This window comes from Acinetobacter sp. N1-1, assembly GCF_056711485.1.
The window spans coordinates 57,672-115,342 of record NZ_JBWXUO010000012.1 but is presented as its reverse complement, the minus strand read 5'-3'; the positions used below and the strand labels follow the sequence as shown (position 1 = coordinate 115,342).

The following is a 57,671-nucleotide window of genomic DNA, read 5'->3' as shown; positions in this document are numbered from 1 at the left end:
GTTGTAGAATAAATGACGACATTTGCCATAATGCTTCTCGCTAAACGTTATTTTGCTTTAATTAATGGTAAGCCTTGAGCTTTCCAATTTGAGATACCACCATCTAAGCGGTAGCTGTCGGCATATCCCACTTGTGCAATTGCACTGCCTGCAACTTGACCAAGATTACAAATAAAAACAAGCGGTCGGCCTGCTGTTTGTAGTTCTTCAGTATGATTTGCTAAGTTGCTGTATGGAATATTGCGGCTACCACTAATATGACCTTCTCGATAGTCTTTCGCATCTCTTAAATCAATCAGCATTGCATTTTGTGCTTTCACCAAAATACCAAGGGATTGTGGGGAAATTTTGCGGCCATTGCGTTTTCCTTCAATTACGAAAAACAGTACGATAAGAACCGCAAGCAGACCAAATAAAAAGGGGTGATGCCCCATGAATTCGAACCAACGTTCCACAAATCACCTTATTAACCATCAAAAATTGAGCTAGAGTATAGCTTATATTAATAGTGATCAAAAAGCGCAGTTCAAGGGTAATTGTTAAGAAAATTAAGTTTTTTGGTTTGCTGTCTGAATTTCATCGCATAAACGTAAGAAACTTTCTAAGCGTCTTGGTAGGATTTCACCTGTTTGAGCCGCTTTTTCGAGTGCGCAGTTTTTTGCATTTTTATGCGTGCAGTTTCTAAATTGGCATGACCCAATGAGCGGTGATATTTCAGGAAAACCATGATATACCGCATTTTCTGTAAGGTGCCATAATCCAAATTCGCGAATGCCTGGAGAGTCGATCAGTGCCCCATTTTCACCAAAACTAATTAAGCGTGTGGAGGTTGTGGTGTGTTGCCCTAGTGCAGAGTTCTCGGAAATGATATTGGTTTTTTGTGATGCATTGGGAACAATGGTATTGATAAGCGAGCTTTTACCGACACCTGATTGACCAACAAATGCAACAGTTTCACCATCTAGGCGCGTTTTAAGTGGTTCTAAATCGCCATCGGACTGTGTAAGCATAATTTCATAGCCAAGCGCTTTATATTCATCGACTAGCGTATGAATTGAATCATTTTCTTTAATTAAGTCAACTTTATTTAACACTAAGAGTGTAGGAATATTTGCATCTTCACAAGCCACTAAGTAGCGATCTATAAGCATAGGTGCAGGCTCAGGAAGCGGTGCAAATACAATAACAATAAGGCTAATATTGGCGGCGACGGGCTTTACTTTATGATATCGGTCAGGGCGTGTAAGTAATGAAGTGCGGTCATGAATTGCAGTAATAATACCCAAGCCTGTATTAGGGTCGGCTTGCCACTTTACACGGTCGCCAGTAACCAGTAACTCTAAGTTGGTACGTGTATGGCAACGCCAAACACTGCCCATTTCGATGGGTTTCCAAAATGGTTCAGGCTCTCCTGAAATGACAATTGGCTTTTCAGGATGATTTTCAGGAACAGACAATGCTTTAACTTCAAGTTGTCGACCATAGTGCTGTACGACTAATCCTTCAAGATCATTGGAGGTATCAATTTCATCTTGACGAGATTGATGTTGTTTTTGAATTCGACGCTTTTGTTGCTCTGTCAAACGACGTTTACGGATAAGAGCCATTCACATATTAAAAACCAGTTAAGAGATGGCAAAAATAGCATGAAGCACGGTTCAATTACAGCCAAGAAGCAATAAATTTGCTACTATTCATGTTTTAAGTGAATAAGAACTGATTTCATGAGCAGCACAGTAGATACACGGTTAATTTGGATTGACCTCGAAATGACGGGTTTAGATACTGATAATGATAAGATTATTGAAATTGCAACTATTGTAACTGATGATAATTTAAATGTGCTTGCTGAAGGGCCTGTATTGGCAATTCATCAGTCTGACCAAATTTTAAATGGCATGGATGAGTGGAATACACGTCAACATGGGCAATCTGGGTTGATTGGACGTGTGCGCCGTAGTCAATTGACGGTACGCGATGCAGAAGAGCAAACTATTGCATTTTTAAAGAAGTGGGTTTCACCAAAATCTTCGCCAATGTGTGGAAATTCGATTTGCCAAGACCGTCGATTTATGCATCGTTTAATGCCTGAGCTTGAGCAGTTCTTTCATTATCGTAATTTAGATGTATCTTCTGTGAAAGAGCTTGCAAAACGCTGGCGTCCTGAAATTATGAGTGGTCTTAAAAAAGAAGCTTCTCATTTAGCATTAGATGATATTCGTGATTCAATTCGTGAATTAAAATATTATCGTGAATACTTTTTTATTACCAATGATGATTAATTTTATTTAAATAATCAGATTTAAAATGCTCTTAATTATATTAAGGGCATTTTTTTTATAACATAATTTTTTTAATATTTAGGTTTTAATAATATCAGTTTTTATTTTAGCGATGATTATTAATTATCATAAAAAGGTCATTTTTCTGTCATAAAAATGTCTTTTTATTTATTCATTCTTATTGCTCTTTAATAAGAATAGTTTAGATTAATTATGACTCACCTAACCTTAAATAGAATTAAAAAAAGCTGGGGCGATAAAGTTGCGCTAGATGAAATTAGTTTTCAGGTTCAGGCTGGTGAATTTATTGCATTACTTGGTCCATCGGGTTGCGGTAAAACAACACTACTTAGAACAATTGCAGGTCTAGAATATGCTGATGCAGGTGAGATATTATTAAAAGAGAAAAACGTAAGTCATTTAGGGCCTGCAGATCGTCATTTATCTATGGTCTTTCAATCTTATGCATTATTCCCACATTTAACAATTCGTGAAAATTTACTATTTGGTTTAAAAGCAAGAAAAGAAGATAAATCTACTTTTGAAAAAAGACTAAGTGAAACCGCAAAATTATTAGAGTTAGATGCATTATTAGATCGTTTGCCTGCACAGCTTTCAGGTGGACAACAACAACGTGTTGCCTTGGGTCGAGCTGTTATTTCTAAAAGACCATTATGTTTAATGGATGAACCTTTATCTAACTTAGATGCAAGACTACGTCAAACTATGCGTAGAGAAATTAGAGAACTCCAACAAAAATTAGGTTTAACCTTAATTTATGTAACTCACGACCAGACTGAAGCAATGACAATGGCTGATCGTATTGTACTGATGAACAGTGGACATATCGAACAAATTGGTCATCCAACAGAGTTATACAATGATCCATGCAATGGTTTTGTTGCACAGTTTATTGGCGCACCTGCCATGAACATCTTTCCATTAAATTCAGTCAGTCATGGCTATGGTATTGGTGGAAAAGCATTTATTTCACATATTGATGCAAAAGATATTTCCATGGGACTTCGTGCAGAGGCTGTCAGAATAATTTCTGCAACGCAAGGAAAAATGACGGCAACAGTTGTTAGTTATGAGTATTTGGGTGCAGATACACTTTTATTGTGTGAACTTGATGCCCAGCCTCAAAGTCAAATTACAGTCAAACTTACTGGGCTACATCAATATTCGGTAGGTCAAACAGTTGGTCTAGATTGGGATAAAGATGCCCAATATATTTTCACAGGAAAAGCGTTAAAGCGCTATCACTTAAAACATTTAGAACAAAATACAAATATCTCATTATCATCTCAGGAGAAAGTTTCATGATTAAGCGTCTTGGAGCAATGTTGTTATTGGCAGTAGGCTCGGCAAGTTTTGCAGCACCAGTCACTTTGCAAATGTACTATCCAATTGTTGTTGGTGGAAAAGTACAGGGTACAATTGAAGGTCTTGTAAATGATTTCATGAAGCAAAATCCAGATATTAAAATTAATCCTATTTACACAGGCGATTATGTTACAACGGTAACGAAAGCATTAACTGCATATCGTGGGCATAATGCACCACAACTTGCTGTAATGGGAGATATTGAGGTTTACTCTTTAAAAGATGCAGGTGCAATTATTCCTGTTTCTGATTTAGTGAAAAATGATCCTGAAGGACAAAAGTGGTTAAGTCATTTTTATCCTGCTTTTATTCGTCATATTGATGGAAAAGTATGGAGTGTTCCTTTTCAGCGTTCTACCAATGTGATGTATTGGAATAAAGAAGCATTTAAAAAAGCAGGTTTGAATCCTGAGCATCCACCACAAAATTGGCAAGAGCTAGTCGATTACGCTAAAAAACTGACGATTCGTCAAGGGAATACAGTGACTCAATGGGGGGTTGAAGTTCCTTCAAATACACCAAATGGGTATTGGCCATATCAAGCATTTGTTGCGTCAAATGGTGGCCATCTAGACAATGGTAAGGGCACAGCCGTTACATATTACACGCCTAAAACTGTAGAAGCTTTAAACTTTTTACATGATTTATCTGTGAAATATAATGTTTCTCCAAAAGGTGTAATTACAGACAGCACCACACCACAAGACTTCATTAATGGTAAAACTGCAATGATGTTTATTTCTACTGGAAACTTGGGCGAAGTTCGTCAAAAAGCGAAGTTTCCATTTGGGGTAGGAATGATTCCTGAGAAGACACAACGTGGTAGTCCAACAGGTGGTGGTAGTCTTTATATGTTTAGTGGGATGACACCAGATCAACAAAAAGCAGCATTAAAACTTGTTCGTTGGTTGTCTGAACCTGAGCAAGCAGCACGTTGGAGTATTGCAACAGGATACATCGCAACATCACCTGCTGCATGGGAAACCAAATCTATGCAAGCATATGCGAAACAATATCCACAAGCATTGGTTGCACGTGAGCAATTGAAATATTCACAACCTGAACTTTCTACCTATCGTAGTTTGCAAGTTAAAGAGTTACTTAATCGTGCAATCGAAGCAACGGTAACAGGTCGTGATTCGGCAGATAATGCATTGAAGAGTGCACAGTCGCAAGCAGATCGTTTATTAAAGCCTTACCAGTAAGAGGTTAAAATGTCTGGAGCAAGTCCTGCTGTAACAATGCGACCAAGTATATTGTCAAAGCAAGTGTATGGGTATTTGTTGCTATTGCCTGCGTTGGTTTTCTTAGTTGTATTTACGCACTATCCAGTCATTGCAACATTTTGGCAAAGTTTGTTTGCTGGTCATGGGGGAGGTCCTGCTAAATTTGCAGGGCTTCAAAACTATCAAAGTATTATGCAAGATCCTGTATTTATTCAATCTGTGAAAAATACATTATTTTATGCACTAATCACGATTCCATTATCTTGTGGCTTGGCATTACTTATGGCACTGGCAGTGAATCGTCCTTGTAAGGGGCGAGGATTATTGCGGAGTGCATTCTTTTTACCATCATTGTTGCCAATGATTGCGATTGCAAATCTATGGTTGTTTTTTTATAGCCCACAAACTGGCGTACTTAATCACTGGTTAAATAGTTTGGGTTTTTCTTCTGTTAACTGGTTAGGTGATCCACATGTTTCGCTTTACAGCTTAATGGCTGTAACTGTATGGAGAGAAGCTGGATTCTTTATGATTTTTTATCTTGCCGCATTACAACAGCAAGATGCAAAGTTATATGAAGCAGCAAGGGTAGAAGGTGCATCAGCCTCTCATTTCTTTTGGAAAGTACAGTGGCCTTTACTTATGCCAACCACCATTTTTATTTTAATTAATGCAACATTAAATGCTTTTCGTTTAGCAGATGTCATTATTGCAATGACCAATGGTGGGCCAGATAACAGCACAACGCTATTGTTGTTTTATATTTATCAAACGGCATTTAGCTATTGGGATACAGCATCTGCATCTGCAATGACAATTGTTTTGTTGGTGATGTTGGGAACTTTGGCATGGCTAAAGTTTTATTTCTTAGATAAAAAGACATGGTACCAATAATGCCAAATTTCTTTAAAGATAAGGTTGTTCCATCTATTCTTTGGACGCTCGTTTGGGGTGGTGCATTATTGTGGCTATTACCTCTACTATTGGCAGTATGGACAGCATTTCATCCTGCTGAGTTACAAGGGCAATTTATTTTATTTTCGCCTATAACTGTAAATAATTTTATTCAAGCATGGCATACAGCACCTTTTGCAAAATACTTTTTAAATACCTCGCTGTTGGTTATTTTAATTGTTTGTGTACAACTTGTACTTGCGACTTTGGCTGCTTATGCTTTGGTTCGATTTCCTTTAAAGGGAAAAGGGTTGTTATTTTCGCTGATTTTATTGCAGCTTATGATTAGCCCTGATGTACTTATTTTACAGAATTACCAAACGATAGGTTCTTTAGGTCTGCGTAATACATTGGTTGGTATTGCACTTCCATATTTCTGCTCTGCGTTTGCTATCTTCTTATTGCGCCAAACTTTTAAAAGTATTCCTGTTGTTTTAGAAGAGGCTGCAATGATTGAAGGTGCAAGCCATTGGGGAATCTTATGGAAAATTTATGTACCACTTGCATTCCCTGTATACGTTGCTTTTATCTTGGTATCGGTAAGTTTTCACTGGAATGACTTTTTATGGCCGCTTGTGATTACAGACTCTGTAGATGTGCGACCACTAACGGTTGGCTTACAATTATTTTCTGCACCTGAGCAGGGTGTTCAATGGGCATTGGTAAGTGCTGCGACACTCATGACATCTTTACCATTACTTGTACTATTTATTTTCTTCCAAAAGCAGTTTGTACAATCATTTATGCGTGCAGGAATTCGATAAATAATGCAATCTTCTGATGAGGCTATTTTAGAGAAGCTATTAAACTATCCAGAATTTAGCTTAAAACATGAAGATAAATTTCGGATTGCATTTTTGGCAGACCCACAATATGCAAACTTAGAAGATGATTTAGAGGAGCGTTGCTACTTTCGAGCAACGCTCAATAAAATGACGAAAGTCATGCACTTTCTGAATCAGCAATCATTAGATTTAGTTGTTACATTGGGTGATATTGTCGATCGTGCATGGCATGATTATCCTGCTGTTCTAAAACCTTATGAGGATCTATGTCATCCTCATTTGTTTGTTTTAGGCAATCATGATGCAACAGCGATGTTCTCACAATTTAAAGTAGATCCTAATTACCATGTCCCTATTCGTTATCATTCATGGTCTTTAGCCCACTTTCGTTTAATTATGATTGATGGTAATGATCGGAGTTTGCATGCGTATCATTCAAATGCGCAAGAATATTTAAATGCAAAATTACAGTTAAGTCATTTAGCTCAAGAAAAAAAGCAATATGCAAAGTCTTGGAATGGTGCTTTAAGTCCGAGTCAACTTGAATGGTTAGAAGAGCAACTGATTGAAGCCCAACAAGCGCAACAGCAGGCTGTTGTGGTTGGACATTATGCTTTAGACCCAAACTTGAATGCGCATAATTTATGGAATTGTGAAGAGGTCATTGCACTATTACATAAGTATGGGGCAAAAGTGAGCCTCAATGGTCATAATCATTGTGGTGCTCAATATGTATTGGGTGAAACTCTTTTTTATACTGTACCTGGTATTGTGGCAGACCCTTATATTGCACCGTTAATTATTTTAGAAATATCTAAAGACGGTGAATTGTCTATAGAAAGACATTATCTTATAAAAAAATAAAATGAAGTTACAAAAACACATGATGCAATATATGATGATGCCTTGAAAAGCATTAAACTAGTACGTATATCTCAATAATCTTTAGAAATTAGAGCGAAACAATGCAAAGTAATAATCCTATTTTAACGCGCGTTGAAACTTACGCCGATTATCAAAAGCCAATGACCATTCAAGGGACTATTGGTAAGTCAGTTCTTCTAACAGGTATTGCAGCAGCAGTCGGGTTAGCCATTTTCTTTTATTGTGCACTTACAATGAATACTGCTATTGCGGGTGCAGCAAGTTTGGTCGGTGCGATTGGTGCAATGATTCTTGCATTAGTTACAGTGTTTAAACCCAATACAGCCCCAATGCTTGCAGTACCTTATGCATTATTTGAAGGTGCTTTTTTAGGTGGCGTTTCATTTGTTTTTCAAATGAAGTATCCGGGTGCGCCGTTACAAGCATTGCTTGCAACATTTGTAACGACACTTGCGTTATTTGGTTTGTATAAGTTTCAAATTATTCGTGCGACTGAAAAGTTTAAAGCTGTTGTGATGTCTGCAACTTTAGCAATTGCACTGGTATTTGTTGTACAAATGGTTATGGGGCTTATTTTTAGCTCATCTATTCCATATGTTTTCCAAAGTAACTGGTTAGGCATAGGTTTTGCTGCATTTGTTGCAGTAATTGCATCATTAAATCTTATTTTAGATTTTGATTTAATTGAAAATGCAGCGGCGCAACGTGCACCACAGTCATTTGAATGGACATGTGCAATTTCATTACTTGCAACATTGGTATGGATGTATATTTCATTCTTACGTTTAATTGGTATTTTGTCGAATGACTAATTCATTCTTCTAAATAATTTGATGAGGTCGTCTTTGTAAGTACAAAGGCGACTTTTTATATGAAAAGACCAAAAAAATGAAAAAAGATGCTTTATGCAATTTCTAAAAATGTCCAAAATAGGCATTATTTCAGGAATAGATTTTAACGAGAGAATATAAAATGGCACTATTAACAGGTAAGCGTTTTTTAATCGCTGGTGTAGCAAGCAAGTTATCTATTGCATATGGTATTGCACAAGCATTACACCGTGAAGGGGCAGAGTTAGCATTCACATATCCAAATGAAAAGCTTAAAAAACGTGTTGATGAGTTTGCTGAAAAGTTTGGCTCTACACTTGTATTCCCTTGTGATGTGGCTGTGGATGCAGAAATTGAAACTGCTTTTTCTGAACTAGCAAAACATTGGGATGGTTTAGATGGGGTTGTTCACTCAATTGGTTTTGCACCTGCGCATACTTTAGATGGTGACTTTACAGATGTGACTGATCGTGAAGGTTTTAAAGTTGCACATGATATTAGCGCATATAGCTTTGTTGCAATGGCACGTGCTGCCAAACCACTTTTACAAGCACGTCAAGGTTGCTTATTAACATTGACGTATCAGGGTTCTGAGCGTGTAATGCCGAACTACAATGTTATGGGTATGGCAAAAGCATCTTTAGAAGCGGGTGTTCGTTACTTGGCATCTAGCCTAGGTCAGGACGGTATTCGCGTAAATGCAATTTCAGCAGGTCCAATTCGTACACTTGCGGCTTCAGGTATCAAATCTTTCCGTAAAATGCTTGATGCAAACGAAAAAATTTCACCACTTAAACGCAATGTAACGATTGAAGAAGTGGGTAATGCTGCATTATTCCTATGTTCTCCATGGGCATCAGGTATTACTGGTGAAATTATGTATGTAGATGCAGGCTTCAATACAGTAGGTATGAGCCCAGCAATTATGGATGACGAATAATTATTATTCATGTAAAAAAGGCGACTATTAAGTCGCCTTTTTTATTTATGGTAGCTGTGTGATTGGACTACCACCTAATGCTTGCATGAGTGTGACATAAGCATTGTATTGGCTCTGTTTGGTATTGACTAAGCTCAATTGAGCAGTGCGCAAGTTTTCTTGCTGATCTAAAAGGTTTTTTAATGCCACAGCACCATATTTATATTGTATAAATACAAGTCGTTCAGCTTTTTGTGATAGGGCTACATTTTCGGCTTGGGCTGTCACTTGATAATCAATTTCTGTACGGTTAGATAGTGCATTTTCAACATCTGCAAATGCTTGGTAGAGCGTTTGGCGATACTGCAAAATGGCTTTTTCATAGTCAAGCTGGCTTACAGCAAGACTCTTTTTCATATCATTATATTGTATGAAAGGTAAGCTTAAATTTGCCCCTAAAGTTAGGGCAGGATTTTTTATAATCTGTGTAAGAGATGTACTACTTGCACCTAATCCACTTGTTAGATTAATTGCAGGATAAAAACTGGCTTTGACAGCATCTTTATTGGCTAAAGTTTCACGCAATCTTAATTCAGCTGCTTTTAAATCTGGTCTTCTTGATAGAATATCTGCAGGTAAACCAGAAGATATTTGAGGCAGATGAACTTCGGGCAGATGAGATGGCTCTGTAATATCTAACTGCTGTACAGGAACATGGAGTAAAACGGCAATTGCCGTACGTGTTTCTACAAGACTTTGTGCAATACGGCTTAAATTGGCCTGTTGGCTTTGTACAGCTTGTGCTGCCTGAGTTAAATCGACATCGGAAACAGCGCCTGAGGTATATTGTATATGTACAAGTTTATAAAGTTTTTGAGAGTTATTTAAACTTTCTTCTGCCGTTGTTTTGCTTTCATGTAAGTAAGCAAGTTGCCAATAAAGTTTAGCTGTTGTTGCAACAAGTGCTTGAGCTGTTGCTTGTAAGTCTTGTTCGGTTGCCAAAGCTTCCCATTTTGAACTTTCAGTTTGTCTTGCAAGTTGCCCAAAAAGGTCAATTTGATAACTTACACCTGTATTTATAGATATGCCTTGAGATTGTTCACTACCATTATTTAGATTGATGGTATGACCTACAGATGTAGATGCATTAACACGAAATCCTTGTTTGTTTTCTGCTAGGCCTGCCTTTAAGCGTGCTTGTTTTAGGGTAAGTCCTGCAACAGCAAAGTTATTATTTCGAGTAAGTACCTGTTGTACAAGTTGGTCTAAGTTTTTGTCCCCAAATAAAGTCCACCAACAATCTGCATAGGTGTCTATAGAAATTTGCTTATTATTGGGCTGACTTTTTTGAAATGTTGTAGGAATGTTGACTTGAGGTGCTTGGTAAGGTGTTTTAATAAATGCACTACAACCACTTAGTACGAAAGCACAGACTGAAATTGGAATAAGCGTTTTTCTAATATAGATATTCATTATTTACTCTCTTGCAAGTGCAGCGACAGGATCTAATTTGGCTGCATTCTTTGCGGGCAAGAAGCCAAATACAATACCAATAAGTGTAGAACAGATGAAGGCTGCAACAATAGATATTGTCGAATAAGATAGGGTAAATGCACCATTTGCAACATGTGTAATAAGCTGACCTAACCCAATAGACAGAAAAATACCCAATACGCCACCAAGTAAGCAAACTAAAACAGCTTCAATTAAAAATTGTTGCAAAATATCGCCTTGGCGAGCACCTACAGCCATTCGTACACCAATTTCTTGGGTACGTTCTGTCACAGAAACGAGCATAATATTCATTACACCAATTCCACCTACTATTAAAGAAATAACAGCAATTGCAGAAACGAGTAAAGTCATGGTATTTGTTGTTTTTTCAATAGTTTGCCGAATACTATCGCTATTCATAGTATAGATGTCTTGTGTGCCATGACGTAGTGAAAGTAAATTTACAATTGCATTATCTGCGGCATTTGTAGAATATTTATCATTCACAAGCACAATAATATTGCGCACATTGGTTTGTCCAAGCATACGGCTCATTACAGTCGTATAAGGCATGTAGACATTTAATGTGTCACTTGATGCCATGGCTGTATTTTGTGATTCAACAACTCCAATGATACGTGCAGGTACGCTACCTAATAGGATGACTTGTCCAATCGGACTATTTAGGTGGCCAAAAAACTTCTGTTGTGTATTAGTGTCGATGACAACATCTTGCGAGCGTGAGTGAACACTTGCGTTATCAAAACTTTGACCTTCTGTAAATTTTAAACCTTTTACTAAAAAGAAGTCCTCATTGACACCATTAATGCTTGCAGTTGCTTCAGTTTCTTCAAACCTCAGTGTTTTAGAGGTATTCACAACAGGGCTAGCAGCACTTACATAGGGCTGAGTTTCAAGTGCATTGGCATCATCTGGAATGAGTGTTTTTACATTGGCGAATTTAGAGTTATCACCAAAACTTTTACCTTGAAAAATAGTGATAGTATTTGTGCCTAAACTACTAATATCTTTTAAAATTTGTTCTTGTGAACCTTTACCAAGAGCAACAACCGTTACCACGGAGGCAATACCAATAATAATGCCAAGCATAGTGAGAAATGTACGAATTCGATGAGCATTCATTGCAATGAGTGCCATATGAAATGCTTCATTCAAACGGTCTAATATAGAAAATAAAGCTGAAGATTTTGTACTTTTATCTTCATTATGGGTAAGTACGGTTGTTTGCTCTGGGTGTTTGGTTACTTTAGTTGTCGTTATATCTTGATGAGATGGTGTATTGGCTTGGTCATTAATAATTCGACCATCTTTGATCTCAATAATGCGCGTTGCATTTTTAGCGACCTCCATATCGTGGGTGACTAAAATTACTGTATGACCTGATGCATTTAACTCTCGTAAAATACGTATGACTTCTAAGCCACTCGCAGAGTCGAGCGCACCTGTTGGCTCATCGGCAAGAATAACATCGCCGCCATTCATAAGTGCGCGTGCAATAGAAACACGCTGTTGTTGTCCACCAGAGAGTTGATTCGGTTTATTTCCTAACTTTTCTTCTAAGCCAAGTGCAGAGAGTAGGTCTTTAGCACGTTTTTGTCTTTCAGTTGTTTCAACACCTGCATAAATGGCAGGAACTTCTACATTTTCTTTTGCAGTTAGGTCATTTAGAAGCTGATAGCGTTGAAAAATAAAGCCAAAATATTCTCTACGTAGTTGCGCTAAATTATCTGGTGTTAAACTGCCTGTTTCTCGCCCTCTTATGGTATATGTGCCGTTTGTTGGTTGATCTAAACAGCCAAGAATATTCATGAGAGTGGATTTTCCTGAGCCTGATTGCCCCACAATAGCAATGAATTCACCCTCATGAATTTTTAGGTTAATATTTTTTAAAACTTGAATAGTCGACTCACCTGCGGGAAATTCACGAACAAGGTTTTTGACCTCAAGCAATACTTGCTTTGTCATGATTACATTCCCATTGGTGGGCCATTACGTTTACGGCTATTATTTGATTTTGCATCCGCAGCAGATGCATCATTGCTGTCAGCAATAACAACTTGTTGGCCTTCTTTTAATCCAGCCAAGACTTGAGCATTAATACGGTTATTAATACCAACCAGTATTTGTTGAGAGTAAGTATTTTCACCATCGTAAACACGAACAAAGTTTAGACTTGCTTTGCCATCTTTAATTAACTCTTTTTGTGCATTGGTAAGTTCTAATTTATGTGCTTGAGGTAAGCTATTTTCATGATGAGGCGATGCTATGCCATTTGATGCAAACATAACTTTAGAGCTACTGAGTGCTGAAGATGGAACTAAAATGGCATCTTTGACTGAGTTAAGTACAATATAGACCTGTGCAGTCATATTAATACGTAGTTTGCCATCAGGGTTGGGAACATCAAATAGTGCATTGTAGTAAACAGCACTACTACTCGTACTAGTTGAACTTGAATCACTTGCAATTGAGTCTGGGGCAGGTTCAATCTGACGCAAAGTGGCATAACGCTTCTGGTCATCGCCAAGTGTTGTGAAATAGACTTGCTGACCTTTTTCAATTTTCATTACATCTGCTTCACTGACTTGTGCTTTTACAGTCATTTGTCCAAGTTGTGCAAGTTTTACAATAGTCGGTGTAGTCTGGTTTGAGTTTACCGTTTGCCCTTCATCTGTCACGATTGCAACAACTGTTCCATCAATGGGTGCAATAATACGTGTATAACCGACATTAGTTTTTGCTGTTGACTCAGATAAGTATGCTTGCTCGATTTGTGCATCGAGTACCTTCATTTGTGCAGATGCAGTTCTATAGTTTGCTTCAGCAGTTTCAAAACTTGCACGAGGCGTTGCATTTTGTGCAAGCATTGCTTTCTGACGATTATACTCAAGCATTGCTTCATGAAGTTTTGCATCTTGCTGTAGATGCTGTGCTTGTAAGCTACGGATGTTTGCAGCTGCATTTTGTAAAGTATTTTCTTGGGTTTCTGAGTCAATTTTAGCAATGACTTGACCTACTTTTACTTGGTCGCCAAGATGAACATACATATGTTTGACTTGACCAGATACCTGAGCACCTACGCTCAGCATTTTACTTGCACTTAATGTTCCTGTAGCAAGTACGGTACTTTCCAAGTCACCTTTTGTGACGGCCTCAGTAATATATTGAGGAGGTTCAACTTTAGGCTTTGAAAACTGCCAAACAAAGAAGCCAATGACAATAATAATGAAAAGTATAACTAACAATTTAGGGGATTTAATTTTTTTTAACATATAGGAGTATAAGCTACGTAACTTTATCTGAAAGGGCTTGTAAAATAATATGCCGGTACGATGTTAATATCTTCACTAGTTTAAAATAATAAAGACATATTCCTGATTGATATGGCTTATTAAAATAGTATTTTACTACATAACTGGCCAATTGCTTGCAATATCAACAATTCAGGCTTCTGCTGTGAGTTGCCTTTAATTGCAAGGTCAATTTCTAGTAGTAAATGGGGCCATGTAAGGAATTGTTGTGGTTGAAAACGACGTAAAGCATTTTGGTATAGATACAATTTGGTTTTCCATATACCAAGTTGTAATCCATTTCTAGGTTGTTCAAAGAGCTGCATGAGCAAGCGCATTTCTTTACTAATGACCCATAGTATAAATGTCATTGGTTCGCCTGTTGCTATCAAATATTGATAAATTTTAATAGATTGCTCAAAATTACCCGCAAGTAGATTATCGCTTAGGTCATAGGTTGAATAGCGAGATTGATCTTGTAGACAACTTTGTAACTCATTGATACCAATATTTGTTATATCGGGAAAAGTGTCACTGACACGAATTAAACTATTCTTTGCAGCAAGTAAATTGTGCTCATGATGTTCAAGTAACCATGTCCAAGCATCATTTTCTAATTGAATAGACAATTTTTTTGCTTCAACTTCTAAAATTTGTTGCCGATCTTTGGGATATGGTGCATTCAGGGTGACGAGTATTCCATTGGCTTCAACAGTCTGTATAAAACTACTTTTTAGACTTTGTCCATCTTGTTTTGGCATCACAATAACAAGCAAATTTTGCTCATTATGTTGAAGAAATGCCTTAAGCATTTTAAGGCCACTTGCATCAGGTTTAATGTTGCCATGTGCTTCTATTGCAAGCTGTTGTGAAAAAAGCGAGAGACTATTTAATGCATTGAATACATTTTTCCAGTCATTCACACTTTGAATATCGTAACGTTGTCGTTCGATATCTTTAGATAGCCACTCTTTACGAAATTGATCTAATAAGTTTTGTTCAAGTAATGGTTCTTGGCCATGCAAAAGCCAAGCACCTGATGCATTTTGTGTGCGCTTTAGTGCTTGGAGATAGTCAATTTTCATAAAAAGCTATAGTTTATTTTGAAAGTGTAGGTAAACGATTGGTTGAAATTTGACGTGCCATTTGCTGGGCAACATCATCAACGAGCATATCGTTTAAATAAGACTCTTCGTTATCATCGACGTTTACCGTTGCAACGTTGTACTGATAGCTTTTTACACTTGAAATTGTACGGGGTTCTGTAACTGGAGAACCATTGCGGTCTTCAATTTGAAATGTAACATCTAAATGTAGAATAACTTCAGCTACACGACCACTCAACTTTTGACGACGATATTGATAGTCGAGCACATGTAATGTATATGTGTTTGGGTCTTGATCAAACTTTGCACCATTGCCAATCAGATAAACTTTGAGTTTTTCTCCTAAGTTTGCTGTGTTGGCTGGTAAATCGAGTTTCATATGCTGATATACGAGAGGTGTTGCATTAGGGCCGTGGCCAACAAGATGAAAGCCACATCCCACTAAGCTTGCACTTAGACCTAAAGTTAAAATAACTGCTGAAAGACGTTGGACTAAGTGCATGCTTTTTCCTCTTTTTTTAAACCACTAGGTTTACGAGCTTATTTGGAACAACAATTTCTTTCTTTGTTGGCCCAGTTAAGAATTGTTGTACTTCTGGTAATGCTTTTGCTTGAGCAAGAATCTCATCTTTCGATAGATTGGTTGCAACTTCAAGTTTACCACGAAGTTTACCATTAACTTGAACAACAATGATTTGCGTATTACGTGCAAGTGCTGATTCATCGACCATAGGGAAGCGTGCTTCTGTTAAGTCGATACCAAATTCAGCCAATAGCTTTTGACTTAAATGTGGTGCAAATGGTGCAAGCATTGTCAGTAAAGCAACGATTGATTCTTGTTCAACTGCAAGGTCGTTGTCAGACTTCGTTGTGAATTTCGTAATCGCATTTAATAATTCCATTTGTGCTGCAATGGCTGTGTTAAATGCGTGACGACGCTCAATATCATCACCAACTTTAGCAATCGTTTCATGTGTTTTACGACGTAGATCTTGTGCATCTTTAGATAAAGTAGCTTTGTCTAGTTGAATAGATTTATTTGCCGATTTTTCTAAGAAGCCTGTACTTAAACGCCATACACGTTTTAAGAAACGGTTTGAACCTTCTACGCCTGCATCTGACCATTCAAGAGACTGATCTGGTGGTGCTGCAAACATTGTAAATACACGTGCAGTATCTGCACCATATTGGTTAATAATGGCTTGAGGGTCGACCCCATTATTTTTGGACTTAGACATTTTTTCTTGTCCACCAATAATGACAGGTTGACCATCTGTTTTGCAGACAGCAGCAGTAATACGACCCTTTTCATCGCGAGTAAGCTCGACATCTGCTGGGTTGAACCATGTTTTTTTACCACTTTCTTCTTCACGATAGAATGTGTCGGCAAGTACCATGCCTTGAGTAAGTAGGTTTGCAAAAGGTTCATTACCTTGAACAACACCTTCATCACGCATTAACTTATGGAAAAAACGTGCATATAGTAAGTGTAAAATAGCATGTTCTACACCACCAATATATTGATTTACAGGTAACCAAGTCTGTGCTGCTTCAGGTTTAATCATACCATCTGTAAAGTCTGGTGATGCGTAACGCGCATAGTACCAAGAAGACTCAACAAAAGTATCGAGGGTATCTGTTTCACGTTTTGCATTGCCACCACAGTGTGGGCATGTGGTTTCATAGAACTCAGGCATTTTTGCGAGTGGATTACCAGAACCATCTGGAACAACATCTGTTGGAAGTTCTACAGGTAATTGATCTTCAGGTACAGGAACTTGACCACATGATTCGCAGTTGATCATTGGAATAGGACAACCCCAATAGCGTTGGCGTGAAACACCCCAGTCGCGTAAACGGAATTGTACTTTTTTACTTGCAAGATTTTTAGGCGCTAGAAGCTCAATAAATGCATCAAAAGCTTCTTGGAATTTTAAGCCATCAAACTGTGCAGAGTTAACGAGCTTACCTTCTTTACTGCCATACCATTCTTGCCATACGGTTGCATCGTAAGCATTGTCTTTTGCACCTTGTGCATCAATCACTTGCTTAATTGGTAAACCGAATTTATTGGCAAATTCAAAATCACGCTCATCATGTGCAGGTACAGCCATAACTGCACCAGAGCCGTAGCTCATAAGTACATAGTTTGCAATCCAAACTTCTACATTTTCACCAGTAATAGGGTGTTTTACATAGAGTCCTGTTGCCATACCTTTCTTTTCAGCTGTTGCAACATCTGCTTCAGACACAGAACCATGACGACATTCTTCGATAAATGTATTAAGTTCAGGGCGTAGTTCAGCAGCTTTTTTTGCCATAGGATGTTCTGCTGCAATCGCAACATAAGTTACACCCATGAGTGTGTCTGGTCGTGTGGTATATACAGTTAATTCATCTGCATAAATGCTTGTATCAGCCGATGGGAACGTAATGTCCATTCCTTCTGAGCGACCAATCCAATTACGTTGCATTGTTAGCACTTGCTGTGGCCAACCATCTTTAAGTTGCTCTAAATCATCAAGTAGTTCTTGTGCATAGTCTGTAATGCGGAAGTAGTACATTGGAATATCACGTTTTTCTACCAATGCACCTGAACGCCAACCACGACCATCGACTACTTGTTCATTTGCAAGAACAGTTTGGTCTACAGGATCCCAGTTTACAGTTGAAAGTTTACGGTAAATAAGACCTTTTTTATAAAGTTGGACAAATAACCATTGTTCCCAGCGATAGTATTCGGGTGTGCATGTTGCAATTTCACGATCCCAGTCAATTGCAAGGCCTAGGCTCTTAAGCTGATTACGCATGTAATCAATATTTTCAAATGTCCATTTTGCAGGTGCAACTTTATGTGCGATGGCTGCATTTTCCGCAGGTAGACCAAAAGCATCCCAACCCATAGGTTGTAAAACTGTTTCACCTTTCAGTCGGTGGAAACGACTAATCACATCGCCAATTGTATAGTTACGCACATGCCCCATATGCAGTTTACCGCTAGGATAGGGAAACATAGACAGAATGTAACGACGTTTACCTTCTACAGTGTCGGCAACTTTAAAAACTTTGCGATTTTCCCAATCTTGTTGAACATTTGGTTCAATCGCATTTGCTTGATATTCAGGGTCGATATGTGATGTAGCCATAAAAATTTAATCGATGACGGATTATAGTTAAAAGTTGATACAGCATATCGCAAAAATACTATAAAAGTGAATTTTGCAATATAAATTCTATATTGTTAGTCCATCTTATTTAGACGGAGGTGAAAAATATCTTACTTTTTAGGGTTAAGTATATAGTTTCTCTCGCTCATCATTGTGTAATGGGTTGAGTCATTGGCATAACATTGCTGCTATTAGATGAAGAATGTGAATACTGTTCATTATTACTGCTGTTATTTTCTACTGTGCTATTACCGTTGAGAGGGCTGTTATATGTTTTAACTACGCCATGTGCGGAAACACCTTTTTCCTTTGGTGGGGGTGTTTTTGTATAGTGGGTTGAACCATTTGAATCTGTCCATTTGTAAAAATCTTGCGCATGTGCAATTGGTAAAATAGACAATGGTATAAATACCAAAAAAGAGATTCTTTTGAGAGTAAGGAGCATTTTTGTACCATTAGTTGATGAAAATTTAATATTAATATAAATAGATTGTGTGACAATGGGAAAAAATTTCTTTTATATTTATCTTTTAAGTAAAAAATCGTAAATTTTTTTTGAGAATATGGCGGAATAGATTCCTTTTTCTTTATATTATCCATTCTTAGATAAGAATTACGAAAAAAGAGCAGAAGCCTTGACTTTTTATGCCGAAAAAACAAGAATGTTTAACATATCTACTTTACTTGACCACCCTTCACTTAAAGTAGTAGCAATGGGCATGCGCTCTAGCCGAGTTGTTATGTTTAGAAAAAAACGATGTTTATCCCAGCATGTTTTGTCAGGTTTTGTGTGTAAAAACACATTGAATCTTCTTTTTTCCTATTGCAAGATTAATCGTTAAAGCTGTGCTATAAAGAAGCAGAGTAACTGTAAAAATTAAAAGTACTATATGTCTCCCATATGGTGTGAAAAACAATAGGGTGAATCACGTTGGAACTTCTTTCTGGTGGTGAAATGCTCGTTCGTGCACTTGCGGACGAGGGTGTTGAGCAAGTTTTTGGCTACCCAGGTGGCGCCGTACTGCATATCTATGATGCTCTTTTTAGACAAGATAAAATTCAGCATTACTTGGTTCGTCATGAGCAAGCAGCAGGGCATATGGCCGATGCATACGCTCGAGTAACGGGTAAAACTGGTGTCGTACTTGTGACGTCTGGACCGGGTGCAACAAATACGGTTACACCAATTGCAACCGCATATATGGACTCGATTCCAATGGTGGTTCTATCTGGACAGGTTGCATCGCATCTTATTGGTGAAGATGCTTTCCAAGAAACAGATATGGTGGGTGTATCTAGACCAATTGTGAAGCATAGTTTTCAAGTGCGTCATGCAAGTGAAATACCTGAAATTATTAAAAAAGCTTTTTATATTGCTTCAAGTGGTCGTCCCGGTCCTGTTGTTATTGATATTCCAAAAGATGCAACGAACCCTGTAGATAAGTTTGCTTACGAATACCCTGATAAAGTGAAAATGCGCTCTTATCAACCACCGAGTCGTGGGCATGCAGGGCAAATTCGTAAGGCTGTAGATGAATTAATTACTGCAAAACGTCCTGTAATTTATACAGGCGGTGGCTTAGTTCAAGGCAATGGTTCTGAATTACTTACCGAGATTGCACACCTTTTAAATTATCCTGTAACAAGTACGTTGATGGGTTTAGGTGGTTTCGATGGAACAGATCCACAATTCCTAGGTATGCTGGGAATGCATGGGACTTATGAAGCCAATATGGCAATGCATAATGCTGATGTAATTTTTGCAATAGGCGCACGTTTTGATGACCGTGTGACCAATAGCCCTGCAAGATTCTGCCCAAATGCAAAGATCATTCATATTGATATTGACCCTGCATCAATTTCCAAAACGATTTTGGCACATATTCCAATAGTAGGAGCTGTAGAACCTGTATTACAGGAAATGCTTGCTCAATTGAAGCAATTAGATGTGCTAAAACCAAATGAAGAAATAATTTCAGATTGGTGGAAACAAATTGATGAATGGCGTGGTCATCATGGGTTGCAATATGTACCTACTTTGAATAATCAAATTAAGCCACAGCAAGCAATTGAAGCGCTGTATAAAGTAACAAATGGTGATGCCATTATTACTTCGGATGTTGGTCAGCATCAAATGTTTAGTGCAATGTATTATAAATATAAGCGTCCGCGTCAGTGGGTGAATTCGGGTGGTTTGGGTACCATGGGTGTAGGCTTGCCTTATGCAATGGGTGCAAAACTTGCACATCCAGATCAGCAAGTAGTCTGTGTAACAGGCGATGGCTCTATTCAAATGTGTATTCAAGAATTGTCTACATGTAAGCAGTATGACCTCAATGTAAAAATCTTGTGTTTGAATAATGGCTCACTGGGTATGGTGCGTCAGTGGCAAGATATGAACTATGAAGGTCGTCACTCTCAATCATATGTTGAGTCTTTGCCTGACTTTACAAAGTTGATGGAAGCGTATGGTCATGTTGCTATTACTATTACTCATGCAGATGAGCTTGAGGAAAAGTTAGCAGAAGCCATGGCAATCAATGACAAATGTGTATTTATCAATGTCATGGTAGAGCACGCAGAACATGTATATCCAATGCAGGTTCCAGGCCAAGCGATGAAAGACATGTGGTTGGCAAAAGGAGAGCGTACGTCATGAGACACATCATTTCGGTATTAATGGAAAATGAATCGGGTGCGCTTTCTCGTTTAGTTGGTTTATTTAGCCAACGTGGATACAACATTGAAACTTTAAATGTTGCGCCAACGGAAGATGAAACGTTATCACGTCTTACACTCACAACTTATGGCGATGATCACAAGATTGAGCAAATTACAAAACAGTTGAATAAGTTGATTGAAGTTGTGAAGGTTGTGGCATTAAGTGAGAGCGCCCATATTGAGCGTGAGTTAATGCTCATTAAAGTGAAAGCATCTGGTACTGCACGTGATGAAATTAAGCGTACAGCAGATATATTTCGTGCAACAATTGTAGATGTAACGCCGACTACATATACCGTACAAATAGTTGGTACTGCCGAGAAATTAGATGGCTTTATGGATGCTTTGGCGGAAAGTACGATTTTAGAAGTTGTACGTTCTGGAGTATCTGGAATTGCACGTGGCGAAAAAGTTTTAACTGTTTAACTAAATTAAAAAGATTTTTACTGGAGATAACAAATGCAAATTTTTTATGATAAAGACTGTGACTTGTCGATCATTAAAAGCAAAAAAGTAGCGATTATTGGATATGGTTCACAAGGTCATGCACATGCTCTAAACCTTAAAGACTCAGGTGTTGAGGTTACTGTAGGTTTGCGTGCGAACTCTGCATCATGGAAAAAAGCAGAAGGTGCTGGCTTAAATGTTGCTGAAGTGCCAGAGGCTGTAAAAGGTGCAGATCTTGTAATGATCTTAACACCAGATGAGTTCCAATCTCAGCTTTACCGTGATGTGATTGAACCGAATATTAAAGAAGGTGCAACACTTGCATTTGCACATGGTTTTGCAGTTTTGTATAACCAAGTTGTGCCACGTAAAGACTTAGACGTAATTATGATTGCGCCAAAAGCACCAGGTCATACTGTACGTTCAGAATTCCAACGTGGTTCAGGTGTACCTGATTTAATCGCTATTCATCAAGATGCTTCTGGTAATGCACGTAATGTTGCGCTTTCTTATGCTTCAGGCGTAGGTGGTGGTCGTACTGGTATTATTGAAACTTCATTCCGTGAAGAAACTGAAACTGACCTTTTTGGTGAGCAAGCAGTACTTTGTGGTGGTGCAGTTGAACTTGTAAAAGCAGGCTTTGAAACACTTGTAGAAGCAGGTTATGCGCCAGAAATGGCATACTTTGAGTGCTTACATGAATTGAAGTTGATTGTAGACTTAATGTTTGAAGGTGGTATTGCAGACATGAACTACTCGGTTTCAAATAATGCTGAGTATGGTGAGTATGTAACAGGCCCTGAAGTGATTAATGACCAATCACGTGAAGCAATGCGTAATGCATTGAAACGTATTCAGTCTGGTGAATATGCAAAAATGTTTATTCAAGAAGGTGCTTTAAATTATCCATCTATGACTGCACGCCGTCGTCAAAATGCAGCACATGGTATTGAAGTAACTGGTAATAAGTTGCGTGCAATGATGCCGTGGATTAAAGCAAACAAAATTATTGATAAAGATAAAAACTAATTTGTCTTTTTAATGCAAAAGCCTCACTTTACGGTGAGGCTTTTTTTATGGTATTCATAGGGGTGTCATGCTTTTAATTATAATATACGTTTAGAAAGAGTATTTAAAAAGAATGAAGATTACTATTTGCTTAAAGCTAAATAGTAGGAAAATTGAAGGGGCAAAATGATGCTACAAGAGTTAAAAATAAGAATGCTCGCCCTCGATTTAAAAGGTTGTATTTACTTAAATCGATTTTCAAAGGTAAGGCTTGTTGCACGTTTTTTTAAGATTGTTAGTCGCTTAGGAGATGGCACATTCTGGTATGCCATGATGCTAATTACATGGTTAATGCATAAAAATAGTTATTATCGGCAAATTATTTATTTGATGGTTGCGAGTAGCTGTGCAACATTACTTTATAAATTACTTAAGCATAAAACAACACGACCAAGACCTTATCAGGTGCATCAAGTGATTGTGCTTGGGGAGCGTCCTCTCGATCACTTTAGCTTTCCATCAGGTCATACTTTACATGCAGTTTTATCTACAACGGTACTTGGTTATATTCAGCCAGTTTTATTGGTGGTTATGATTCCATTTACATTGTGCGTTGCACTTTCCCGTATGGTATTGGGCTTGCATTATCCAAGTGATGTACTTGTTGGTGCAATTTTAGGAGCAACAATCGCAGCATTGGTCATTAATCTTTCATTTTATTTTAATATTTTGTTATAGAAAGATATACAGTAATAAATTCCCCTCATTTTTTTGTTAAAGTACCGTTTAATGTGTGGCACAAATATAAGGAATAGGTATGGCTTTACGTTGGACAGATACCATTGATATTGCGATTGAGCTTTCAGAAGCACATCCAGATGTCGACCCACAATGGGTACGATTTACCGATCTGCATGCATGGATTTGTGCCTTACCTGAGTTTGGTGATGATCCAAATAAGTCGACAGAAGGGTTGCTTGAAGCAATTCAGATGGCTTGGATTGATGAAGCAGACTAAAAAACACATAAAAAACTAGACTTTTATAGATTCAAAGCTGATTATTTCGGCTTACACCGCTATAATGCGGAAAATTTTTCTCACTCTTGTTTAAGGAGCCAATCATGGCGATTGAACGTACATTATCGATTGTAAAACCTGATGCTGTTGCAAAAAACCACATTGGTGATATTTTTGCTCGCTTCGAAAAATCTGGTCTTAAAGTTGTTGCAACTAAAATGAAGCATTTGTCTAAAGCTGAAGCTGAAGGCTTTTATGCTGAACATAAAGAACGTGGTTTCTTTGCTGATCTAGTTGCATTCATGACTTCAGGTCCTGTTGTTGTATCTGTTCTTGAAGGTGAAAATGCTGTATTGGCTCACCGCGACATTTTAGGTGCAACAAACCCTAAAGAAGCAGCTCCTGGTACAATCCGTGCAGACTTCGCTGTAAGCATCGACGAAAATGCTGCTCACGGTTCTGACTCTGTAGAATCTGCTGCGCGTGAAGTTTCTTACTTCTTCGCACAAACTGAAGTTTGCCCACGTACACGTTAATTCGTCGGCCACTTCAAACCAGATAAGTGTTATAATGCTTATCTGGTTTTTTATGCTTTACATTTTTTATTTGAAAAGCAGTCTCTATTTTTCTTCTTTCGACATTATTAGGTAATACACATGGCTCATGAAGCAGTTAGTTCATCGTCTGTAACAGGTGAACACCATAACGCCACAGCTCAGCCTGAGAATACAACACCCAAAGTAAATTTAATGGGCATGTCGCGGGCAGAATTAGAGGTGTTTTTTGAAGGGCTTGGCGAGAAAAAGTTTCGTGCTGGGCAGGTGATGAAGTGGATTCATCAATACTTTGTAACAGACTTTGCCGAGATGACAAATATTTCAGCGAAGTTGCGTGAAAAACTAGAACGTATTAGTGAAATTAAAGCTCCTGAAGTTGTACATCGTAACTATTCTAAAGATGGTACACGTAAATGGGTCTTTCGTGTTGGTGATGGCGCAGGATCGTTGGTTGAAACTGTACTTATTCCAGCAGATGATAAAACAGGTGCACGTAAGACACTTTGTATTTCATCTCAAGTTGGCTGTGCGTTAGATTGCTCTTTTTGTTCTACAGGTAAACAAGGCTTTCAGCGTGATTTAACATCAGATGAAATTATTGGTCAATTGTGGGTAGCTAACCAATCTTATATGGAAGATGTTGAAATTGCAGAAAGAACTCGTTCTGTAACCAATGTAGTTATGATGGGAATGGGTGAACCATTACTTAATTTCAAGCCTGTAGTTAAAGCAATGTCTTTAATGTTAGATGACTTTGCTTATGGTATGTCTAAACGTCGTGTAACTTTATCTACATCGGGTGTTGTACCTATGATGGATAAGCTGTCTGAAGAATTAGATGTAGCACTTGCTATTTCATTACATGCACCAAATGATGAGCTTCGTAATGAACTTGTACCAATCAATAAAAAATATCCATTAGAACAACTTATTGCAGCAGCTCAGCGTTACATTCGTAAAGATGGTAATGAAAGTGCACGTAAACATGTCACGATTGAATATGTCATGTTAGATGGTGTCAATGATCAAGCTGAACATTCACAGCAACTCATCAAGTTATTAAAAGATTTACCAAGTAAAATTAATTTGATTCCATTTAACCCATTTCCACATGCACCTTACGGTCGTTCTAGTAGAAACCGTATTATTGCATTTCAAAAAGCTTTATCAGATGCAGGTTTTGTTTGTACAATTCGTCAGACACGTGGTGATGATATTGATGCCGCATGTGGACAACTCGTTGGACAAGTCGCCGATCGAACACGTCGTGCTGAGCAATGGAAAAAGAAAGTTGCGCAACAAGGCGAAATTATTCGATCTCAAGGATAAAATAATGTAGAGGCAAGTGCGTGAAAAAAATAGCATCATATGCAGTTGTAGGTCTAATATTGAGTTTAGCACTCCAAGGGTGTGAAACGACTCAGACGTTAAAGCAGAACCCAAAGAAGTCTGCTGAGGTCAGAACCCAAATTGCGGCAGAATATATTCGTTCTGGAGATTTGGACGCTGCGAAGCGCTCTCTTGACGAAGCATTACAAAAAGATGACCGTGATGCAACTGCAAATATGATGATGGGTGTGTTATTACAACAAGAAGGTAGCCCAAATAATTTAGTGAAAGCGGATCGTTACTTTAAACGAGCGATTTCACTAAACTCTGCAGATGCCCAAGTCCGAAATAACTATGGACGTTATCTATATCAGATTGGACGTTATAATGATGCAGAAAAACAGCTACAAATTGCTGGCTCTACATTAGGTTATGATCAACGTGCAATGGCTTTAGAAAATCTAGGGCAAACTTATTTGCACTTAGGGAATACAATAAATGCAGAACAGGCATTTTTAAATGCTCTGAGAGTTGATCAAGATTCATCTATTTCGATGATAGAGTTAGCAGAAATTTCGTACCAACGTCAGCAATACACTGCAGCTGCTCAATTTTATGAGAGTTATGTACGTGTTGTTGGCAGTAAAAACCAAAGCGCTCAAGCACTTTGGGTTGGGATTCGCATTGCGCGTGCGAATGGTGATAATATGAGTATGCAAGTCTTGGTTAATCAGTTACGCGCGCTATATCCAGATAGCCAAGAATATCAGCGTTATTTGCAATTACAGTACAGTACTGAGGCGGTATGGAAGTAAATCCAAATTCACAACAAACGGCGGGTAAACAGTCGACTCCGAATACATTAGGTAATGTTCAACGTCCTGGTGAGTATTTACGCCATGTTCGCCTAAATAAAAAATATGATTTATCAACTGTTGCTCAGGCACTCAATATTCCACTGCGTACCATTGAAGCTTTAGAAAAAGATGATTATAAATCATTGCCAGAAGCGGCTTTTATTAAGGGATATTATCGAAGCTATGCCAAGCATTTAGATGTAGATGCTTCTACAATTATTCAAAGATTTGATGAAATCTATCAGAATGATACGGGCATGCAGGCAAATCATGGTTTGAAAGATTCACCCATTAAAATAATGGGGAAACTTTCTGGTTCAAATCGTGAAAAAAGTCGTAAATGGCTAAAACGTATCATGATTATTGTTATTGCAGTTTTAGTTGTTTGGCTAGTTGTGGCAGGTATTCAAAGCTGGATGTCTAAGAAAAAACAAGCACAACCTGCAAATGCACAATCGAATGTACAAGTACTTTCTGTCGATCAAAGTCAACCAGTATCTGGTGATAAGCTAGAGCTTCATATATCTCGTCCGACATCACTAAATATTGTTGATTCAACAGGTAAAGTTTTAGCAACGGGTCGTCAGGCTGAAAATTTAACACTTAATGGTCAAACACCTTTTCAAATTCGTTTAAACGATGCGGGTGCTGTGTCATTAAAGTTAAATGGTGAGTCTATTTCATTGTCTCCATATACAGTAAACGGTAAAGCTGATTTTCGTTTATCACGTTAAAAGACAAAGTTGAGCAGTAATAATGATAGTAAACCCGATTAAGCGTCGTCCAACACGAAAAATTCGTGTTGGTTCTGTCTATGTTGGTGGTGATGCACCAATTAGTGTCCAGAGTATGACGAATACAGAAACATGTGATGTTGATGCAACTGTTGCGCAAATTCAACGTTGTGTGCAAGCAGGCGCAGATATTATGCGTGTATCTGTACCATCTATGGATGCTGCTCGTGCTTTCGCCGAAATTAGAAAGCAAGTAGATGTCCCTTTAGTCGCTGATATTCATTTCGACTATAAAATTGCGCTTGCTGTTGCTGATTATGGTGTAGATTGTTTAAGAATTAATCCAGGTAATATCGGTTCTGAACAAAAAATTCGAGAAGTGGTTGCAGCAGCCAAGCACAATGATATTTCTATGCGTATTGGTGTGAATGCAGGTTCACTCGAAAAAGATTTACAAAAAAAATATGGTGAGCCGACAGGTGAAGCCTTACTTGAGTCTGCTTTACGTCATATTGATATTTTAGATCGTCTAAATTTCCATGAGTTTAAAGTGAGTGTAAAAGCATCTAATGTATTTTTAACGCTCGATGCTTATCGTCTACTTTCGAAGCAAATTGATAACCCATTACATTTGGGTGTGACTGAAGCGGGTATTTACCGTACAGGAACCGTTAAATCGGCAATCGCACTTGGTGGGTTATTGCTCGATGGTATTGGCGATACCATGCGTATTTCTTTAGCAGCAGAGCCTGAAGAAGAAATTAAAATTGGTTTTGATATTCTTAAATCACTTACTTTACGCTCAAATGGAATTAACTTTATTGCTTGCCCGAGCTGCTCACGTCAAGAGTTTAATGTCATTAAAGTAATGCAATCTCTTGAAGAACGTTTAGAAGATATCCGTACACCAATGGATGTATCTGTGATTGGCTGTAAAGTAAATGGTCCAGGTGAAGCAAAAGAAGCAGATATTGGGGTAGTTGGTGCAAGCCCGCGCTCGCTTGTGTATCGTAATGGTGATAAAAGTCATCTTATCGATACTGATCAATTGGTTGACGAGATCGAAACGATGGTTCGTCAGCGTGTCCAAGAGCTTGAAAAAGCAAAGTCAAAAGAAATTATTCGTAGTTCATCATCATGAGTTCAATTGTTGCAATTAAAGGTTTTAACGATATTCTTCCAACACAAACGCCTGCATGGCGCCGCTTGGAGCATCACTTAGCATCACTAATGGATGCATACGGCTATCAGCAAATTCGTTTGCCAATTGTTGAGCAAACAGGTTTATTTAAACGTGCAATTGGTGATGCAACAGATATTGTTGAAAAAGAGATGTATACCTTTTTAGATAAAGGTAATCCGCCAGAGTCTTTAACATTACGTCCAGAAGGTACAGCAGGCTGTGTTCGTGCCATGCTTGAGCATAACTTATTACGTGGAGCAACGCCTCGTGTATGGTATGTAGGTCCAATGTTTCGTTATGAAAAGCCGCAAAAAGGACGCTATCGTCAATTTCATCAGTTTGGTGTAGAAACATTTGGTGTGGCAACACCAGATATCGAAGCAGAACTTATTCTAATGACAGCACGCCTGTGGAAACAAATGGGTGTTTTAGATAAGGTTCAGCTTGAGTTAAATACATTGGGTGAAATGGATGAGCGTACAGCTTACCGTAATGCTTTAGTTGAGTTTTTAACAGAACATAAAAATGATCTTGATGAAGATTCTCAGCGCCGTTTGACAACAAATCCTTTACGTATTTTAGATTCTAAAGATGAAAAAACGCAGAAGATTCTAGAAAATGCCCCAAAATTGCATGACTTTATGCAAGAAGAAAGCATGGCACATTTTGAGCAACTAAAACAGTATCTTACAGATGCAGGTGTTGCTTTTGTCGTGAATCAAAAGCTTGTACGTGGCTTAGACTATTACAATAAAACAGTTTTTGAATGGACAACCACAGCATTGGGTTCTCAAGGAACCGTATGTGCTGGCGGTCGTTATGATGGTCTAGTTGGTCAACTAAAAGGTAAAGCAAACCAGTCTGTCCCTGCTGTTGGTTTTGCAATGGGTATGGAGCGTTTACTTTTATTATTAGAACAAGTTGAAGAAGCACAGCCTATTCGTGACTGTGAGGTCTTTTTAGTTGCAGATCCAAATTATCAGGGGAAAGCACTTGTTTTAGCAGAAAAAATAAGAAATGAACTTGAAAGTGAAAATTCTAGCATTCGACTAAAAGTTGGCTCAAAAGGCAGTATGAAGAGTCAAATGAAGAAAGCAGACCAATCTGGTGCGACATTTGCAATGATTCTTGGTGAGCGTGAATATGAAGCACAGCAAGTTGGTTTTAAAACGCTTGCAAATGCAGAGCAAACGGAAGTTGAAATTTCAGACATCACTTCATTTTTACTGCAACAGTTTTCTTAATTTATCTAATTTAGTAAAAGGGATCGTCAGATGAGTAGTGCACTAACAGAAGAAGAGCAACTCGATAATTTAAAATCACTGACAAAGAAGTATGGGTCGACAGTTGTTAGTGGTGTACTCATTGCGTTAATTGCTTTTTTTGGCTGGAACTATTGGCAAAAGAAGCAGCTTGTAACAGGGCAAAATGAAACCGCTCGTGTGCAGCAATTGATGGATCAAGCTCAGTCAGCTTCTATGTCTGATAAAAATGCGATGGTTGGTTTAGTCACATCGGCAGATGCTATTGTAAATAATGGTATAGATACAGCACAAGCAATACAAGCAGAGTTGGTCGTTGCAAAAGCATATTCTGATCGTGGTGATTATGCTTCAGCAGAACGTGCTTTACTGAAAGTGCAAGGGTCTAAAGTCAGTGATGAAGGCTTAATTGCGCTGGTTAATTTACATCTTGCATATGTACAAATTGCTGAAAAGAAATATGATGAAGCAGTTAAAACACTTGATTTAATTAAGTTGCCTTCATTTAAGGCAACTGTAGATGAAGCACGTGGCGATATTTTTGTGTATAAAAATGATGTTGTGAATGCACGTACAGCTTATCAAAATGCATGGAAAGAGGCTGTTGAGCAGAAACAACAACCACAAATTTTACGTACTAAACTTGAAAGTGTTGGTATTGTTGTAAATGATCCAGATATTGAAAGTCCAATTTTGAAAACACAAGCGGATGACTCTTAAATGAATAAAAGATTTAAAATACCTTTTGTGTTGACTCTTGTTGCTGCTGCTTTAGTGGGCTGCTCAAGTAATAAGCCAAAAGTTGAAAAAATTAAACCAAATCCATTACCAAAACTTGTTCAAGCTAAAACCTTACAACAAGTTTTTTCTGAGCATGTTTCTGCAACAAATAAGAATGATCCCTTACGTCTACAAATTGCAGTGGATAATGGTACATTATTTTTCATTGATCCTAAAAAAGATACGGTTGAAGCTTTTCAAGGTAATAAGCGTCTTTGGACAACACGCATTTCTAAGCATGGAACATTGAGTGCGGGTGCAGTTGTAGGCAATGGTGTGGTCATTGTTGGTGATCAAAAAGGACAACTTTTTGGATTAGATGAAGCGACAGGTGCAGTAAAATGGACAAGTCAATTATCTGGCCCAATTATTACACCATCTTATATCCAACAAGGTCGAGTGATCACTGTCACTAATGACGGTAATGTGTACGCAAATGATGTAAACTCTGGTCAGCAGTTGTGGACATACCGTTTACCAACTGTGGCCTTAAGCTTACGTGGTCAAGCTGCACCAACACAATTAGATCCAAATACAGTACTTATTGGTACAGCAAATGCTTATGTCTATGGTATTGATGTCGTAAGTGGTATTCCGCGACTACAACGCCGTGTTGCGGTTGCTGAAGGTTCAACAGATGTTCAGCGTCTTAATGATATTGATGGTGACCCTGTCATGATGGGACAGTTCATGGTAACAACAAGTTATCAAGGACAAGTGACCGTAACGGATCTACAACAGCAACAAGTTGTATGGAGTGATAACGCAAGTAGTAATAAACGTCCAGAAGTGACACAAGATGCTGTGTATATTACGACAATGGATGGTAAAATTATTGCTTATGGCTTGTTGACAGGGGAGAAGTTGTGGGAAAATGATCAACTTCTACACCGTAACTTAAGTAATCCTGTATTGCTTGGCTCAGATCTTGTTGTTGGTGATTTTGATGGTGCATTAAGCTTACTTGATCCGAGTACTGGTAAAATTATTGGTCGTTCAATGACAAAAGGTGATGTAACTTCATTACGTGTTGTTGATAACCAACTCTATGTTTCAACTCAAAAAGGCGCGTTAAGCGTTTGGCAGAATCGTTAATTTATGAAACCCGTAATTGCGCTGATTGGGCGTCCAAATGTCGGAAAATCGACATTATTTAACCAAATCACTAAAAGCCGTGATGCTCTTGTTGCTGACTTTGCTGGTCTAACACGTGACCGCAAATATGGTGATGCCGTGTATCAAAATAAATCGTTTATTGTGGTGGATACTGGTGGTATTGGTGAAAGCGAACAAGGCATAGATAGCTATATGGCTGAGCAGTCTAAAACTGCCATCCATGAAGCTGATATGATTGTTTTTGTCGTAGATGCGCGTGCGGGTTTATTGGCTTCAGATGAACAAATTGCAAGAGATTTACGTGCTCTTGGAAAAAAAGTTTTCTTAGTTGCCAATAAAGTTGATGGTGTTCATGCTGAAGCTGCTGTTGTCGAGTTTTATAAACTTGGCCTTGGTGAGCCGATGCATGTTGCAGCAAGTCATGGTCGTGGCGTTGCACAAATGCTTGAAGACATCTTAATTGATGTGCCAGAAGATGAGAATCCAGAGACATTAGATAAACTTACAGGTTTACGTCTTGCGGTAATCGGTCGTCCAAATGTTGGTAAATCAACACTTGTGAATCGCCTTTTAGGTGAAGAGCGTGTTGTCGTTTATGATATGCCGGGCACAACACGAGACTCTGTTTATATTCCTTACGAGCGTAATGAACGTAAATATACGCTAATTGATACAGCAGGTGTACGACGTAAAGGTAAGGTGGATGAAACAATTGAGAAGTTCTCAATTGTGAAAACGTTACAAGCGATTAAAGATGCACATGTGATTGTTGCTGTTATTGATGCAAGAGAAGGTATTGTTGAGCAAGATTTACATCTTATTGGCTATGCTTTACAAGCAGGTCGAGCTTTAGTAATTGCGATTAATAAGTGGGACAATATGTCCGAATATGATCGTAAGCAAGTGAAGTTAGATGTAGAAAGACGTTTTGATTTTATTCCTTGGGCAAAAATCCATCTTATTTCTGCTTTACATGGCACAGGTGTTGGTGATCTCTATCCATCTATCCATCGTGCATATGAATCAGCAAATTTAAAAGTATCACCTTCAAAATTAACTCAAATTTTGAATGATGCGACTGATCAGCATCAGCCACCACAAATTCAAGGTCGTCGTATTAAAATGCGTTATGCGCATATGGGCGGACAAAACCCACCAACGATCGTGATTCATGGTAATAAAGTAGATAAAACACCTGCTGATTACCGTCGTTATTTAGAAAATATTTTCCGTAAAGTCTATAAGCTTGAAGGAACACCAGTGAGAATTGAATTTAAGACTTCAGAGAATCCATTTGAAGGTCGTAAGTCACAGTTAGATGAGCGTACTGCTGCACGTCGCCGTCGTTATGTGCAAAAATTCAAGAAAGCTGAGAAGAAATATAAGCGTTAATACTGCTTAAATATAAAAAAGCCAAGCATCTTTATGCTTGGCTTTTTAATTTAAATCAATTGCTTAGAAATGTATCTATGAAAATATTTGTTCACTATCTTTGTCTAGAAAAGCTGTTGAATACAGAGAATTACACACATAAAAAAGTACTGACTAAAATAGAAAAGAAAAATATTCAAATGCAACGTAATTTTTATTTAAAAGAATTTTTAAAGACGGATAAGTCAATAAATATTACAGAAGATCGGTATGGAAAACCATATGCAATTGACTATCCTTATTTATGTTTTAATCACTCACATAGTCAATCCTTCTATGCATTGGCATATAACAAACAGAATATTCATGTGGGTGTTGATATAGAAGATTTTTCAAGAAGTATTCACATGGATGCTTTAGCTAAAAGATATTTCCATATAGAAGAAGTACGAAAATGGGAAGAAATGGGAAAAAGTAAAAAAATTTGGTTAAAAATTTGGACGATTAAAGAAGCTGTGCTTAAAGCACATGGTTTGGGTATTCGACTCAGTTTAAAATCATTAAACACAAATATTGATGATCAAAGTAACATCGGTATGGTAAGACATGAAAAACTTGGTTTATTTCGCTATCAATGCTTTGATATGAAATTTTCTATGATGACGGTTGCTTATCAAGATGTTGGTATTGATGCAGATATTATTTTCAAATAAAAACAGCACCATATGAGGTGCTGTTTTTATGAAGAGAAATACTATTATGGAATATTGTGGTGTTCTTCATCAAATTCAGGTTTGACTTGTACAATGAAATCTTGGCGGTTTAAGCCTCTCCAAAGTGCAAATGCTGTACCAATATAAATAGATGAATAAGTACCTACAAAAATACCTACAAACATTGCAACAGAGAACCAATGTAGGCCATCACCACCTAAGAACATCATAGAAACAACAACAAGTGTTAGAGTCATAGAAGTATGTACTGTACGGCGTAATGTCTCCGTGAGTGCAATATCAATCACTTCGCGTGGTGATGCACCACGAATTTTACGGAAGTTCTCACGAATACGGTCAGAGACCACAATATTATCATTCAGTGAGAAACCAATAACCGCAAGCACAGCAGCTAAAACTGTGAGGTCGAAAGGCCACTGCATTAGGGCAAAAGCACCTAAAATTGCAATGATGTCGTGGAATAACGATAAGATTGCACCCATTGCAATTTTAAACTCAAATCGGATCGTTACATAAATAAGCATGAGTAGCAGAGCAAGTGCTACAGCACCCGCAGAGCGTACATAAAGCTCATTTCCTACTTGACCACCCACAGAGTCAACTTTATGCAATGTTGCAACATTATTTGGTACTTGGACTGCTTTTGTAAGCGATGCATTGAGGTCTTCAACTTTCATGTCTTGTACAGGCATGCGGATGAGCAAATCGGTGTTGCTTCCTAATGTTTGTACAACACTATGTTTAAAACCAGATTTTTCAAGAGATTGAACAACTTGGTCTTGATCGACACCTTTTTGATACGTTACTTCTGCAGCAATACCACCTGTAAAGTCTAAACCGAGGTTCAAACCTTTGGTACAAATGAAAAAGATACTTGCAAGCGTAATAAGCACAGAGATGATTGCTGCTGGTTTAGCAACCTTCATAAAGTGAATAATACGTTCGTTATCTGGGCGGCCGTATTGCTTCTCTGGTTGAGTTACTTTGGTCATATTAATCTCCTTAGATACTCAACTTTTGTAAGTTACGACGCTTGCCATAAATAAGTTGGACAATTGCACGAGTTACAGTAATTGCTGTAAACATTGAACAAATAATACCAATCATAAGTGTAACGGCAAATCCTTTAATAGGGCCTGAACCAATTGCAAATAGAATGAAAGCAACAATAAATGTTGTTAAATTCGAGTCGAAAATGGTGTTATAGGCACGATCATAACCTGCAACAATCGCTTGTTTCGGCGATGCTCCCCACTTCATTTCTTCTCGGATACGCTCACAAATTAGAACGTTTGCATCGACTGCCATACCAATGGTAATTACAATACCTGCAATACCAGGTAGGGTAAGAGAGGCACCAATCCAAGACATAATGGTTAGAATCATTGCGAGGTTAAATACCAACGCAAAGTTTGCAATCAAACCAAATAAGCGGAAGAAGACAATCATCCATAGTGCAACAAGAATAAAGCCAACTTCGGTAGATAAAATACCTTTGTCGATATTTTCTTGTCCAAGGCTAGGACCAACGACACGCTCTTCTACAAAGTACATTGGAGCAGCAAGTGCACCCGAACGTAACATGAGCGATAGCTCAGCAGCTTCTTGAGGTGAACTTAAACCAGTAATACGGAACTGTGAACCAAGCATTTGCTGAATCGTTGCTGCGTTGATAACTACAGATTCTGTATAAGGTGTGCGGACTTCTGTTTGAACACCTGTATGTGGATCGGTAACGTAGGTAATACGCTGTTTATTTTCAATAAATAATACAGCCATACGTTTACCAACAGCACTACGTGTCGCATCTGACATCAGCTTACCACCAGCACTATCAAGTGTGATGTTTACTTCCGCACCGCCAGAGTCTTGGCTTAAACCAGAAGATGCATTCTGAACACGTTCACCCGTTAAAATGCGGTTACGTTGTAGTAAGATTTGACGACCACTATTGAGTGATTGATACGCAAACAGTTCAGTACCTGCAGGTAAAGGTTGCCCATTATATTTCCCTGTATAAGGGTCAATATATTGATCATTTTGGTTTGCAACTAAGCGGAACTCTAAGTTTGCTGTACGACCAAGGACACGTTTTGCTTCTGCGGTATCTTGTACACCTGGTAATTCGACAACAATACGGTTGCTACCTTCTGTTTGTACAACAGCCTCAGCAACACCTAACTCGTTAATACGGTTACGAAGTGTCGTTAAGTTTTGGTTAACAGCGTATGATTGAATTTCCTGACGTCGTGTATCTGTATAGTTTAGGCGTAATGTTGGCCCTGTATCGGTTGCAAGTGCTTGTTGAGAAAACTCATTGCCATTACGACGTAAGAATCCCATTGCATTATCACGATCATTGTTGTCTGCAAACTGCACAGTAATAACATTATTATTTAAACTTATATTATTAAATTTAATATTATTATCACGGAACTGACGACGTAAATCTGTCGTAGATGTTTCCATGCGTTGCGCAATTGCTTTATCCATATCTACTTCAAGTAGAAAATGAACACCACCACGTAAGTCAAGACCAAGCTTCATTGGTTTAGCACCAATTTTTTGTAGCCATAGTGGTGTAGTTGGTGCAAGGTTTAATGCAACAACATAGTTGTCACCAAGACCGCGACGTAAAGCATCTTGAGCTTTTAATTGTGTGCTAGAGTTACTTACGCGTAGTAACGCAGCATTATTTGTAAAGCTATTGTTGTGACTTGCAATTTGTTCGCTTTGTAAAATTTGCTCTGCTTTTTGTAAGATAGACTGGTCAATCGTTGTACCAGCCTTCGCTCCCGAGATCTGAACAGCAGGTTCATCTGGGTACAAACTTGGCAGTGCGTATAATGTACTAATCACAAGAACAAAAATGATTAGTAAATATTTCCATGCTGGGTAACGCATTTGCTATCTTCTTAATATGAGAAAGTCGTGCATTGGCACGACTTGAAATAAAAAATTAAAGACTATTTAGAGTGCCTTTTGGTAGTACAGAAACAACGCTTGAACGTTGAATTTTGATTTCTACACCGCGACTTAGTTCAACGACTGCATAGTCACCCTCAATTTTTTTAATACGGCCCATTAGACCGCCTGCAAACACCACTTCACTTCCTTCACCTAAGCTCTCAATGAGGGTACGGTGCTCTTTGGCACGTTTAGATTGTGGGCGCCAAATTAAAAAATAAAAGATCGCAACGAAAACAACAATCATACCAATATTGGCAATCATGCTTGGTTGCTGTGCAGCGCCTTCAGCGGCGTGAGCAGTAGAAATAAACAGGCTCATTTAAATTTCCTAAATAATAAAATCAAAAAAGATACTTGATTACTTGAGCAATGTACCTTGTCTTGGCAATGAGCGCAAATGTATGCATATTACTCATCGGCAGGGCAAGGTGGTACTTCTAGACCACGGCGGGTATAGAAGTCTTCTACAAAGGCATCAAATGTTCCTTCATCAAGTGCATGGCGCATCGTTTCTGTAAGGCGTAAGTAATAACGTAAGTTATGTATTGTACCTAGCATAGAAGCCAGCATTTCGCCACACTTCTCTAAATGGTATAAATATGCACGTGTAAAGTTTTTGCAAGTATAGCAATCACAATGAGGGTCTAAAGGACCTTGGTCGTGACGGTATCTACTATTACGAATACGTACTAAACCATCGGTTACGAAGTAGTGTCCATTACGTGCATTACGTGTTGGCATAACACAGTCAAACATATCTACACCACGACGAACTGCTTCGACGATATCTTCTGGTTTTCCAACACCCATTAAATAACGTGGTTTGTCTTCTGGCATTTTTTTGGGTAGGTAGTCTAATACCTTAATCATTTCATCTTTAGGCTCACCAACAGAGAGGCCACCAATCGCATAACCATCGAAGTCGATATCAAGGAGACCCTTTAAAGATTCATCACGTAAGTCTTCATACATACCACCTTGGATAATACCAAAGAGTGCGTTAGGGTTGCCATTCTTAGTATGTGCTGTTTTACAACGTTTTGCCCAACGCAGGCTGAGTTGTAATGACTGCTGTGCTTGTTCATGGGTAGCAGGGTAGGGCGTGCACTCATCAAAAATCATTACGATATCTGAATTGAGTGTTTGCTGAATTTCCATTGAAATTTCAGGTGATAAAAATACTTTAGAACCATCGATAGGTGATCTAAAGGTAACGCCTTCTTCTTTAATTTTACGCATTGCACCTAAGCTGAAAACTTGGAAGCCGCCTGAATCTGTTAAAATGGGTTTATTCCATTTCATAAACTCGTGTAGACCGCCATGTTCTTTAATGACCTCTAAACCAGGGCGTAAGTAAAGATGGAATGTATTTCCTAAAATAATTTGGGCATTAATGTCTTCGATATCACGAGGAAGCATGCCTTTTACTGTGCCATACGTACCAACTGGCATAAATACAGGTGTTTCAACCACACCATGTTCAAGTGTTAAGCGGCCACGACGGGCACGACCAGACTGACCTAACTTTTCAAACTTCATATGTCATCCGAATCAAGGCGAAAAAACAGTTCGCTGATGCTGAGTGCATAAGCACTTCTTTAAAAGTGTTCTATTTTCCTAAATTATGCGTAGAGATGCCACCTTTTATTCAGGTGTTTTGTAAGGAAGTCTATGTTTTTTCCAAGATTTAGTTTTTTATTTTTTTATAAGAAAATTAACTATTTCAAATGAATGACAAGATGCTGAATGATGATACAAGAAGGCGATACCTATATTAGTATCGCCTTATATTTATACGGTTGCTTGGTCAATAAGCATGGCATCGCCATAACTAAAGAAACGATATTTTTCTGCTACAGCATGTTGGTATGCTTTTAGAATATTTTCACGATTAGAAAGTGCTGAAACCAGCATCAGTAAAGTTGATTCTGGGAGGTGAAAATTTGTAATTAAGCGATCGACCACACAGAATTTATATCCTGGATAAATAAAAATTTGTGTATCGCCTGTCCATGCCTGAAGTTTACCTTGATGCGCTTGAGCCGCACTTTCTACCGCACGTGTTGCGGTTGTACCCACTGAAATAACTTTATTTCCTCGCGCTTTGGTTGCTTGAATTAAGTCGACTGTTTCAGATGGCACATTACACCATTCACTGTGCATAATATGATTTTTAATATCAGTGGTACGCACAGGCAAAAAAGTACCTGCACCAACATGTAATGTCACAAATGTTTTTTGGATACCTTTTTGTTCGAGTTTTTTGAGTAGCGTATCATCAAAGTGAAGACTAGCGGTAGGTGCGGCAACACTTGCAAGTTTTGTTGGGTCATTGAAAACGGTTTGATAACGTTCGGTATCAATGTCTTCTGCTTCTCTGTTGAAATAAGGAGGAATTGGAAGCTGACCATATAAATCGAGTATAGTCAAAATAGGCTGTGAAAATTCGACAATATAAAGGTTCTCATGGCGGCCTTTGACTGTTACAGGCACAGCATCTTTACCAATGAATAATGTGGTTTCAGGTTTTGGTGAGTTACTTGCTTTAATATGACAATGAGCAATGAATTGATCTTGCATACGCTCCACTAAAACTTCGACAGCACCACCACTTTCACGTTTCCCTTTTAAGCGTGCTTTCATTACCTTGGTATCATTTAGTACCAATAAGTCACCTTCATTGAGTAAGTCTACAATGTCAGTGAATTGATGGTCATGATATACACCTGTTTTATCTATGTGTAAAAGACGCGAGGCACTACGTTGTTCGAGTGGGTAACGTGCAATGAGTTCATCTGGAAGGTCGAAGTTAAAGTCAGAAAGCTGCATAGTCATCATTAAAGCAAATTTTATCTATTATAAACATTTTCTGTTTTAAGCATACAAAGGCTTTAAATCGTATTTGCTTTAAAAAGAAACAACTCGAACACAATTTTATTGACAATGTAAGGAAATTGCGTAATATACATCAACACAAACCCATACTCTTCCCGAGGTGGTGAAATTGGTAGACGCGGTGGATTCAAAATCCACTATCAGAGATGATGTGTCGGTTCGAGTCCGACCCTCGGGACCAAGTCTTACATTCGTAAGTCTTCTTATAAAAAATTTTATCCCTTTCTTAACTATTCTTAATGATATTCGTTAATTTGAATTTCATGTTTATGCACGCCATGCTGACAATGCATTACGAGGTGTGGATGATCAGGTGCTAAATCATCATGTCTGTGTTCAATAGCAATTTCTTCACTTTTCCAAAATATGAGTGTGGTGATAAGCAAAATAAGTACGATAATTTAATCATTAAAAAGCAAAAAAGATATTTCCAAATGACTAATGTAACCAACTAATAAATAGCACATTAGTCAAAATTCATGACAAAAAGCAAACTGTGTACTGAATAAAGTTAGGCGTGTTTGATCTGTGCTTGAGCGCTTACTCTATAGGGGGTAATGGGTAGACTAATCCCTAAAATAAACCATAAGCATAGAAGCTCCCCTATAATTTTTGAATATATAAACTTAATATGAGTAGAGCTGCACGAATATTTCTATATTTGTATTTTTCAAGAATAGATGTAAGTGAAAAGTATTGAACTTCATCCAAAAAAGTATAGTCTCTTGTATATTCAAGAATTAGCCTATTAAATTTTATTTATTTTTACACCTCAAAAATTATGGGTAATCTGGCCTATTACAACATGGGGGTTGTATTTATTTGTTGTGTGGCTACGTTTACTTATTTTTCCCAAAAATTAGTGCAGTGGCAGAAAGTGCGAGTTCAGAAATTATTAAGAAAATAATAGTGATTCGGTTAGCTAATTTAAAAGAGATATAAACTGCTTACAACGAGATGGAACTAGCTTACAATATTTATTATAAGATAATAGTAAATCGTAGTCTGATAAAAATGAATGAATTTAATGTTGTGAACTGTACCTTTGCAAAACATGGTCAGAGTATCTTGGAAATATTTAATGAAGCAATTCTAAATTCGACGGCTTTATATGAGTATGAAGAAAGAACCTTAGCTAAGGTTGAACAATGGTTTAAAGTAAAAGAAGAGGGTGGTTTTCCTGTTATTGGCTTTGAAAATGCACAAGATGTATTAATGGGTTTTGTGACTTATGGTGCATTTCGAAATTTTCCTGCAAATGCTTATACTGTAGAGCACTCAGTTTATATTCATAAAGATTATCGTGGTTTGGGACTCGGTTTTAAACTGATGCAAAAAATTATTCAAGAAGCTACAAAAAATGGTATTCATACCATGATTGGCGCTATAGATGCTCAAAATGAAGGTAGTATACGTTTACACGAAAAGCTTGGCTTTCGTTGGGCAGGTACATTACCTGAGATAGGGTTTAAATTTAACCGCTGGCTTGATTTGGCTTTCTACCAAATTATTTTATCGAATGACAATAAAATGCTAAAAGGTTAACAAAAAATGGATGAAACTGTGGGTAAACTAATATTTACAGTAAATTAAAAATAAATTAATTAAATGTAACACTTTTATTCATTGTTTGATTTTTTTGTAAAAAAAGTTAACACTGTCTAAGTAAGGTTTCTCCGTCGTGAAAACTAGAACACAATGATATGAGAGGGACTCCATGGCAATATCATCATATATAGATCGTATTGAGCAATTCAGTGCATGCCATTTTGCACTTTTGCTTAATGCTTCTAAAAATAACAATAAATTAATGCGCTTTTTACGTCGAGTAAAACAAAAAACGTCGTTTGAGCATAGTATTTGTATATTTAAAGATGAGCCTTATATATGGAGGTATTCAGATCGCACAGAAAATGGTTTGGAAGTACAGCATACATGTGAATCTGTAGTTCAACTTCTAGTGTCCTATTTGCAAAAAAAACAATATATTGATATCAATGAGCCTTCTTATGAAGAGGTGAGAACGCATTTAGCAAATCATTTCTCCAATATAGAAAGCATGTTTATTTGTAGGATACAAATAAATAATATGCCTATTGGCTTTATGATACTTTTTGATGATAAAAAAAGAACGTTGGATACAAATGTTATTGAAGAAGTAACAGAGTTATGTACAGACTTAGGTGAGTATATAGAGCTAAAACAGTCAAATATACAATTGAAAGAAAAAAATGATGACTTTGCAGCTTTGACGTATAGTCAGACTAAATTTTTCCAAATTATAGCGCATGATTTACGTGCGCCATTTCATGGATTATTGGGTTTTTCTGAAGTCTTAGCAGATGAGATTTCTACTTTAGATACAGATAGTCTACACCGTATTGCTAGTTATTTAAATGATACAGCACAGTCTACATATCATCTATTAGAAAACTTACTAAATTGGGCTATGGCAGAAGGTGGACAGTTTGTATACCATCCTAAAGCATTTTGTTTGCAACGCTCAAGCCACATTGTAACGGGTGTGTTGAACAGTTTGGCTATGAATAAAAAAATTGAATTGGTTGACCAAATACCAGATCAACTTGAAGTATATGCCGATATGAACATGGTTACTTCGATCTTACAGAATCTTGTATCGAATGCGCTGAAATTTACACCTACAGATGGTTCGGGTAAGGTCGTGATTTTTGCCGAGAATGATCAGGATAATGTGCGTATTTCTATTACTGATACAGGCTTAGGAATGGATGACCAGCAACAGCGTGAAATCTTTCAGCCAAAAATAAAAACCTCATTGATAGGTACAGCAGGTGAGAAAGGTACAGGTCTTGGGCTGGTTTTATGTAAGCGATTTGTCGATTTAAACCATGGTGAAATTACAGTAAAATCGAAAAAAGGTTTAGGTACAACATTTGAGATTTTACTACCTAATATGCAGAAAGAATATAATGTAAAACAGCGTGTTGAGAAAATTGCTGTGTAAATAATTAAAGACAAAACATTTAAATTATTCTATGTTTGACTTGTATATTGGCAGAAAATGCAGGTTAGAGCATGAATGGCGAACAACTAGAAAAAACGTTAAGCGCAAGTGTATATGCCGAGAAAGTCTTTTCTATTTATCGTGAACAGATTGAAGAAGATTATAAGTTAGATCAGTATTTGAGCGTTCTTTCTCAGAAGGAAGTTGTATTAATAACGCAAAAGGCTTTGGAAGAAGTAGAAGATGAGCAACAATGGATGAAGTTGTTGCGTATTTTACGTGCAAGATTAATGTTTCGTTGGATATGGCAAGACGTAAATAAACTGACTAATGTTGTGCAACTAACAAAAGAGCTTTCTGACTTTGCAGATATATGTATAAGTGAAGCAAAAGACTTTGCAAAAAAACCATTACTGCAAAAATATGGCGAACCGATTGGTATAGACGGTTTAGTACAAGATCTGATTGTCATTGGGATGGGGAAACTTGGTGCACAAGAACTAAATTTATCAAGTGATATTGACCTTATCTTTGCATTTGATGAGCAAGGTGAGACCAATGGTAAAAAAGTCATTGATGTACAGCAATTTTGTATTTTATGGGGGCAGAAAATTATTTATTTGCTTGACCATATTACGGCAGATGGTTTTGTTTTTCGAGTAGATATGCGTTTACGCCCTTGGGGAGAAGGCTCTCCTTTAGCACTAAGCTATGCTGCACTCGAAAAATATTTAATTCAGCATGGACGAGAGTGGGAGCGTTATGCTTGGATTAAAGCGAGAGTGATTACTGGTATAGGCAAAGGGCAAGAACTTCTTGCCATGACACGCCCTTTTGTGTTCCGCCGTTATGTTGACTATACCGCTTTTGCTGCCATGCGTGAGATGAAAAGCATGATAGAAAAAGAGGTTGTTCGGCGCAATTTACAAGATGATATTAAATTGGGTGCAGGCGGTATTCGAGAAATTGAATTTATTGTGCAGGTCTTTCAGCTAATTTATGGTGGGGCAAAGTTAGAGTTACAAGATAGGCAATGTTTAGTGAGCTTAGCACATCTTGCTGAGATGGAACTCTTAACTACGTCTGTTGTGAAACAACTTAAAGAGGCATATCTTTTTCTAAGGTGTGTTGAACATGCAATTCAAGCACTTAATGATCAACAAACACAATCTTTACCAATAACAGATGATTTAAAAGCGCGCTTGCTTATTGCTTTAGGTTATAGCACATGGTCTGAGTTTATTAGTGACTTAGATATACATCGAAATATTGTGAAAGCACAGTTTAAATTGCTAATTCAAGAAAATATAGATATTGAAGTTGCCGAAAACCAAGAAAATTTACAGCAACATTTAAGTGAACATTTAGATGAATCTGCAAGGCAACTTGTTCATGAGTTTTGGTCAAGTAATGCCGTGAAGAAATTACCTGCTCAGGCATTGAAACGTTTAAAAGCATTTTGGACACCTTTTATTGAACTTGTCTTACAGTCAGAGAAACCACAAAGTGCATTGTTGCGGTTAATACCATTGGTCGAATCTGTTCTAAGGCGTACGGTATATTTGGTTATGCTTGTAGAGAGTAAAGGGGCATTGCAACGATTAATTAAAATGGCTGTGGTCAGTCCTTGGATTTGTGAAGAGTTAACACAATACCCTGTACTATTGGATGACTTTCTCTCAATGGATTTTGAGCTACCAACTCGACCCGATTTACAAGATGCGATGCGACATCAACTTTTGCGTGTAGAAGTTGATCAAATCGAAGATCAAATGCGTATTTTGCGCTTATTTAAGAAAAGCCATGTATTGGCAGTAGCAGCAAGTGATGTCTTGGCTGAAAGTCCTTTAATGAAAGTGTCTGATGCACTGACAGATATTGCAGAGGTGAGTGTGGAAACCACGTTACATTTGGCATATCGAGCAGTTGCTGATCGGTTTGGTTTTCCTGTTCTTAAAAATGGACAGCGATGTACTTTAGATATCAAGGGATTTATTGTTATTGGGTATGGCAAGCTTGGCGGTATAGAGTTGGGCTATGGGTCAGATTTAGATCTTGTATTTATTCATGATTTAGAGGAACAAACCGATACTAACGGCTTAAAGAAAATTTCAGGTTTTGAATTTGCTTTAAAAGTTGCACAAAAGTTTATGTCACTGATGACAACGCAAACTTTAGATGGTCGTGCCTATGAAATTGATACACGCCTTCGTCCTTCAGGAGAGGCGGGTGTATTGGTGACAAGTTTACGTGCATATAGTTTATATCAGGAAAAAAGTGCATGGCTATGGGAGCATCAGGCATTGGTACGAGCACGCTCTATTGCAGGTGATGAAGACTTACGTAAGGCATTTGAGAATATCCGTAGGCAAGTATTAACCCAAGCGCGTGATATTACAGTTGTTCAAGATGAAGTATTAAAGATGCGTCAAAAGATGAAAGCGCATCTTGGTTCAAATGAGACAGAAAAAAAATCTGGTATTTTTCATTTAAAACAGGATACAGGTGGTATCGTTGATATTGAATTTATGGCACAGTATATGGTGTTGGCATGGAGTGGGACGAAACCCGATCTCGCCCGCTACTCTGACAATGTTCGAATCTTAGAAGATGCTGCAAGACTTGGCAATTTATCCAGTGCCGAAGCACATGCTTTGATTCAAGCTTACCTGAGTGAACGAGCTGAAAGCCACCGTTTAGCCCTTGCAAATCATAACATGCAAGTTCAAGCAGCGGATTGGCAAGACACCCGCGAGATCGTTTGCAAATTGTGGCAAAAACTAATTGATCCAACTGCAGGAAGTGCGTTGGACAGTCAATAATAATGTAGAAATTTGGAGTGTGTGCCATGAATTTGGCTGATCGTGATGGTTTTATTTGGCAAGATGGAAAGTTAATTGATTGGCGTGATGCAAAAGTTCACGTCCTAACACATACACTACATTATAGTATGGGTGTCTTTGAAGGCGTACGCGCTTATGAAACACCAAAAGGCCCAGCAATTTTTCGTTTAAAAGATCATACTAAACGCTTACTGAACTCTGCAAAGATTTATCAGATGAAAGTCACTTATGACCAAGCGACTTTAGAACAAGCTCAAATTGATGTAGTCCGTGAAAATAAACTCAATTCATGCTACTTGCGTCCATTTATTTGGATTGGTTCTGAAAAGCTAGGTATTGCTTCGACAGATAACTCAATTCACGCGGCTGTTGCTGCATGGGGTTGGGGTGCATACTTAGGTGAAGAAGCAATGGCGCAAGGTATTCGTGTTAAAACTTCTTCATTTACACATCACCATCCAAACGTGACAATGTGTAAAGCAAAGGCTTGTGGTAACTATACGGTATCTATTTTGGCACACCAAGAAGTTGCTCAAGCTGGGTATGACGAAGCAATGCTGATGGATCCACAAGGGTTTGTATGCCAAGGTTCAGGTGAAAATGTATTCCTCATTAAAGATGGTGTTTTACATACACCAGATTTGGCAGGCGGTGCGCTTGAGGGGATTACTCGTCAGACAATTATTACCATTGCTAAAGATCTAGGGTATGAGGTTGTAGAACGCCGTATTACACGTGATGAATTCTATATTGCAGATGAAGCATTCTTTACAGGAACGGCGGCAGAAGTAACGCCAATTCGTGAATACGATGACCGTCAAATTGGTGAAGGTAAACGTGGTCCAATTACCACTGAATTGCAAAAAACATTCTTTGATGCAGTGCAAGGTAAAAATCCAAAATATGAACATTGGTTAACTTATGTGAACTAATTAAAATATTTGGAAAAGGCGAACCATGAAGTTCGCCTTTTTTATATCTGCCTTATGGGCTTTATGCTAAAATCGTGTTGTCGTCAGATGACTGGCTATGAACAATAGGTAGCGTAACATGTTAGATTCTCAAAAGTCAGATGCACAGGAAGTGCAAGAAAATATTATTTTGTGTATGAAATGGGGCACAAAATATGGTGCTGAATATGTGAATCGTTTATATAACATGGTGAAACGCCACTTAACCTTACCATTTAAAATGGTTTGTCTGACAGATATTTCTGAAGGCATTTTACCTGAAGTAGAGTGTTACCCAATCCCACCTTTAGATTTACCTGAAGGTAGCCCTGAACGTGGTTGGAATAAACTTTCTACATTTGAGCCTGATTTATATGGTTTAAAAGGTAATGCACTCTTCTTAGATTTAGATGTAGTGATTGTCGACAATATCGATTGCTTTTTTCAACAAGAAGGTGATTTTCTAATTATTCATGATTGGAAACGACCTTGGCGTATTACAGGTAACAGCTCAGTTTATCGTTTTAAAATTGGTGCATTTCCAGAAATTTTACCTTATTTTAGAAAAAACTTTGATGAGATTAGACAGAAGTTCCGTAATGAGCAGGCTTATCTATCATGGTTTATCGATCAGCATGGTACGTTAACATATTGGCCTGACAGTTGGTGTAAAAGCTATAAATATCATTGCCTACATAAAATACCCTTTGCTTATTTTAAGCCACCGATTAAACCTACAGGTGTAAAAGTAATTATTTTTCATGGGGAAATTAATCCACCAGATGCGATTAATGGAACGGGTGGGAAGTGGTATCGCTATGTTTTACCATCAGATTGGATTAAAGACGCGTGGCAGTAATGAAGGATTCAATCACTGCAATCAATCAGCAATCTCGACCATACCGTTTAAGTGTGGTTATGATTGTAAAAAATGAAGCTAAAAATTTAGAAAAAAGCCTACCTGCACTTTATGGTTGGATTGATGAGTTAATTGTACTCGACTCTGGCAGTACAGATCATAGTGAACAGCTTGTAAAGCAAGCAGGTGGGAAATGGTATTGTAATGCTGACTGGCCGGGATTTGGGAAGCAACGCCAAATTGCACAACAATATGCGACAGGCGATTGGATTCTTGCTTTAGATGCAGATGAGGAAATTACACCTGATTTACGAGATAGTATTTTAAAAGCAATAGATAATCCGCCTGAACATGTCGTTTATGGCATTAAACGGATCGACTGTATTTTTGGGCATAAGATAGATAACCCATATTGGCCATTAAAAGCACACTGGCGTTTATATCCTAAAAGCTTTCAATATAATGATAATCTTGTACATGAGTCTGTAGAACTCAACAATGCTGTATGTAAAAAGCTCGAAGGGTTTTTATTACATCACACAGCGGATACGCCGTTATTTTGGTTGGATAAAAGACTCTCTTATGCAAAGGCTTGGGCAGAAGATCGCTTTCCAAAAGGAAAAAGAGTATCTGTATCATCTATATTTATTCGTTCTTTTTGGGCTTTTTTTAAACAGTATATTGTAGATGGTCGTTTTCTAATGGGTAAATATGGGCTGTTTTATGCTGCATTATTTTCTCAGTATACTTTTAATAAATATGCCATTTTATATGATCTTACCGAAAATAAGGTAGAGCAAGCCTTTAAACAATCGCAAATCGAAACCAAACAACAAATATCTTTAAATACGCAGGTAAAGCAATCGACAGTATCTCTAGTGATGATTGTAAAAAATGAAGCACGACATCTCGCTGCGTGTTTAGATACAGTCAAAGATTTAGTCGATGAAATTATTCTATTGGACTCAGGCAGTACGGATAATACGCAAAAAATTGCAGAAAGCTATAATGCAAAGTGGTATGAAAATAAAGATTGGCAAGGTTTTGGTAAGCAACGCCAAATTGCACAATCTTATGCAACCTCTGATTATATTTTAGTATTAGATGCCGATGAGCGTTTAGATAATGACTTAAGACAAGCAGTTTTGCATGTACTACAAGGACCTGTAAAGAACGATATTGTTTATGCACTGAATAGAAGAGACTACTTTTGTGGTCGAGTCGTTCGTCAAGGATACTTTGATGCTTACGACCGTTTATATGCACGTACTGTATTTGAGTTTAGTCATGCAGAGGTACATGAATCATTAGACCGAAAATCTGCCAAAAGAGAAGTATTAGAAGGTGTTTTGTATCATCATACTAATGACAGCTTGTACCATTTCTTGTTTAAGAACATTCATTATAGTCATCAATGGGCACAGCAAAATGCTGCTCGAAAAAAATCAATTTGGCTTATTAGTGCATTTTTAAGAGCATTTATTTCATTTTGCAGAGAGTATATTTTTCGTTCTGCATATCGTACTCAAGGTTACGGGCTTATTTTTGCTATTGCAACAATGGGCTATACATTAGATAAATATCTCATGTTGTGGCACGAGCAGAATGATAAAAATAGTGTGGGGTAGTTTCATTGAATGTTTTAATTATTAATTTAGATCAGTGTGAAGACCGTCTAGAACAACAAAAACAACAGTTTAAGAACCTTGGTTTAACCTTTGAAAGGTTGCCTGCTGTTTCTATTAAAGAAATTTCTACGCAAGATTATGAAAGATTAGCTTTTAATGGTCAGCGTCCAATGAAGCAGTCAGAGTTGGCGTGTTTTTTAAGCCATAAGAAAGCTTGGGAAGTTGTTGTTGAGTTAGGGAAACCTTGCGTTATTTTAGAAGATGATGCTGTACTTGTGCGGGATTTTAAAAAAATAGTTGATGATATTTCACAGCTTAAAGATATTGATATTATTAATTTTGAAGTACATGGCAGAAAGAAAATGGTTTCTAAGGAAAGCATTGTAACCATTGCGAAAGATTATAATATATTTCAGTTATATCAAGATAGAAGTGGTGCAGCCGCATATGTTCTTTTTCCATCGGGAGCAGATAAGTTACTGAAGCGGTTAGAGCAGACCTACCCTAAGTTAGCAGATGAGTTTATATGGAACTGTTATAATTTAAATAGATTTCAAGTCGAGCCAGCCGTTGCATTACAAAGTGATAAGGCACAAATGTATGGTGTGGATGTTGGTATGATGCACAGTTCGGTAATAGGACTAATTAAAAATAACCATGTGAACAATCATGCTTTCTCTTTTTCTTCTCAATTGAAATATAAGAAAAATAGAGTGATACAACAGGTATTGTTGGGTGTACACCAGCTCACAGGTTTTTTGAAATATAAGCGTAGAGATATTGTATTAGATAAAGAGCGCTTCAAATTAGACCAGTTTAGAAATTAAGGTCTAATAAATAATCAAACAATGTATTAAGTACATAAAAGAAACACTCTATTCATACATAATTAGTTTTTTCTAAGGACAATATTCTGTTTAACTTTTTTGATGCAGTTGCATTGAATATTCTGATTCAATATATTTTTTCTAAATAAAGCGAAATAATTTTGATATTTAGATGAACATAAATATTTTGAGTTTTCCATTCTTTTATGGCATAGAGCAGTTATACAGAATCTAAAATACATTATGAATTTTGAAAATGATATTATTCATTCTGATGATGACTTGTACGGAAGAAAGTAATTGATGGTTATCCCTAAAATCATTCACCAGACTTATAGAAGTAAAAATCTTCCTCCAGAAATTTTGGAGATTGTTGATAGTCTTAAGAGTTTAAATCCAGATTGGGAATATAAGTTTTATACAGACGAAGATATTTTAGAGTATATCCAAAATAACTTTGATGAAAAAGTTTTAACAGCCTATCTAAAAATTAATCCAATTTATGGTGCAGCAAAGGCTGATCTATTTAGATATTTAGTCTTATATAAAGAGGGTGGTGTATATCTAGATATTAAAAGTACCTGTATATATCCTTTAAGTGATGTGATTCAGCCAAATGATAAATTTATTGTTACTCAATGGCAAAATGAATTAGGTCAGAAAGATGAGGGTGCAGGACTATTTAAGTGCTTAAGAGAAGATTTAAAGCTACAGAATGGAGAGTATCAGCAATGGTTTATTATTACTGAAAAACAATCTCCAGTAATGAAGCATGTTGTAGATACAGTTGTTAATAATATTTTGAACTATAGAGCATGGAAATATAAGTTTCATAGCTATGGGAAACGAGGTGTACTATTTGTAACTGGTCCTATTGCTTATACCAAAGCAATTTATAGTATTCAAAATAAATATCCGATTAGATTTGAACGTTATGATAGTGATATTGGTTTTGTTTATAATGCATTGATAAATAAATCACATACTAAGGTTTTATCAAACCATTATGCTAACTATAAAACACATGTGGTTGATCAAGGGTTTAGAATTAATTTTATTTCGTCTATTTATATCTTTTTCGTTCGTTTAATTAAAAACACGTTGAAAGCAATGGGTAAAATGAACCAGTAGATTATTTGTTTTAATAGATATAAGTTTTTATATAGTTTTAGGGGAAAATGATGCTTTGGGTAAATATCTCAAATATTTTAAAAGTTGATAAGTTTAGTGGTATTGCTCGTACCGAATATGAGTTGTGTTTATATGCATATAAGTTATTTGAGCAAAAATATGATATTAAATTCTGTACATTTGATGAGAGTTTAGGTTTTATTGAGGTTGATAGCCAAGAGTTGTCCCAAGTATTACATAATCTTAAAAGTGATTGTGTAGTTAAGAAACCAAGATTGACATTTCGTCCAAGGTTAAAGAGAAGTATTTTAAAGCGTTTAACATCACTTAAAATAGCTGTAGGAGTTGCTCATAGCGATTTTTGTGATGGTGACGTAGTCATTTCTGTTGGTCAAAACTTGGGTTCAAGTGAAATGGTCGCTTTTGAAATAGTAAAAAGAAAAGTCAATATTGAATTAAGACTACTATGTCATGACCTAATTCCTATCAATTATCCAGATTTTTTCCTAAGTCATAATACAAAACTATTTTCAAGATATATCCATCGAGCATTCAAAGTTGTAGATCATTTTTATTGTAACTCTGAATTTACAAAAAAGGAGTTATCTGAATATCAGGCTAAAGTTGGAGCTAAAAAGACTCCAATGACTGTAGTGACATTAGGCTGTGACTTATATATGAAACAAGTTACAGATAGTACAAGTGATTCTTTGAAAGACTTGATTAATACGCCATATGTTCTATTCGTTTCTACGATAGAAACTCGAAAGAATCATGATCTAATTTATCAAATGTATTTAAAATTGTTAGATCAAGGTGTTGAAAATCTGCCTAGAGCTTATTTTGTTGGTAAAAGAGGCTGGAAGGTAGAGAAACTATTACATGATTTAGATAATGATAGTCGAATTAAAGACAAAATTTTTATTTTGGATAACGTTTCTGATTCAGATCTTATACAACTTTATAAAAACTGTTGGTTTACGCTATATCCATCATTTATAGAGGGATATGGTTTGCCTGTTGCAGAAAGTCTATCTTTTGGTAAGTTTTGCCTTTCCTCAAATACAGGCTCTTTAATTGAAGTGGGTGAAAACTATATTGATTATGCTGATCCACATCAATTGGAACAATGGACTGAGAAATTTTTGTTTTTGATTAATCATCCAGATTATATTTTAGAAAAAGAAAAACATATTCATGAGCAATATAAACCTGTTTCTTGGGAAAGTTGTTCTAAAGAAATTTTGAATTCAGATGTACTCACTTGTAAATAAGACAGCTTTTCATAAATTTGGATAGAGATCTGGTAGTGGTTATAAGCTACCAAATCTTTATGTGTAACTCGAAATTATTTTATAATTAATTGGAATATAAAAATGATCTAAATCATGCTGTATCTACAGAAGAGAAGGTTGAATATTACTCTATATAAGTAATTTTTAAGATTTAATAACTAGCTAAATTGATTTTTTAGCTTTGGCCTTAACTAGACTATAAACATATCTAATGTAGTGGTACTCGACTTTTATAAAATAAAAAAGGTACCTCTACCTGATTATCGCAGTTGCATCAGCAAAAACCTATCAGATTTCAATATATCTTTTAATGTATTGAAAATACCATAGCTGTTTTTACAAATTAGTTTTTATAAGGGTATCTTCTTAGAAAAATATGTTTGTTTCAACCTTATCAAAATTATTTATTGCAATAAAATGCATATGCTTAAAAATTATTTTCAAAGTTCGCTATAGCTTAACTAGGGCAGGTCACTGCATAGCCAGTACAGTGTGTTTATATTCATGAATTCATTTTAAAGAATAAGAACGAGTGGCTTTTAGATCGAAATTGATTAGCTACTTGTAAACATCTTCAATGTCTGGGACATGGCGAAAACGTTTATAACCCCACATATAATCACTCGGTGAGCGGTTAATCATTTCTTCAATCGCTGTATTCATTGCTGTTGTTGCGACGTTAATGTTTTTATCATAAAGATTGGGATCATCTAGCGCATCACAATACACTTCAAATCCTGATTCGTTATTCATACGAAAACAACTTAATCCAACCAAATGGCATTGAGTCTTTTGAGCCATTTTACTTGCAAGTGTACTTGTGAGTGTATGTATGCCAAAAAATGGAACAATGATACCACCAGACGGATGTGGGACATGGTCTGGTAGAATTACACTAAATCCACCTTGTTTTAAATTTTTAAAAAGAAGCTTTACCCCTGTTGCATCTGTGGGTACGAGTTTAGATTTTAAAGCTTCTCTTGAATGAAGTACAAAGTCATTCATTATTTTTTCTTTAATTGGCTTATACATGATGGTTGGTTCACCATATTGGTGTACCCATGCATTCATAATTTCCCATGTCCCCAAATGAGGCGTAATGATTAATGCTCCTCTTGGATCTGCAAGTGCCTTTTTGAGTACATCTAAATTATGGACTTTCTTGACTTGATTTATACTCCATTGGGGAGGCATTGCCCAACATTTCATAAATTCAGCATAAGACATACATTGTTTTTGTACGCTTATTTTTGCAATATTTTCTCTTTCATTTTGATTTAACATTGGATATGCAAGTTTTAAGTTAATTAAAACTTTACGAAGCATTCCCTTTTTCGGTGTTTTATTAATCCACCATGCGCAGGCACGTGCAATACTTTGTAATAATGAAAGTGGAATATAGCGAAAGATCTTTAGTGGTTGCATGTAAGTTGATAGTCTATAAAGTAGAAAAGCAAACTACATGAATAAAAATTGATTTATTTTATAGTTGCTTTTAAAAATTACTTTTAATATAGATATGGAATCTATTTAGTTTTTATGTATATCTGCATTTCCTTTTAATACCATATAGATAAAGGAAACAAAAATGAGTAATGCTGCCGATAAGCTACTTACACAAAAGTATAGAATACGTTGGTAAGTGGTCATATTGAATAATTCATTATGAATAATATAGTTCATAATACACCACTGTACTAGAGAAAATACAATGATGACCAATGCACGGCGACGTACTGCTGGGCGCATAGCCATAGAATGAGCTCCCTATTAATTTATCAATATATTATGCCATTCAGAAAGATGAAGTACAATTAAATAAAAACCCTGCAATGCAGGGTTTTTATTTACTTTTTAAGATTCTTTTTTAGGTTGTTCACGTAAGCGAATACCCAAGTCGCGAAGCTGTGTTGCTTCAACAGGAGCAGGTGCTTCTGTCAGAGGACATTCAGCTGTTTTCGTTTTAGGAAATGCAATGACATCGCGAATAGAGCTTGCACCTGTCATTAGCATAATCAGGCGGTCTAAACCAAATGCTAGACCACCATGTGGAGGTGCACCAAATTTTAGGGCATTTAGTAAGAAGCTAAATTTATCTTCTGCTTCTTCATCAGAAATACCTAATGCTTCAAAGATGGCTTTTTGCATTTCTAGCGTATGAATACGTAGCGATCCACCACCAATTTCTGTGCCGTTTAATACCATGTCGTAAGCAACAGATAGTGCTTCGCCTGGGTTGTTTTTCACGTCTTCTACGCTGCTTTTTGGCAATGTAAATGGATGGTGTACAGATGTCCACTTGCCATCATCTGTTTCTTCAAACATAGGGAAGTCAACGACCCAAAGCGGTGCCCATTCACATGTTTTAAGATTTAAATCATGACCGATTTTAACACGTAGCGCACCCATTGCATCATTTACAACTTTTGCTTTATCTGCACCAAAGAATACAATATCGCCATTCTCTGCACCAACGCGTTCTAGTAGTTGCATTACAATTGGTTCAATGAATTTTACGATAGGGGATTGAAGCCCATCAATGCCTTTTTCGATTTCATTAACTTTAATATAAGCAAGACCTTTTGCACCATAGATACCAACAAACTTTGTATATTCGTCAATTTGGCTACGAGTGAGTGAACTTGCATTAGGTACACGTAGTGCAGCAATACGACCTTTAGGGTCTTTTGCTGGACCTGCAAATACCTTGAATTCTACTTCTTGCATTAAGTCTGCAACATCAACCAATTTTAACGGAATACGTAAATCTGGTTTGTCTGAAGCATAATCACGCATCGCTTCACTGTATGGCATGCGTTGGAATTTACTAAATTCTACATTTAGTAATTCTTTAAACATTTTAACAGTCATGCCTTCCATTAAATCCATGATCTCATCATCATTTAAGAATGATGTTTCAACATCGATTTGAGTAAATTCGGGCTGACGGTCTGCACGTAAATCTTCATCACGGAAGCATTTAGCAATCTGATAGTAGCGGTCGATACCACCAACCATGAGCAATTGTTTAAATAGCTGAGGTGATTGCGGCAATGCATAGAAACTACCATTAGATACACGACTTGGAACTAAATAGTCACGTGCGCCTTCAGGTGTTGCTTTAGTCAGAATAGGTGTTTCTACATCTAAAAAGCCATGGTTATCTAAATAGTTACGAATAAGATTCGTCACTTTTGAACGGAAACGAAGGCGTTCAAGCATTTCAGGACGACGAATATCTAAGAAGCGATATTTTAGACGTACATCTTCTGAAACAGTGATATTTTCATCATTTAGTGGGAATGGAGGTGTTTCAGAAGCAGATAAAACTTCAATCTCTTTACCTAGTACTTCAATCTGGCCACTCACCATATTGGCATTTTCAGTACCTTCATAGCGGCGACGTACACGACCTGTAACCTTTAATACAAATTCTGAGCGTGCTTTATCTGCTGTTACAAATGCTTCTGGTGTATCAGGGTCAATAACAACTTGTACAAGACCATCACGATCTCGCATATCAAGAAAGATGACACCGCCATGATCGCGGCGACGGTGTACCCAACCGCATAGTGTAACTGTTTGATCAATTTGGGCTTCTGTGAGTGAGCCGCAGTAATGAGTTCGCATCATGGCGTACTTAGTCCAACTTCTATTATTTAAAACTTGTGAAAATTATTTAAGTAAGTTAACACTTACTACTTGGAAACACTCAATTATGCCCACTTCAAGCCCTTGGCTCAAGGGGGTAGGCAAAAAACCTCATGTTAGTTTTATACGCACAAGTTAGTGAGATGTGTATTTATATGGGATCGTAATAGTGATTTATGGTGTATTTCATATTTAACCGTCTTTAAAATTTATAAGATATAAGTAAGCTAGGTAAGTTATAAGAAGTTATTTTGAATGCTTTAACATGTTCTATGTTAGTCTTAATTATTAAAATGATTTTAATAATATTGGCAGTTTAGTTTTCTATGTGGAGACAATGAGTTTAGTTTTCCATGAGTATTTTTTCCATGCCCATAGTTTTCCAAGTTTTCCATCTACATATACCTTAGTATCTAGGTGAGCATCTTTAGGATTTAAGTTCGTGGGTTTTTTTTCAGAAAAAACGAATAAAAATTCTCCACCAACGGCTTGAATATATGCGACTTCATCTGTAACAAAGGTTGGACTTGTACTTAAAGTTATAGCTATCGTTTTCATATAATCACTGTGTTTTTTGTGTTTGTTTTAGACATCAAAATGTTACTGATTGCATCTTATTTTTACAATTAAATACTCAATAAAACAATAGTAAAATTATCGGTTTTTTCTTTCATAAGTTAGATCTTTATTGTCGTAATTAAATCTCATATTGATTTAATTCACAATATTATATTTAAGTGAGAAATTTATTTTTTTCAAGTAGTGTTTATCTTTTAAGAGCATTTAAAAGAATATTCTTTAAAAAAATCAAACTTGATAGAGTTTTAATCATGCTTAAAATCATGAATAATTTATATAATATTTATTATAATTATTTTATTTAAAAATATATTATTGTATTAAATTATAGATAATAAATATCTTGTAATTACTAAAATATGTTATAACATAACATTAAAATAAACTGGATAGTAGTTATGTATTTAAAAGGTCGTCTATTTGTATTTTCCTTTTTGTCTATTGCAGTACAAACTGTTATGGCAGAACAAATTAATAATGCTGTGGTAGATAAACTCCCATCTATTGAGTTGAAAGCTGAAAAAACACCTAGTTCACTTTTAGATATTGCTGCAGGTGATCATGTAGTTCCCCAAAAACAGCTTTTAGAAGGTGCGACTACGATTGGTAATGCACTTAATGGTCAATCAGGCATTTACTCTGCACAGTATACGGGTGGTGTAAGCCGTCCTGTAATTCGTGGACTAGATGGTGCACGCGTAAAAATTACAGAAAACGGTGGTGATGCTTTAGATGTGTCTTCAGTTTCTCCTGACCATGCTGTTACTGTCGATCCAAATTCAGCTCAGGAAATTCAAATTCTTAAAGGTCCTGAAGCATTATTATATGGTGCTGGTTCTGTAGGTGGGTTGGTGAATGTTGTAGATAATAAAATACCAACACAAATGCCTGAAAAAGGATATGAGGGGCGTGTAGGGGCACGTTACAACACAGGAAGTGACGATATGCTGTACTCAGGTAATGCAACAATTGGCTTGGGTAGCCAAGTTGTATTACGTGTGGGTGGTTTAACACGCAATGCGAATAACTACATTTTACCGCAAGATTTACAGAGTACAGACCGCCGTCAAGACAGTACATTTGCAAAATCACATGATTATAACGCGGGATTATCATGGATTTATGATCGTGGATTTACAGGTGTTTCTTATAGTGAACGTCATGATCGCTATGGTATTCCAGGGGATAATGCAGCATATGGTGCATGTGAGCTAAATGCAGCTAAAACAGGCTTTACAACAGATTCTTGTGGACATGCTGATGAAGACGATGATGGTGCATTGTCATGGATTAACTTAAAAGAGAAACGTTATAGCTTTAAGACAGAACTTAATAACCCATTTGCTGGCTTTTCTAAACTTGCAGCACAAGCGACTTATACAGATTACCAACATCAAGAAATGGACGGTGATACACCTGATACCACGTTTAAAAGCCGTGGTACTGATGCGCGCATAACATTAGACAATGAAGCATGGGCAGGCTGGAAAGGGCAGTTTGGTACACAATATACGCAGCAAAAGCTCACAATTGGTGGTGACGAAGCGTTAATGGACCCGACCAATACCAAACGTTATAGCTTATTTGCGCTACAG

52 protein-coding genes and 1 tRNA gene (2 of these 53 cut by a window edge) are annotated in these 57,671 nt (G+C 37.1%); 34 read left to right on the top strand and 19 right to left on the bottom strand.

The genetic code is table 11. The features are described 5' to 3' along the window. From grxC to rsgA, 3 genes are all read right to left on the bottom strand, one after another. Window positions 1–32 carry the 5' portion of a glutaredoxin 3 gene (gene grxC / locus AC1MPL_RS00785; RefSeq protein ID WP_155756750.1) on the bottom strand. It extends 226 nt beyond the left edge of the window, so 32 of the gene's 258 nt are visible here — the first part of the coding sequence; its start codon is at window positions 30–32; its stop codon lies beyond the left edge, outside the window. 15 nt (window positions 33–47) lie between these two features. Beyond that, window positions 48–455, bottom strand: coding sequence for a rhodanese-like domain-containing protein (locus AC1MPL_RS00780; RefSeq protein WP_479763457.1), 408 nt, complete (start codon window positions 453–455; stop codon window positions 48–50). Between the two features lie 93 nt (window positions 456–548). Further along, complete coding sequence (rsgA, locus tag AC1MPL_RS00775; protein WP_479763455.1) at window positions 549–1,607, bottom strand: ribosome small subunit-dependent GTPase A; 1,059 nt, start codon at window positions 1,605–1,607, stop codon at window positions 549–551. A 117-nt stretch (window positions 1,608–1,724) separates the two neighbouring features. On the opposite strand from rsgA, the gene orn reads away from it, so the two are divergent. The 8 genes from orn (at window position 1,725) to AC1MPL_RS00735 (ending at window position 9,288) form a co-directional block, all read left to right on the top strand. Further along, the gene (orn, locus tag AC1MPL_RS00770; RefSeq protein ID WP_023272991.1) at window positions 1,725–2,282 is read left to right on the top strand and encodes an oligoribonuclease; all 558 of its coding nucleotides are present in this window, start codon (window positions 1,725–1,727) and stop codon (window positions 2,280–2,282) included. A 213-nt stretch (window positions 2,283–2,495) separates the two neighbouring features. After that, window positions 2,496–3,608: an ABC transporter ATP-binding protein gene (locus AC1MPL_RS00765; RefSeq protein WP_479763453.1), complete on the top strand. Its 1,113-nt coding sequence runs from the start codon at window positions 2,496–2,498 to the stop codon at window positions 3,606–3,608. After that, window positions 3,605–4,873, top strand: a complete 1,269-nt coding sequence (locus AC1MPL_RS00760) for an ABC transporter substrate-binding protein (protein ID WP_479763451.1) — start codon at window positions 3,605–3,607, stop codon at window positions 4,871–4,873. Before AC1MPL_RS00765 ends, AC1MPL_RS00760 begins: the two co-directional genes overlap by 4 nt. A 9-nt stretch (window positions 4,874–4,882) precedes the next feature. Beyond that, window positions 4,883–5,788: a carbohydrate ABC transporter permease gene (locus AC1MPL_RS00755; RefSeq protein WP_479763449.1), complete on the top strand. Its 906-nt coding sequence runs from the start codon at window positions 4,883–4,885 to the stop codon at window positions 5,786–5,788. After that, window positions 5,788–6,612, top strand: coding sequence for a carbohydrate ABC transporter permease (locus AC1MPL_RS00750; RefSeq protein WP_479763448.1), 825 nt, complete (start codon window positions 5,788–5,790; stop codon window positions 6,610–6,612). Before AC1MPL_RS00755 ends, AC1MPL_RS00750 begins: the two co-directional genes overlap by 1 nt. 3 nt (window positions 6,613–6,615) lie before the next feature. Beyond that, on the top strand, window positions 6,616–7,497 hold the full coding sequence (locus AC1MPL_RS00745; protein ID WP_479763446.1) for a metallophosphoesterase: 882 nt from the start codon (window positions 6,616–6,618) through the stop codon (window positions 7,495–7,497). Window positions 7,498–7,598: 101 nt separating this feature from the next. Continuing rightward, entirely contained in the window at window positions 7,599–8,330 is a 732-nt protein-coding gene (locus AC1MPL_RS00740; protein WP_479763445.1) for a Bax inhibitor-1/YccA family protein, read from the top strand. A gap of 160 nt (window positions 8,331–8,490) precedes the next feature. After that, on the top strand, window positions 8,491–9,288 hold the full coding sequence (locus tag AC1MPL_RS00735) for an enoyl-ACP reductase FabI (RefSeq protein ID WP_479763443.1): 798 nt from the start codon (window positions 8,491–8,493) through the stop codon (window positions 9,286–9,288). A 45-nt stretch (window positions 9,289–9,333) separates the two neighbouring features. On the opposite strand, the gene AC1MPL_RS00730 is transcribed toward AC1MPL_RS00735, so the two are convergent. From AC1MPL_RS00730 to AC1MPL_RS00700, 7 genes are all read right to left on the bottom strand, one after another. Continuing rightward, window positions 9,334–10,740 (bottom strand): efflux transporter outer membrane subunit, encoded by a 1,407-nt coding sequence (locus AC1MPL_RS00730; RefSeq protein ID WP_479763441.1) that lies wholly within the window; start codon window positions 10,738–10,740, stop codon window positions 9,334–9,336. A 3-nt stretch (window positions 10,741–10,743) separates the two neighbouring features. After that, window positions 10,744–12,747, bottom strand: a complete 2,004-nt coding sequence (locus AC1MPL_RS00725; protein WP_479763440.1) for a MacB family efflux pump subunit — start codon at window positions 12,745–12,747, stop codon at window positions 10,744–10,746. A 2-nt stretch (window positions 12,748–12,749) separates the two neighbouring features. Then, window positions 12,750–14,054 carry an efflux RND transporter periplasmic adaptor subunit gene (locus AC1MPL_RS00720; RefSeq protein ID WP_479763438.1) on the bottom strand — a complete coding sequence of 435 codons (1,305 nt, stop codon included), beginning with the start codon at window positions 14,052–14,054 and terminating at the stop codon, window positions 12,750–12,752. Window positions 14,055–14,173: 119 nt separating this feature from the next. Next, window positions 14,174–15,157, bottom strand: a complete 984-nt coding sequence (gene holA, locus AC1MPL_RS00715) for a DNA polymerase III subunit delta (RefSeq protein WP_479763436.1) — start codon at window positions 15,155–15,157, stop codon at window positions 14,174–14,176. 13 nt (window positions 15,158–15,170) lie between these two features. Next, window positions 15,171–15,680: an LPS-assembly lipoprotein LptE gene (locus AC1MPL_RS00710; RefSeq protein WP_479763434.1), complete on the bottom strand. Its 510-nt coding sequence runs from the start codon at window positions 15,678–15,680 to the stop codon at window positions 15,171–15,173. A 16-nt stretch (window positions 15,681–15,696) separates the two neighbouring features. Continuing rightward, window positions 15,697–18,324, bottom strand: a complete 2,628-nt coding sequence (gene leuS / locus AC1MPL_RS00705; protein ID WP_479763432.1) for a leucine--tRNA ligase — start codon at window positions 18,322–18,324, stop codon at window positions 15,697–15,699. Between the two features lie 169 nt (window positions 18,325–18,493). Beyond that, window positions 18,494–18,745 (bottom strand): DUF4124 domain-containing protein, encoded by a 252-nt coding sequence (locus AC1MPL_RS00700; protein WP_479763430.1) that lies wholly within the window; start codon window positions 18,743–18,745, stop codon window positions 18,494–18,496. A 531-nt stretch (window positions 18,746–19,276) separates the two neighbouring features. On the opposite strand from AC1MPL_RS00700, the gene AC1MPL_RS00695 reads away from it, so the two are divergent. The 15 genes from AC1MPL_RS00695 (at window position 19,277) to AC1MPL_RS00625 (ending at window position 33,441) form a co-directional block, all read left to right on the top strand. Next, a complete protein-coding gene (locus tag AC1MPL_RS00695) occupies window positions 19,277–21,004 on the top strand; it encodes an acetolactate synthase 3 large subunit (RefSeq protein WP_479763429.1) in 1,728 nt (575 codons plus the stop codon). Next, complete coding sequence (gene ilvN, locus AC1MPL_RS00690; protein ID WP_479763427.1) at window positions 21,001–21,492, top strand: acetolactate synthase small subunit; 492 nt, start codon at window positions 21,001–21,003, stop codon at window positions 21,490–21,492. Before AC1MPL_RS00695 ends, ilvN begins: the two co-directional genes overlap by 4 nt. A 33-nt stretch (window positions 21,493–21,525) precedes the next feature. Further along, window positions 21,526–22,542: a ketol-acid reductoisomerase gene (gene ilvC, locus AC1MPL_RS00685; RefSeq protein WP_237414587.1), complete on the top strand. Its 1,017-nt coding sequence runs from the start codon at window positions 21,526–21,528 to the stop codon at window positions 22,540–22,542. A gap of 165 nt (window positions 22,543–22,707) precedes the next feature. Continuing rightward, window positions 22,708–23,259, top strand: a complete 552-nt coding sequence (locus AC1MPL_RS00680; protein WP_479763425.1) for a phosphatase PAP2 family protein — start codon at window positions 22,708–22,710, stop codon at window positions 23,257–23,259. Window positions 23,260–23,338: 79 nt separating this feature from the next. After that, window positions 23,339–23,539 (top strand): Fe-S cluster assembly protein IscX, encoded by a 201-nt coding sequence (gene iscX / locus AC1MPL_RS00675; RefSeq protein WP_023272972.1) that lies wholly within the window; start codon window positions 23,339–23,341, stop codon window positions 23,537–23,539. 104 nt (window positions 23,540–23,643) lie between these two features. Further along, window positions 23,644–24,075 (top strand): nucleoside-diphosphate kinase, encoded by a 432-nt coding sequence (ndk, locus tag AC1MPL_RS00670; RefSeq protein WP_023272971.1) that lies wholly within the window; start codon window positions 23,644–23,646, stop codon window positions 24,073–24,075. Between the two features lie 120 nt (window positions 24,076–24,195). After that, complete coding sequence (gene rlmN, locus AC1MPL_RS00665) at window positions 24,196–25,425, top strand: dual-specificity RNA methyltransferase RlmN (protein ID WP_479763423.1); 1,230 nt, start codon at window positions 24,196–24,198, stop codon at window positions 25,423–25,425. A gap of 20 nt (window positions 25,426–25,445) precedes the next feature. Beyond that, window positions 25,446–26,240, top strand: coding sequence for a type IV pilus biogenesis/stability protein PilW (gene pilW, locus AC1MPL_RS00660; protein ID WP_479763421.1), 795 nt, complete (start codon window positions 25,446–25,448; stop codon window positions 26,238–26,240). Beyond that, window positions 26,231–27,016: a helix-turn-helix domain-containing protein gene (locus AC1MPL_RS00655; protein WP_479763419.1), complete on the top strand. Its 786-nt coding sequence runs from the start codon at window positions 26,231–26,233 to the stop codon at window positions 27,014–27,016. The genes pilW and AC1MPL_RS00655 overlap by 10 nt, the downstream gene beginning before the upstream one ends. 22 nt (window positions 27,017–27,038) lie before the next feature. Beyond that, entirely contained in the window at window positions 27,039–28,157 is a 1,119-nt protein-coding gene (gene ispG / locus AC1MPL_RS00650) for a flavodoxin-dependent (E)-4-hydroxy-3-methylbut-2-enyl-diphosphate synthase (RefSeq protein WP_479763417.1), read from the top strand. Continuing rightward, the gene (hisS, locus tag AC1MPL_RS00645; protein ID WP_479763415.1) at window positions 28,154–29,443 is read left to right on the top strand and encodes a histidine--tRNA ligase; all 1,290 of its coding nucleotides are present in this window, start codon (window positions 28,154–28,156) and stop codon (window positions 29,441–29,443) included. Before ispG ends, hisS begins: the two co-directional genes overlap by 4 nt. A gap of 30 nt (window positions 29,444–29,473) precedes the next feature. Further along, window positions 29,474–30,181, top strand: a complete 708-nt coding sequence (locus AC1MPL_RS00640; protein WP_479763414.1) for a YfgM family protein — start codon at window positions 29,474–29,476, stop codon at window positions 30,179–30,181. Beyond that, a complete protein-coding gene (gene bamB, locus AC1MPL_RS00635; RefSeq protein WP_479763412.1) occupies window positions 30,182–31,336 on the top strand; it encodes an outer membrane protein assembly factor BamB in 1,155 nt (384 codons plus the stop codon). A gap of 3 nt (window positions 31,337–31,339) precedes the next feature. Then, complete coding sequence (der, locus tag AC1MPL_RS00630; protein WP_479763410.1) at window positions 31,340–32,749, top strand: ribosome biogenesis GTPase Der; 1,410 nt, start codon at window positions 31,340–31,342, stop codon at window positions 32,747–32,749. 77 nt (window positions 32,750–32,826) lie between these two features. Next, the gene (locus AC1MPL_RS00625) at window positions 32,827–33,441 is read left to right on the top strand and encodes a 4'-phosphopantetheinyl transferase family protein (protein WP_479763408.1); all 615 of its coding nucleotides are present in this window, start codon (window positions 32,827–32,829) and stop codon (window positions 33,439–33,441) included. Window positions 33,442–33,485: 44 nt separating this feature from the next. On the opposite strand, the gene secF is transcribed toward AC1MPL_RS00625, so the two are convergent. The 5 genes from secF to queA form a co-directional block, all read right to left on the bottom strand. After that, entirely contained in the window at window positions 33,486–34,454 is a 969-nt protein-coding gene (gene secF, locus AC1MPL_RS00620) for a protein translocase subunit SecF (protein WP_479763406.1), read from the bottom strand. Between the two features lie 10 nt (window positions 34,455–34,464). After that, entirely contained in the window at window positions 34,465–36,366 is a 1,902-nt protein-coding gene (gene secD, locus AC1MPL_RS00615) for a protein translocase subunit SecD (protein ID WP_479763405.1), read from the bottom strand. 55 nt (window positions 36,367–36,421) lie between these two features. Continuing rightward, on the bottom strand, window positions 36,422–36,751 hold the full coding sequence (yajC, locus tag AC1MPL_RS00610; protein WP_479763403.1) for a preprotein translocase subunit YajC: 330 nt from the start codon (window positions 36,749–36,751) through the stop codon (window positions 36,422–36,424). An 89-nt stretch (window positions 36,752–36,840) separates the two neighbouring features. Then, entirely contained in the window at window positions 36,841–37,971 is a 1,131-nt protein-coding gene (tgt, locus tag AC1MPL_RS00605; protein ID WP_479763401.1) for a tRNA guanosine(34) transglycosylase Tgt, read from the bottom strand. 252 nt (window positions 37,972–38,223) lie between these two features. Further along, entirely contained in the window at window positions 38,224–39,261 is a 1,038-nt protein-coding gene (gene queA, locus AC1MPL_RS00600; RefSeq protein WP_479766118.1) for a tRNA preQ1(34) S-adenosylmethionine ribosyltransferase-isomerase QueA, read from the bottom strand. A 160-nt stretch (window positions 39,262–39,421) separates the two neighbouring features. On the opposite strand from queA, the gene AC1MPL_RS00595 reads away from it, so the two are divergent. The 10 genes from AC1MPL_RS00595 (at window position 39,422) to AC1MPL_RS00550 (ending at window position 51,825) form a co-directional block, all read left to right on the top strand. Then, window positions 39,422–39,508: transfer RNA gene (locus AC1MPL_RS00595), tRNA-Leu, on the top strand. Window positions 39,509–40,341: 833 nt separating this feature from the next. After that, a complete protein-coding gene (locus tag AC1MPL_RS00590; RefSeq protein WP_479763400.1) occupies window positions 40,342–40,872 on the top strand; it encodes an N-acetyltransferase family protein in 531 nt (176 codons plus the stop codon). Window positions 40,873–41,044: 172 nt separating this feature from the next. After that, window positions 41,045–42,313, top strand: coding sequence for a sensor histidine kinase (locus tag AC1MPL_RS00585; RefSeq protein ID WP_479763398.1), 1,269 nt, complete (start codon window positions 41,045–41,047; stop codon window positions 42,311–42,313). A 71-nt stretch (window positions 42,314–42,384) separates the two neighbouring features. Then, window positions 42,385–45,135: a bifunctional [glutamate--ammonia ligase]-adenylyl-L-tyrosine phosphorylase/[glutamate--ammonia-ligase] adenylyltransferase gene (gene glnE, locus AC1MPL_RS00580; RefSeq protein ID WP_479763396.1), complete on the top strand. Its 2,751-nt coding sequence runs from the start codon at window positions 42,385–42,387 to the stop codon at window positions 45,133–45,135. Between the two features lie 26 nt (window positions 45,136–45,161). Continuing rightward, complete coding sequence (locus AC1MPL_RS00575; protein ID WP_023272951.1) at window positions 45,162–46,088, top strand: branched-chain amino acid transaminase; 927 nt, start codon at window positions 45,162–45,164, stop codon at window positions 46,086–46,088. Window positions 46,089–46,206: 118 nt separating this feature from the next. Continuing rightward, a complete protein-coding gene (locus AC1MPL_RS00570) occupies window positions 46,207–46,965 on the top strand; it encodes a glycosyltransferase (protein WP_479763394.1) in 759 nt (252 codons plus the stop codon). After that, on the top strand, window positions 46,965–48,593 hold the full coding sequence (locus AC1MPL_RS00565) for a glycosyltransferase family 2 protein (protein ID WP_479766117.1): 1,629 nt from the start codon (window positions 46,965–46,967) through the stop codon (window positions 48,591–48,593). Before AC1MPL_RS00570 ends, AC1MPL_RS00565 begins: the two co-directional genes overlap by 1 nt. A gap of 5 nt (window positions 48,594–48,598) precedes the next feature. After that, window positions 48,599–49,420, top strand: coding sequence for a glycosyltransferase family 25 protein (locus tag AC1MPL_RS00560; RefSeq protein WP_479763393.1), 822 nt, complete (start codon window positions 48,599–48,601; stop codon window positions 49,418–49,420). Window positions 49,421–49,723: 303 nt separating this feature from the next. Next, window positions 49,724–50,551, top strand: a complete 828-nt coding sequence (locus AC1MPL_RS00555) for a glycosyltransferase family 32 protein (protein ID WP_479763391.1) — start codon at window positions 49,724–49,726, stop codon at window positions 50,549–50,551. A 47-nt stretch (window positions 50,552–50,598) separates the two neighbouring features. Further along, the gene (locus AC1MPL_RS00550; RefSeq protein WP_479763389.1) at window positions 50,599–51,825 is read left to right on the top strand and encodes a glycosyltransferase; all 1,227 of its coding nucleotides are present in this window, start codon (window positions 50,599–50,601) and stop codon (window positions 51,823–51,825) included. 579 nt (window positions 51,826–52,404) lie between these two features. Here AC1MPL_RS00550 and AC1MPL_RS00545 read toward each other — a convergent pair. The 4 genes from AC1MPL_RS00545 to AC1MPL_RS00530 all read right to left on the bottom strand — a co-directional run bounded on the left by AC1MPL_RS00545 (window position 52,405) and on the right by AC1MPL_RS00530 (window position 56,055). Continuing rightward, window positions 52,405–53,271, bottom strand: coding sequence for a lysophospholipid acyltransferase family protein (locus AC1MPL_RS00545; protein WP_479763388.1), 867 nt, complete (start codon window positions 53,269–53,271; stop codon window positions 52,405–52,407). 105 nt (window positions 53,272–53,376) lie between these two features. After that, the gene (locus AC1MPL_RS00540) at window positions 53,377–53,601 is read right to left on the bottom strand and encodes a hypothetical protein (protein ID WP_023272942.1); all 225 of its coding nucleotides are present in this window, start codon (window positions 53,599–53,601) and stop codon (window positions 53,377–53,379) included. A gap of 99 nt (window positions 53,602–53,700) precedes the next feature. Next, window positions 53,701–55,479, bottom strand: coding sequence for an aspartate--tRNA ligase (gene aspS, locus AC1MPL_RS00535; RefSeq protein ID WP_479763386.1), 1,779 nt, complete (start codon window positions 55,477–55,479; stop codon window positions 53,701–53,703). 342 nt (window positions 55,480–55,821) lie between these two features. Further along, window positions 55,822–56,055 (bottom strand): hypothetical protein, encoded by a 234-nt coding sequence (locus AC1MPL_RS00530; RefSeq protein WP_479763384.1) that lies wholly within the window; start codon window positions 56,053–56,055, stop codon window positions 55,822–55,824. A 419-nt stretch (window positions 56,056–56,474) separates the two neighbouring features. On the opposite strand from AC1MPL_RS00530, the gene znuD reads away from it, so the two are divergent. Next, window positions 56,475–57,671, top strand: the 5' portion of a protein-coding gene (gene znuD, locus AC1MPL_RS00525; protein ID WP_479763382.1) for a zinc piracy TonB-dependent receptor ZnuD. Its footprint extends 855 nt past the window's final position; 1,197 of the gene's 2,052 nt are visible here — the first part of the coding sequence; its start codon is at window positions 56,475–56,477; the stop codon falls past the right edge of the window.

Bases quoted from the DNA above. Each gene is read 5' to 3' on its own strand.
- rsgA (WP_479763455.1), bottom strand. From the start codon at position 1,607: ATGGCTCTTATCCGTAAACGTCGTTTGACAGAGCAACAAAAGCGTCGA.
- orn (WP_023272991.1), top strand. From the start codon at position 1,725: ATGAGCAGCACAGTAGATACACGGTTAATTTGGATTGACCTCGAAATG.
- AC1MPL_RS00765 (WP_479763453.1), top strand. From the start codon at position 2,496: ATGACTCACCTAACCTTAAATAGAATTAAAAAAAGCTGGGGCGATAAA.
- AC1MPL_RS00760 (WP_479763451.1), top strand. From the start codon at position 3,605: ATGATTAAGCGTCTTGGAGCAATGTTGTTATTGGCAGTAGGCTCGGCA.
- AC1MPL_RS00755 (WP_479763449.1), top strand. From the start codon at position 4,883: ATGTCTGGAGCAAGTCCTGCTGTAACAATGCGACCAAGTATATTGTCA.
- AC1MPL_RS00750 (WP_479763448.1), top strand. From the start codon at position 5,788: ATGCCAAATTTCTTTAAAGATAAGGTTGTTCCATCTATTCTTTGGACG.
- AC1MPL_RS00745 (WP_479763446.1), top strand. From the start codon at position 6,616: ATGCAATCTTCTGATGAGGCTATTTTAGAGAAGCTATTAAACTATCCA.
- AC1MPL_RS00740 (WP_479763445.1), top strand. From the start codon at position 7,599: ATGCAAAGTAATAATCCTATTTTAACGCGCGTTGAAACTTACGCCGAT.
- AC1MPL_RS00735 (WP_479763443.1), top strand. From the start codon at position 8,491: ATGGCACTATTAACAGGTAAGCGTTTTTTAATCGCTGGTGTAGCAAGC.
- AC1MPL_RS00730 (WP_479763441.1), bottom strand. From the start codon at position 10,740: ATGAATATCTATATTAGAAAAACGCTTATTCCAATTTCAGTCTGTGCT.
- AC1MPL_RS00725 (WP_479763440.1), bottom strand. From the start codon at position 12,747: ATGACAAAGCAAGTATTGCTTGAGGTCAAAAACCTTGTTCGTGAATTT.
- AC1MPL_RS00720 (WP_479763438.1), bottom strand. From the start codon at position 14,054: ATGTTAAAAAAAATTAAATCCCCTAAATTGTTAGTTATACTTTTCATT.
- holA (WP_479763436.1), bottom strand. From the start codon at position 15,157: ATGAAAATTGACTATCTCCAAGCACTAAAGCGCACACAAAATGCATCA.
- AC1MPL_RS00710 (WP_479763434.1), bottom strand. From the start codon at position 15,680: ATGCACTTAGTCCAACGTCTTTCAGCAGTTATTTTAACTTTAGGTCTA.
- leuS (WP_479763432.1), bottom strand. From the start codon at position 18,324: ATGGCTACATCACATATCGACCCTGAATATCAAGCAAATGCGATTGAA.
- ilvN (WP_479763427.1), top strand. From the start codon at position 21,001: ATGAGACACATCATTTCGGTATTAATGGAAAATGAATCGGGTGCGCTT.
- ilvC (WP_237414587.1), top strand. From the start codon at position 21,526: ATGCAAATTTTTTATGATAAAGACTGTGACTTGTCGATCATTAAAAGC.
- AC1MPL_RS00680 (WP_479763425.1), top strand. From the start codon at position 22,708: ATGATGCTACAAGAGTTAAAAATAAGAATGCTCGCCCTCGATTTAAAA.
- iscX (WP_023272972.1), top strand. From the start codon at position 23,339: ATGGCTTTACGTTGGACAGATACCATTGATATTGCGATTGAGCTTTCA.
- ndk (WP_023272971.1), top strand. From the start codon at position 23,644: ATGGCGATTGAACGTACATTATCGATTGTAAAACCTGATGCTGTTGCA.
- rlmN (WP_479763423.1), top strand. From the start codon at position 24,196: ATGGCTCATGAAGCAGTTAGTTCATCGTCTGTAACAGGTGAACACCAT.
- AC1MPL_RS00655 (WP_479763419.1), top strand. From the start codon at position 26,231: ATGGAAGTAAATCCAAATTCACAACAAACGGCGGGTAAACAGTCGACT.
- ispG (WP_479763417.1), top strand. From the start codon at position 27,039: ATGATAGTAAACCCGATTAAGCGTCGTCCAACACGAAAAATTCGTGTT.
- hisS (WP_479763415.1), top strand. From the start codon at position 28,154: ATGAGTTCAATTGTTGCAATTAAAGGTTTTAACGATATTCTTCCAACA.
- AC1MPL_RS00640 (WP_479763414.1), top strand. From the start codon at position 29,474: ATGAGTAGTGCACTAACAGAAGAAGAGCAACTCGATAATTTAAAATCA.
- bamB (WP_479763412.1), top strand. From the start codon at position 30,182: ATGAATAAAAGATTTAAAATACCTTTTGTGTTGACTCTTGTTGCTGCT.
- der (WP_479763410.1), top strand. From the start codon at position 31,340: ATGAAACCCGTAATTGCGCTGATTGGGCGTCCAAATGTCGGAAAATCG.
- AC1MPL_RS00625 (WP_479763408.1), top strand. From the start codon at position 32,827: ATGAAAATATTTGTTCACTATCTTTGTCTAGAAAAGCTGTTGAATACA.
- secF (WP_479763406.1), bottom strand. From the start codon at position 34,454: ATGACCAAAGTAACTCAACCAGAGAAGCAATACGGCCGCCCAGATAAC.
- secD (WP_479763405.1), bottom strand. From the start codon at position 36,366: ATGCGTTACCCAGCATGGAAATATTTACTAATCATTTTTGTTCTTGTG.
- yajC (WP_479763403.1), bottom strand. From the start codon at position 36,751: ATGAGCCTGTTTATTTCTACTGCTCACGCCGCTGAAGGCGCTGCACAG.
- tgt (WP_479763401.1), bottom strand. From the start codon at position 37,971: ATGAAGTTTGAAAAGTTAGGTCAGTCTGGTCGTGCCCGTCGTGGCCGC.
- queA (WP_479766118.1), bottom strand. From the start codon at position 39,261: ATGCAGCTTTCTGACTTTAACTTCGACCTTCCAGATGAACTCATTGCA.
- AC1MPL_RS00590 (WP_479763400.1), top strand. From the start codon at position 40,342: ATGAATGAATTTAATGTTGTGAACTGTACCTTTGCAAAACATGGTCAG.
- AC1MPL_RS00585 (WP_479763398.1), top strand. From the start codon at position 41,045: ATGGCAATATCATCATATATAGATCGTATTGAGCAATTCAGTGCATGC.
- glnE (WP_479763396.1), top strand. From the start codon at position 42,385: ATGAATGGCGAACAACTAGAAAAAACGTTAAGCGCAAGTGTATATGCC.
- AC1MPL_RS00575 (WP_023272951.1), top strand. From the start codon at position 45,162: ATGAATTTGGCTGATCGTGATGGTTTTATTTGGCAAGATGGAAAGTTA.
- AC1MPL_RS00570 (WP_479763394.1), top strand. From the start codon at position 46,207: ATGTTAGATTCTCAAAAGTCAGATGCACAGGAAGTGCAAGAAAATATT.
- AC1MPL_RS00565 (WP_479766117.1), top strand. From the start codon at position 46,965: ATGAAGGATTCAATCACTGCAATCAATCAGCAATCTCGACCATACCGT.
- AC1MPL_RS00555 (WP_479763391.1), top strand. From the start codon at position 49,724: ATGGTTATCCCTAAAATCATTCACCAGACTTATAGAAGTAAAAATCTT.
- AC1MPL_RS00550 (WP_479763389.1), top strand. From the start codon at position 50,599: ATGATGCTTTGGGTAAATATCTCAAATATTTTAAAAGTTGATAAGTTT.
- AC1MPL_RS00545 (WP_479763388.1), bottom strand. From the start codon at position 53,271: ATGCAACCACTAAAGATCTTTCGCTATATTCCACTTTCATTATTACAA.
- AC1MPL_RS00540 (WP_023272942.1), bottom strand. From the start codon at position 53,601: ATGGCTATGCGCCCAGCAGTACGTCGCCGTGCATTGGTCATCATTGTA.
- aspS (WP_479763386.1), bottom strand. From the start codon at position 55,479: ATGATGCGAACTCATTACTGCGGCTCACTCACAGAAGCCCAAATTGAT.
- AC1MPL_RS00530 (WP_479763384.1), bottom strand. From the start codon at position 56,055: ATGAAAACGATAGCTATAACTTTAAGTACAAGTCCAACCTTTGTTACA.